The organism is Paenibacillus sp. J31R109 (genome assembly GCF_059692055.1).
Map to the genome: position 1 here is coordinate 1 of NZ_JCAUAR010000015.1, position 57,671 is coordinate 57,671.

Genomic DNA, 57,671 nt, shown 5'->3' on the forward strand with positions numbered 1-57,671 from the left:
ATGATGGCGGAAGGGATCCACGCGTTCCCATCTCGAACACGACCGTTAAGCCTTCCAGCGTCGATGGTACTTGAACCGCAGGGTTCTGGGAGAGTAGAACGTTGCCAAGCAATAAGTAAGAGTCTTTCTGGATTAATTTCCAGAAAGACTCTTTTTTTTATATCTGTAAATGTTGCTTTTTTAACCATACTAATCCTACGAGGAGGGATGACGATGAGGACGACAAGCAGCATGAGATGGATGAGCAGGGTGTGTCTTTGTTCGTTAGTAACGCTGATGATGAATGGATGCTCAGCTAAGATTGATGAAGTGAAGGAAGAAGCAAATCCACTTCACGCTTTGAGTTATATGGGGAGCATCGGCACAGCGTCAAACCAGGTGGCAACGCCTTCTTTTCAGAGTACAAGTAAACCGGTCGTGAAGGGTATTTACGTTTCTGCTTGGTCGGCCGTAGGCGATAAATTTGAGCAATTAATTCAGCTTGTAGAGCAAACCGATCTAAATGCCATGGTGATAGATGTTAAGAATGATTCAGGTCAGGTGACATACCCATCAACGGTTCCTTTGGTTAATGAGATTGGGGCGAACAGCCATGTCATCATACATGATTTGAAAGATAAGTTGCAGAGATTGAAGCAGAAACATATTTATACGATTGCCAGATTAGTCGTGTTCAAGGACCCCTACTTAAGTAAAAAGAAAAGTACATTAGCTATGAAAAAGAAAGATGGAACTGTCTGGAAGGACCCGAAGGGAATCGCCTGGGTAGATCCTTTTAAAACTGAGGTATGGGATTATAATATTCAGATTGCGAAGGAAGTAGCTTCACTCGGTTTTGATGAGATTCAGTTCGATTATGTGAGGTTCCCAGAGAATGGGCAGAAGGTGGACCGTGAGGTCATTTTTGATAACCCGCAGAAGCTAAGCAAAGCGCAGGATATCGCGACCTTTTTGCATACAGCGAAGGGACGGATTGGTGATCAGGCATACATCTCTGCGGATGTGTTTGGATTAACCACTTCGATGGCGAATGATATGGGTATTGGACAGGACTGGGGGATGATCAGTAAGGAGGTACATTTCATTTCTCCGATGCTGTATCCGTCTCACTACACGAGTGGTATTTATGGTATCAAAAGTCCGGATTTGCAGCCCTACGCGGTCATTCACCAAGCCGTTAACGACGCCAATTGGAAAAATAAGCAGTTAGCACGGTCCAATCAGCAGACTGCTCAGATTAGACCTTGGTATCAGGATTTTACAGCCACATGGGTCAAACCGCATAAGAAATATGGTGACATAGATGTCAAGGAGCAGATCAAAGCGGCGAGGGAGCAGGGGGTTGAGCAGTTTTTGTTATGGAATCCTAGTAGTACGTACTCCTATCGTTAACGGAATAGACTTATTCAAGGTGAGGGGGAGCTAGATGCTCTTCCTTTTCCTTGACACCAAAAAAGGGCTTTTGTTAAGATTGCAATCATACACGGAAGAATGAAATAGAAGCTTATGAATCAAGCTTTCAGTTAGAGGGCTTTAAGGAGGATATGGTACGCTGTGAGAGAAGATAAGTTTGGCAAAGAAGGTTTAACGTTCGATGATGTATTGTTAGTTCCGAGAAAGTCAGAAGTGTTCGGTAAGGAGATCGACATTTCGACGGAACTGGCACCTGGTGTAAAATTAAATATTCCTTTTATCAGCTCGGCTATGGATACAGTGACGGAGTCTGCGCTAGCGATTGCTATGGCTCGTGAAGGCGGTATCGGAATTATTCATAAGAATATGTCCATCGAGCTACAAGCTGAGCACGTTGATCGTGTCAAAAGGTCAGAAAGCGGCGTAATCACGAACCCGTTCTCATTGACGCCTGAGCATCATGTCTATGATGCAGAAGAGTTAATGGCGAAATACCGCATATCGGGTGTACCGATTGTAAATGAAAGCAATCGTTTAGTTGGTATTTTGACGAATCGCGACTTGCGCTTTGTACATGATTACTCCATTAAAATTAAAGAAGTGATGACGCAAGAAGGGCTTGTGACAGCACCCGTTGGAACAACGCTTCAGCAAGCAGAAGGCATCCTTCAGAAACATAAAATTGAGAAACTGCCTTTGGTAGACGAGAATTTTGGTCTTAAAGGGTTAATTACGATCAAAGATATCGAGAAGGCCATTCAATTCCCTAACTCGGCCAAAGATAAACAAGGACGTTTACTAGTAGGTGCAGCTGTTGGAGTATCTAAAGACGTGATTGAGAGAGCCGCAGCGCTTGTTACAGCGGGTATTGACGTCATCGTAGTGGATTCCGCACATGGACATCACATTAATATTGCAGAGACGGTTAAAAAGCTAAGAGCACAGTATCCAGAGCTTCCGATTATCGCTGGTAACGTGGCAACAGGTGATGGTACACGCGATTTAATTAAGGCTGGAGCGTCCATGGTAAAAGTCGGAATCGGTCCTGGTTCGATCTGTACGACCCGTATTATCGCAGGGATCGGTGTTCCTCAAATTACGGCGATATATGATTGTGCACAAGCAGCGGCTGAATTCGGTGTTCCGATTATCGCTGATGGCGGTATTAAGTACTCCGGTGATGTGGTTAAAGCGATCGCAGCGGGAGCTAGCGCGGTTATGATCGGCAGCCTTTTTGCGGGAACGGATGAGAGCCCGGGTGAGTCTGAGATTTTCCAAGGGCGTAAGTTCAAGGTATATCGCGGAATGGGTTCCCTAGGCGCAATGAAAGAAGGCAGCAAGGATCGTTATTTCCAAGAGAACGAGAGCAAGCTTGTGCCAGAGGGCATCGAAGGTCGTGTGGCTTATAAAGGGCCAATGGCCGATACGGTGTATCAACTGGTAGGTGGACTTCGTTCAGGTATGGGGTATTGCGGAGCACGCAACATTCAAGAATTAATTCATGATACGCAATTTGTTCGTATTACGGGGGCAGGTTTGAAAGAAAGCCATCCGCATGATATTCAAATTACAAAAGAAGCACCGAATTACTCGATGTAGATGATAGACTTTTAGCTCGGGCGAAAAGCTCACTATAAAGTGTCACAATATGGATATAATTGGAGGCGTGGGATTTGAACCCACGTTTTCTTTTTTTTGTCTAATGGGGTGTGTTACAATATAACGTGTCTTATATTATGTCCAACATCATTTAGGGAGAGTGAAATTGTGAGATTTTTACGTTTTACAAAGAAAAAGGTTGCTTTGGTGTTAGGTGTTAGCTTAATTGCTCAATCCTTACTTTTACATATACAACCAACCTATGCGGCATCGCCTTCTCCTTCGGCAACCCCAAAGCCTGCAGCGGTGACAACGCCTGCTCCTAATGCAGCAACGACGCCTGCACCGGCACTGAATGAACCTCAAGTAGCAGCTAAATCTGCAATCATCATGGAAGCTAGCACAGGAGCTGTCCTGTTTCAAATGAACGCGGATGAAGCTTTCCCACCAGCAAGTATGGCGAAGATGATGACCGAGTATTTGGCCATGGAGAGCATTAAAGAAGGCAAATTCAAATGGGACTCACCTGTGACAGCTACGAAGAATGCGGCGGATGTCATTGGTTCTGGTCAGTTGATTGCCGAGAATGAAACGTTGACGTTCAAAGATATGTTCAATGCGATGTCTATTTATTCCGCGAACGATGCTTCTGTGGCTTTTGCAGAATTACTTGGCGGTACAGAAGAGAATTTTGCGAAAATGATGAACGATAAAGCGAAACAGCTTGGCATGTCAGATAAAGCTCATTTTATTAGTGCGACTGGACTTTCACGTGCTGATCTCAAGAACCCACCCGCTTCCATTGAGGGTGAGACGAAGATGACAGCTCGCGATGCGGCGATTCTTGCTTATAATATTTTGAAAGACCACAAAGAAATTCTAGAATTTACGAAAATCCCTTCCTTGAAGCTTAGAGCAACAGATAAAACAGCGATGATCAACTGGAACTGGATGCTTGAAGGGAATTCAACGAACACCAACTTTAAGAAGTATGCGTATCCAGGATTAGATGGCTTGAAAACCGGTTCTACGGATGATGCGGGCTACTGCTTCACTGGAACGGCAGAACGCAATGGGATGCGTATGATTACGGTTGTTATGGGGACGAAAACGGAACCAGAGCGTTTCAATGAAACACGCAAGCTGATGGACTATGCATTTAACAATTTTGAGATGAAACCATTCTTAAATGCAAAACAGACGATAGATTCTTTGAAAAGTGTGAACATTAAGAAGGGTGTACAAATGGAAGTACCTCTTGTTACGAAAACAGGTCTAACGTTCGTAGCTAGAAAAGGCGCGAAAGATACTGATTTCCAAGTGACGGCTGAGTCTGTTGAAGAAGCTAAGCTCGTAGCTCCAATTGCGAAAGGCGACACGCTTGGCAAGGTAAGAGTAACCTACAACGGTCAAGAAAAAACCGTAGAATTGATTGCGGACGGAGATGTAGAAAAAGGAAGCTGGATCCGACTGCTGTTCCGATCCATTAAAAACTTCTTCAGTGATATGTTTAATGGGATCAAAGGCGGCTCTTAGGCCAGAAAATGGGTTGTATATTGCCCATCCTTCATGTAAAATTATTGTTTAGAAGTTTATTATCGAATCGTGTAGGGAACTGCAACGAAATTGGCATACAAGCTATAGGAGGAAATAAAGAATGGAAACAGGAACTTCCCGCGTTAAAACTGGTATGGCTGAAATGCAAAAAGGCGGCGTCATCATGGACGTTATGAACGCCGAGCAAGCTAAAATCGCTGAAGCAGCTGGTGCGTCCGCTGTTATGGCACTTGAGCGCGTACCCGCTGATATTCGTGCAGCTGGTGGCGTATCCCGCATGGCGGATCCAACAATTGTTGAAGATGTTATGAAAGTTGTATCCATTCCAGTCATGGCGAAAGCAAGAATCGGGCACTTCGTTGAAGCGAAGGTTCTTGAATCCCTAGGCGTTGACTATATCGATGAGAGTGAAGTACTGACTCCTGCGGATGAAGTATTCCACATCAACAAACGTGATTTTACTGTACCTTTCGTTTGTGGTTGCCGCGATCTTGGCGAAGCTTTGCGTCGTATCGGTGAAGGAGCTTCCATGCTTCGTACGAAGGGTGAGCCAGGAACAGGCAACATCGTAGAAGCAGTTCGTCACATGCGTCAAATTCAAGGTCAAATCCGTAAAGTTCAAAGCATGTCTTTGGACGAATTGATGTTCGAAGCGAAAACAATTGGCGCTCCTTACGAGTTGATGCTTCAAGTTCACCAAACAGGTAAATTGCCTGTTGTTAACTTCGCAGCTGGCGGTGTGGCTACACCTGCTGACGCAGCGTTGATGATGCACCTTGGTTCTGATGGTGTATTCGTTGGATCCGGTATTTTCAAATCCGATAACCCAGAGAAGTTCGCAAAAGCGATCGTTGAAGCGGTAACGCACTACACGGATTTCAAATTGATCGCTGAAATTTCCAAAAACCTAGGTACCCCTATGAAGGGAATCGAAATTTCCAAGCTTCAAGCTTCCGAGCGTATGCAGGAGCGCGGCTGGTAATGACGAAGATTGGGGTTCTCGCGCTGCAAGGCGCGGTAGCGGAGCATATCCGAGGCATTGAAAAAGCAGGCGCTGAAGGTGTCGTTGTGAAACGCACCGAGCAGCTAGCTGAGCTAGATGGCATTATTCTTCCTGGCGGAGAGAGCACGACGATTGGTAAGCTTATGCGTACGTATGGCTTCATCGATGCGTTACGTGAGTTCTCTGCGGCAGGCAAGCCGGTATTCGGCACCTGCGCGGGGTTGATTGTCATCGCGAAAGAGATCACCGGACAACCAGAAGCTCATCTAGAGCTGATGGACATTACGGTGGCTCGCAACGCGTTCGGTCGTCAACGCGAAAGCTTTGAGACGGACTTGCCGATCAAAGGCATTGACGAGAACGTTCGCGCGGTATTCATTCGCGCCCCACTTATTGAGAAAGTGGGACCAGATGTGGATGTATTGGCCACGTATGACGGCCAAATCGTCGCCGCGCAGCAAGGGCATCTTCTTGCGGCGTCCTTTCACCCAGAGCTGACGGACGATTTCCGTCTGCACAGTTATTTCTTAGACATGGTAAAGCAAAGCCAAGCATAATTAACGGTTCAAGCACCCCGAGTTAACCGGATTGCCGGTATGGGTGCTTGCTTCCATATATAAACCATTTTGCGCTAACGGAGGAATCTCCTTGTTTGATGTAAAGTTACTTCGAAGTGATTTAGCAGCTGTACAAGCTGCCATGCAAAACCGCGGTAAGCAGATCGAGGAGCTTAATGGTTTCACAGAGCTAGACGTGAAGCGCAGAGAGCTGCTGCAAGAAACGGAACAGCTGAAGAATCGCCGCAACACCGTTTCCCAAGAGGTGGCGGGGCGTAAGAGATCCGGTGAAAATGCGGATGAGCTGATTCAAGAAATGAAAGTGGTCGGAGACCGCATTAAAGAGCTTGATGACGAAATTCGTGTCTTGGACGAGTCATTGCAACAGGTTCTTCTCTCCATTCCGAATATGCCGCATGCCAGCGTACCTGTAGGCCGTACGGAAGAAGAGAACGTGGAAGTACGCCGCATTGGCGATATTCCATCTTTCGATTTCGAAGTGAAGCCGCATTGGGAAGTAGCGCAGGACTTGGGCATCTTGGATTTCGAAGCAGCGGCGAAGGTAACGGGTTCGCGTTTCGTTTTTTACAAAGGGTTGGGGGCTCGTCTAGAGCGGGCATTAATCAACTTCATGATGGACCTGCACAGCGATGAGCATGGCTATGAAGAAATGCTGCCTCCCTATATCGTTAACCGTGACAGCCTCACGGGAACAGGACAACTTCCGAAGTTTGAGGAAGATGTGTTCAAGGTTGAGAATTCGGAATATTTCTTGATTCCGACAGCAGAAGTACCCGTCACGAATTATCATCGTGAAGATATTCTAACGAATGAACAGCTGCCGGTTAATTTCGTAGCGTTCAGTGCTTGTTTCCGTTCGGAAGCAGGATCCGCTGGCCGCGATACACGTGGTTTAATCAGACAGCACCAATTCAACAAAATTGAGCTCGTAAAGCTTGTTAAGCCCGAAGACTCATATGAAGAGTTGGAGAAGCTTACAGGGCATGCTGAGCGCGTCCTACAGCTTCTGAAGCTCCCTTACCGCGTGTTGTCACTCTGCACAGGCGATATTGGCTTCACATCTGCGAAGACGTACGATCTAGAAGTATGGCTGCCAAACAGCGGAGCATATCGCGAGATCTCCAGCTGCAGTAACTTCGAAGACTTCCAAGCGCGCAGAGCGAATATTCGCTTCCGCCGCGATGCGAAGGCGAAGCCGGAATTCGTACATACGCTGAATGGATCAGGCTTAGCTTTAGGCCGTACAGTGGCTGCGATTCTTGAAAATTATCAGCAAGCGGATGGATCAATCGTTGTGCCAGACGTGTTAGTACCGTACATGAACAACGTGAAAGTAATCACGAAAAAATAAGTACTTGCATCGAGTAATGATTATGTGCTACAATGCTTTTTGTCACTGCACAAGGTCGTCTCCCTAATCGGGGACGCCTATCGTGGAGAGGTGGTCGAGTGGTTTAAGGCAGCGGTCTTGAAAACCGCCGAGGTCGCAAGGTCTCCGTGGGTTCGAATCCCACCCTCTCCGTAGCCAAGGTAATACCCAACCAAAGAGTCATGCGATTCTCGAAATCGTGTGGCTTTTTTTGTTTTTATTTTTCGAAGGGCAAAGGATAAAAGTAATATATGCTTTACAAAATCTACATGATAATTTAACGGAAAATGGGTATTTTGTAGGTGGTGCTTTTCTTATAATGGACGAGATTATCCATGATAAGAGGAGTGAAAAAAGTGAAACTGAAGCTTAAAAAGTCAATCATAGCAGCACTTATTGCAGCCATCGTTTGTAACATCGGATACTTGCCAGGGACTTTGCAAAAGGCAGAAGCTGCAGCTGCGAATCATATTGTTATTAGTGAAATATTTGGTGGTGGGGCCCATAATAAAGATTCTCCTTACAAGAATGATTTCATTGAGCTTTATAATCCAACCAATAGTGTACAAAGTTTGGATACGTGGAGCGTTCAATTCCTAAAGGCCAATACAGCTGGCCAGGACACTACGACGAGTGTAACGGACAGTGTGTATCGAGCAAAGGTATCTCTTGCTGGAGATATTCAGCCTCACGGCTATTACTTAATTAAACTTGGCGTAGGACCTTGGACATCAGCGTATAGCACGGGATCCGGCAAAGAGATTGAGGGTGCCGATGCGACGGATACTAACTTAAACATGAATAAGGATGGCGGAGTTGTTGCACTTCTGAGCAGCACAGCAGATTTTGATTTCAGTGCAAGCTCAGGAGGAAACATTGTAGATTTGATTGGGTACGGAGGAGCGAGTATTTTTAAAGTTGCAGCTGCACCAGGTGGCAGTGCTCAAAAAAGTATTATTCGCAAAGCGGTAAATCCAACAGACGGAACTTTCTTAAGCACGCTTAGTGCTTACAGCTCAACTCCAGCAGGAAGTGGTCTTAATGCTGGGAATGGTTACGAGGTTGGGAATAATTCTTTAGATTTTGAAGTAACGGCCAACAATTCGCAAGTAAATCCGCAAAATAGTGCTTCTAGAATAGAGCCATTTGCAACAGCGGTTGCTAATCCTTCGGATAACACAGTTTCCATGGGTTCACTTGTGGCTATCGATTCTTCGAATGCTACTTTTCAGCTTACAGCTACATATGGGGTACCCAAAGCTACGTTGATACCTAGCACAGATTTTACAATTAGCAATTTGCCAGCTGGTTTATCCGTTTCGGCTACTGCGGTTGGAAGTGTCATGACGTTCACGATCACGGGACAAGCAAGCACAGATGTCGTAGTAGATACGCCTTTGTCCGTTACCCTGCTTCCTTCAGCCTTTCAAGGAGGGATCTACGGGCCGTCTGATGCCATTACGGGAATGACCCTACTGAAGTTTGGAGGAGTTACCAAGGTAACAGGGACAGTCACAGATGCCACGGTTCAAATGGCTACATCCACGTCTGTATCGACAACAGACAGTACCTTTGTTATTACACTAGGAAATGGCATTGTGAAAAATGGTCATTTAAATCAATCTGATTACGTAGTAACAGGTAGCACTTCGCTAAATGGATTAACGATTACAGCAGTTGGTGATGGAAACAAAACAGTGACCTTTACAATCGGCGGAACAGCTGCACGGCCGATTCTAAATGATGTTATTCTTGCGATTACGATGAAAAAAGAAGCTGTAACTACGGGGGCTAGCGAAGATTCAGATGCGATTTCCGGGATTACTGTCAAGCGACCGGCAGCACCGCTACTTAACGATACTGCCCGCAAAAATACGATTGTTACAGCACTAAAACAAGCTAATGCCTTTCATTCAGACGTCTATGATAAAAACTATAAGTACTCGGAAATGGCTGCGAAACCGCATAAGTTCTTCCGTGGTAACAGCCCGCTATTTTATCAGGATTTAGGATCGATCATCCCTGTCCCACAAGCTTGGTCAACGTGGAACGGCGTCAACACGTGGATTGAAGGCGATGCTCATACGCGTAATGTCGGCTTCTTCGATCATAATGACGGGCAACCTTATTTTGATCTCAATGATCCGGATGAATCGCTCGTAGCCCCATTCTATTTCGATTTGATCCGTTTTGTTGCAAGTATTTATAATACGAAAGATGATGTTAGCGGCACTAAGAGTACAAGCGCTGCGGATACTCGTCAAGCGGCTAAGGACTTTTTGGAGCAGTATAAATCAACGCTGGCAAGTGTTCAAGAAAACGATAGCGAGAACTCAGCTAAAATCGATGAAAATTTCTTGCTCTCAAACGGATTTTCCAACACCGATTATATGTTGAAAATCTTCTACGGGAATTCGACGAGTGAAGGTCTACTAGATAATCTTACGAATAAAGATGTGCTTGACGTTAACACGGCTAAGAAGATTAAAGGACTTACCAAAGTGGTGAATGGCGAGCGCAGCTTTATAGAAATAGCAGCTCCGACAAGTTCGACAACGGCTGATGAGAAGCTGCTTGCCGTCACTCCCGCCGAAGAGAATGAGATCAGAGCCAACTGGTCCGGATATGTAAACCAAACACGATTATCCGCAGCATCCAAGGATCAATACTTTGCCATTAAAGATATTGCGCGGGTTATTGAAAAAGGACTTGGCAGCATCGGGGTTAGGCGCTATTTCGTATTAATCGAGGGTGCTACTACGGGAACGAATGATGACCTCATTCTGGATGTAAAGCAGCAGAAAGCTCCTGCCTTGTTGGGGAACACTTTTGTGAATCTAGATTATTCAGCCTATGTAGGTAAAGACGCTTCCCGTGCGAAAAAAGCATATGACGAGTTGTCTTCCGTTGATGATCCGTTTGTCGGCGAGTTGAATGGCGCTGCCAAAACGTTTTTGATTCGAAAGATCTCAGCTTTTGATCGAGATTACGATGATAGTAAGTTCGCTGATTTTAATGCATACAAAGATTTCTTAAAGGCGTCCGCTATGGCCTATGCTTATGCGCATGCACGTGCTGATCGCAATTTAGGTTACAATTTTGAAGTGAATGCCCTTACTGTGTTGAACACCGACTGGAGTACCATCAGAGATACAATTGTCAACTTAGGTGAAGATTACGCCAAGCAAGTGGAGGCTGACTACAATCAATTTAAAAATGTGAGTGCTGCTAATTTGATTGATATTGCAGATTTGAGTGCATTATCGGTCGTGGGGGGAACAATCTCACCCTCCTTTAACAGTAAACAAACAGATTATGCTATGAGTGTTGGAAACAGTGTATACGCGATGACAGTGGCTCCAGCAGCAATTGACCCAGCGGCCACGATGACTGTGAACGGAACTGCCTATGCAGGGCCAACACCTCGTACGATAGATTTGGCTGTAGGCAGCAATGCGGTCACGATCGTGGTTACGGCACAGGATCAATCGACAAAGACATATAAGATTAGCGTTAATCGAGAGGGCTCCAACTCTAGCGGAAGCGGGACAGGGGCGGCTCCAGTCGCACCAGAAGCGACAAGCACAGTAGAGAAGAGCGATACGACTATTAAGACGACAACGGATGTAAAAAGCTCGTTAGACAGCACTGGGAAGGCCACAGCCGCAGTAACAAGCAAGCAAGTAACGGATGCGCTTGCGAAAGTGGCAGATAGTCAGGTGACTGGCAAGGATTCAGTGTTAGAAATTAAAACGGTTGTAGACCCTGCGGCAAAGGAAGCCGTGGTCAGTCTGCCAACCGAGGCTTTTGGACTCATTGCAAGCAGCTCAGCAGATACGCTGACGTTGTCAGCAGGACTTGCTCAGATTTCTTTAGACAAACAGGCCATGGGTGCTGTGCAGGGAGCCGTGACAAGCGGTACAGTAGATATTTCGATCCGCAAAGCGGACGTTCAGGCAGCAACGCAAGGTTGGACCCCAGCTGCTAAGGAAGAGCTGGAAGCCGCGGTAAGTGGTCGCCCAGTTTTCGACTTTACGATTACAGCAGGCGGCAAAACGGTTTCGAGCTTTAATGGCGGTACGGTAGAGGTCCAAGTTCCCTATAAACCGGCAGCTAATGAGGACACGAATGCCATTGTAGCCTACTACATCGCTGATAACGGTGAGCTTGTAAAAGTGACGAACAGCTATTTCGATGCCGCTACAGGCACGCTAATTTTTAAAGTAAGCCACTTTTCACAATACGCGGTGGGGTATGCACCTGTTACGTTCGGAGATACGTCAGGAAGCTTCGCGAAGAGCTATATAACTTATCTAGCCGCTCGCAATATGATCAACGGAACAGCAGAAGGTGAATTCTCGCCGGCTGCACAAATTACCCGTGCGGATTTCACCCTGATGCTCGCTCGCATGGCGGGCGCAAATCTAGGCGCGTATAAAGCGGGTACCTTCAACGATGTGAAGGCGGACAGCTATTATGCCCAGGCTGTACAATGGGCATCCGAGAATGGCATTACAAGCGGCGTACGCGCAGGTGAATTTGCACCAGCAGCTAACATATCGCGTGAGCAAATAGTAACGATGATTGCTAGGTTCGCCGCGCTGCAAAAGTTTAGTTTGCCGCAAGTTGCGGTCACGTCAACATTTGCAGATGGCGCTGAGATCCCTGCCTTCGCTGTAGATGCAGCGAAAGCGATGCAGCAAGCTGGCATTATTTCTGGGAAATCCGGCAATCGATTCGCACCGAAGGATTTCGCTTCACGTGAAGAGGCGGCTAAGATGTTGGGTATGCTTTGGCAGCAAATGATTCAATAGTTAGCTAATCTTAACACCTATTCCAAAGCACGATTTCTCATTCGTGCCGGGGAGTAGGTGTTTTTTTACATGGATAAAAGACAGGCGGCTTCCGCATTTTAATCATGTGGAGGTGTTACCTATGAGCAAATCAGATAAGCCTAGCGTGGATCAAGCTGAAATCGTGAAAGAGTGGATGCGCGTCATGCCCACCGTTCTCCAGCCTGCCGATACAACAAGGGTATGGGCAGATGAAGGCGATGCCGACGCTGTCCGAGTGCACATTATGACGGCGGGGCATACCGGCTATTCGTTTGATTTTAAAGTGACGTATGTGGACGCCAGAGAAGTGAAGGTTGAACTAACCGATGTACAGCAAGGAACGACGCATATTGACGAACGAAGTGGTGTGATACAGTCGCTAATCGATGATTATGTGCGGCATATTCATGAGTGTGCGCAGGCATTGCAGAAGGTTACGAACGCTTAATAGAAGGAGGACACCTTGATGACGAAGCAAAAGAGTGCAGATAAGAACCTGCAAAATGTGGCTAAGGATCTAGATGCGAATCCGGCGAACGCGCATAATGCGCAGCAAATCCAGCAGAAGGTCAACGACCATAGGCATCAAGATGCTCTAAATCACGAAGGAACAAACTCGTAACAGAGAGGATGAAGAGCCATGTCTAAACCTAAAAACTATTCCGCAGGTGACAATCTTGTTAATAATGGCAATGTAAAGAATCGAAACAATGCGGGTGGCAATCAGGAGCCACTGTCTGGTTCTAAGAAAGTGAAGAATCAGAATCATCATGGCGGACACGCTGCAGAAGGTCATGGACACGGCGGATAACGGGCAACGAAATTTTTAAAAATAATATGATTAGAAAAACAAAAATCGGTCATACTATTATTGTCGGCAAGCAGAGAGGTGTGGTTCCGTTGGAGCAATTAGCGAAAGCGAAACAACCGTTGCAAAGAGGACTTTTCTACCTGTTATAATCAGGCTGGAGGGCGATGTGCTAAAGACACTTACCGTGTTTTATACGCAGATTTAACTTAGGTTTTATGTGTAACAAGGTTCAAAGAAATATCATCAATGCCGACAGAAAAAAGAACCCTTATGGGTTCTTTTTTTCTATGTCTTTGGACGATACCTTATAACCAATTCGCGGAATGCCCTTACTATCATTGCGCAATCGTAGAGTTGTTAGCCGTTAGTGGCCGTTTCTTAGCTGCGTTTTGAACGAACAGATAAGCGAGAAGTGCACTGAAAGCACCGAGGATACCGAGTACAATAAAGCCCTGATTGAGTGAAAAATAGTCACCAATGATGCCCATAAGGACTGGCCCTACGAACATCCCGAGCCCATATATGGCTTGGAAGAAGCCCATGGCTGTTGCGCGCTTATCCGCAGGCATATGCTTAATGCTCATGCCCATGAGTAATGTAAATGAAAGTCCGCGACCAAAGCCTGCCAATGCTTGCGTGACCATAAGCAGCCAGAGATGATGAGTGAACGGAACCGTAAAGGTGAATATCCCCATGAGCAGAAAGCCAACTACAACCATGCGCTTCTCTCCATAACGGATCGCCCATCGTCGTCCCCCGAACAAGGAGGCTAGCGCAACAGGAACGTTAGCAAATAAGGACAACAAGGAGAGCGAGAATTTGTCTGCTCCGAGCTGCATGGCATAGACCGGTGTAAAGCCGAAAACCGTAGCAAAAATCAATACCTGCGATAGAATGGCAAGCAACGACACGAAGAGGAGCGTACGATCTGTCGCCACGTCGCCAATGCCGCGTAACGTAATTTTCGGAGCGTCTTTCTCGACTTTTTCAATGAGGAAGAATGAGCCGATCATGCCAAGGAGGCCCAGTACTGCACCTAAGATAAATACCGATTCCCACCCCAGCTTGTCTGCTGCCCAGCCGGCACTTAGGATACCAAGCACCTGACCGAGTGAGTTGAAAAAGGAGATGGTGCCAATCGCCTTCGTTGATTCTTCATGCTTGTAATAGCTCGTGAATAGCACTGTAAAATCAACCCATGTCGCTGCGGCTGCCCCTGCGAGTGCGCGGAGGATTAGAATCCAAGTAAAATCGTGCGTGAACCACAGCCCAATTCCGGTAATGGCAGTGAAGAGAAGGCCGAAGGTAATGAACAGTCTTCTTTTATGAAAACGATCCGACATAATGCCTACGGGTATGCGGAGCAGCATCTGCGAGATGCCGTACATACCTACAATCCAACCTGCTAACTGGTGGCTTCCCCCAAGGAACTCTACATAAGGCGCCATGATCGGAACGCTGGTGTACATGGACATCCAGAAAAGCATCGTGACCGCGCAGAAGAGCGGGATCCGGTAAGATGAGATAGCGCGAGTTGTCATCGGAGTGAGGACTCCTTTCGATTATGAATCCAAAACAAAGAAAGGGATTGCCAACCTAAGTTGAAATCCCTTTTTAAAGTATGTTTGCTTTGTGAGAAAAACGATACGCGCCCGATACGATTCGAACGTACGACCTACAGTTTAGGAAACTGTTGCTCTATCCTGCTGAGCTACGGGCGCATAGTATCGTCATTCTAACACGAGATGTTTTTGAAGTGCAACCCATTTTAACCCATGTGCAAGCAGGAGGTTTCGTATGAGTAAGGAATGTACATAGTGGGTAAAGAAATAAATAGCACTACCGTAATCTGTTGTTAACCTAATAGAAAGTAGGTGTTGTATGGAGCAACGTCCCGTGATCCAACTCGGCAGATCCAAAGTTGAAACTATACTTGATGTCATTTCTTTGCTCGTAATCATAAGTATGATCGCATATGTTGCCTACGAGTGGCGCGATATGCCCGAGCGAATTCCGATGCATTTTAACGGGAAAGGGGAGATCGATGGCTGGGGGAACAAAATGAGCCTAATGGCCGTACCGCTTATTGGAGTTATCATCTATGTTGGCTTGACGCTCTTAAGCAAGGTCCCTCACGTGTACAATTATCTAACTGCTATTACCGCTCAGAATGCCCGAGGGCAATACCAGAATGCGCGTTTGCTCATCCATAGTATGAAGACGATAATCCTCATTCTGTTTATGTTTATTGAGTGGTCTATTATACAGAGTGCAAAAGAAGGCAATGCGGAGCTAAATTTATGGGGGTTAGGCTTCATCCTGTTGATACTGTTTGGCACGATCATCTTCTTCCTCATACGTTCCATACAATTGAAGTAAGGGAGGCATGTCACAATGACGGTTTACGTAGGTTTTCTGCGCGGGATTAATGTAGGAGGCAAAAATAAGATCAAAATGGCCGACTTGAAAAAGACACTAGAGGCCATAGGATTAGCACACATACAGACGTATTTGCAAAGTGGCAATGTGTTGTTTCAATCGGAGGAGCCAAGTGAGTCACTAAGACCACGTATTGAAAAAGCAATTAGCGATGCGGCTGGCGTAGCGCCTACCCGTTATTTTGCGCACCGCAGCGGAGCTAGCTGAACTTGTAGGGAATTGTCCTTATGACGCAGATGACTTGTCCGAAGGGGAGAGCATTCAAATTTCCGTACTAACGGAAGAAGCCCCGCCGACATTCACCGACATCTTATCCAAGGGACAGAGTGAAGTCGATGAGTTTCAGATACAGGGCTGCACAATATATTTTCTGTTTCGGCAAAGTGTGTTGGATTCGAAGCTGGCGAGCAACATTCAGAAACTTGGCGATCGCACGACGACGCGAAATTGGAATACGATGAGCAAGCTGGTAGAGTTAGCCGAGGCCTTACAGCCAGGACACACTTCAAACGGCTGAACGCCTACGCTTTTCCCCGTAATTTTCGAAAGAACTGCGTTAACATCGTTGAACATTCCTCTTGCAAAACGCCACTAACCACATCGACACGATGATTGAATCGGTCCTCCTGCAGTAAGTTCATCAACGTCCCAGCGCAGCCAGCCTTCGGATCCACTGTTCCGTAAATCACCTGCGGTATTCGTGCTTGCACGATGGCACCTGCGCACATCGGACAAGGTTCCAGCGTCACATAGAGCTGGCAGTCGAGAAGGCGCCAGGCTTGCAGATGCTCGCTCGCTTGTTTAATAGCAATCATCTCTGCATGTGCGAGAGGATCTAGGGTGGTTTCGCGTAAATTATAACCGCGGCCTATGATTTGACCTTGATAGACGACGACTGCGCCTATCGGTACTTCACGGATGGCTTCAGCTTTAAGCGCCTCGCCAATCGCTTCTTGCATCCAGGGGATATGTTGATCCACAGGGGGACACCTCGCAATAATAGTTTATCCACATGTGCATAAAAATCCGAACAGATATTCGTTGTTAACAAGCTGTGGATAACAATGTGGATAACTTATAAACCTGTGGATATTCATTCCACTACACATTCATACAATAAAAACATCGCCCATGCAAGGATTTTAGTTGAAAGAAATATCCAGGCTACGTATAATGGTGGTAATAGTGGGTCTTTTAGACCATAAACAAAGACTAAATTGAATAGCATAGCAGGGTTCGACAATAGCAAACTTGTTGAAAAGCAAGGACGCAAAGCTGAGGGTCTACGGTTCTAAGGAACTATGACAGCCTGGTTACCGAAAATCGATGCTTTTTTTTGATTAAGGTATAGGCTGTTCCCTTTCATATTGAAGAGGAGCAGTCTATTTTGTGCGGAATTGTGCTGTGGAATCCATTCGTCCGATAGAGGGAGAGGTGAAGGTGAGCATGGCGATGAATCAGGATACTTTGAAACGGTATGGGAGCAAAGAAGGATTTGACGCGGAAGTATTAATCGATTCTAGGGCTGTTTTAGCGAAGGATGATTTTGTGTCTACAGGTATCCTTACCTATGCACAAGGCGATATCATGGAGATCGAGTTGCCGGAATATGAAGTGTTTCAACTTGGGGATAAGGCCAAAATGACGCTATACACCAAATCGGGTCTTTTTGTTCTTGATACGACAGTCGTGGCTAGAGAGCCTGGTTCGCTCATTGTGATTAATCCCCCGGAGAATCGAAAGAAGTTTTCGGAGAAACGGGAGTTCCCGCGGGTGAATGTGAAAAACATAGGACAAATTTTTGGGTTTCAGAATATCCAACAGAAAGAACAGTATCAGCTTGAACAAGCCATTGAGATTTCAATAAAAAATATTTCGATGAATGGACTTGGTTTCACGATTAACGATAGTTCCATGATTGATGCCATTCTACATAAAAAATGTCAGTTACAAGTACAGCTCGATTTAGGCTTCGAAATGCCTTGTATGTTGGAAATTATAAGGAAAGAAAAGCAAGAGGGCAGCTACTACTACGGAGCTAGCTTCGAGAGCGTTCCTGCGGAACAAAGCAATGCGCTGCGCGGTTTTATTCTGCGAAATCAGATCCAAACCTACTTCGAACAGAAGCGGGATGAAGAGTACAAAAAAGCATTGGAAAAAAAGTCTGGAGCTAATCAATAGCTTGCAGGCTTTTTTTTGCCCTCCAAGTACTATATAATAAGAAGGATGATCTTCGAAAATTAAGGAGTTGTAACGACAATGGCTTTGAAAGCAGGTATCGTCGGTCTACCGAACGTAGGAAAATCGACATTGTTTAATGCAATTACACAGGCGGGGGCAGAATCTGCGAATTATCCGTTCTGTACGATCGATCCGAATGTTGGGGTAGTAGAAGTACCAGACGAGAGATTGCAGAAGCTGGTAGAAATCGTTGTGCCTAAGAGCATCGTGCCGACAGCATTCGAATTCGTTGACATTGCGGGTTTAGTTAAGGGTGCGAGCAAAGGCGAGGGCCTTGGAAATAAATTTCTAGCACACATCCGCGAAGTTGATGCGATTGTGCATGTTGTCCGTTGTTTTGAGGATGATAATATTACTCACGTTTCTGGGAAAGTCGATCCGATTGGCGACATCGAGACGATTAATCTTGAATTGATTTTGGCAGACATTGAGTCGGTTGATAAAAAAATCGAGCGTTCACGCAAAAACCTCAAAGGCGGCGACAAGAAAGTGGTAGCCGAAGTTGAGTGTTTGGAACGTATCAAAGAAGCCTTATATAATGATATGCCAGCACGCAGCTTGGATTTGACAGACGATGAGCGCCTTCTAGTTCGCGATCTTCACTTATTGACGATGAAGCCAGTGCTTTACGCGGCAAACGTTAGTGAAGATGAAGTTTCAACTGCGGATGACAATGCATACGTTAAAATTGTGAAGGAATTCGCAGAAAAAGAAAACAACGAAGTTGTTTCTATTAGTGCGAAGGTTGAATCCGAAATTGCTGAGTTGGAAGACGAAGAAAAAGCGATGTTCCTGGAAGAGTTGGGACTTCAAGAGTCCGGCTTGAATAGATTGATTAAGGCAGCTTACCGCAAACTCGGTTTGTACACGTATTTCACAGCTGGGGTTCAAGAAGTTAGAGCATGGACGATTCGTAAAGGAACGAAAGCTCCGCAAGCAGCTGGCGTGATTCATACGGATTTTGAACGTGGATTTATTCGTGCAGAGGTTGTTTCTTATCACGATTTAGCTGCTGCTGGATCCATGGCAGGTGCGAAAGAAAAAGGGCAAGTACGCCTTGAAGGTAAAGAGTACGTGGTAAATGACGGCGACGTTATGCATTTCCGTTTCAACGTTTAATTATTAACAAAAATAAGAAAGGAGTGATCCCCTATGTTGGATCGACTTCAGTCCATTGTGGACCGCTATGACAAACTAAGCGAGTTATTGTGTGACCCGGATGTAACGAGTGATACGAAGAAACTAAGAGAGTATTCCAAAGAGCAATCTGATCTTCAGGAGTCTTACGATGCTTATAATGAATATAAGAGCGTGAGCGAGCAACTTGCTGATGCGAAAGTGATGCAGAATGAGAAGCTAGATGATGAGATGCGCGAAATGGTTAAAATGGAGATCGACGAGCTTAGCGAGCAGTCTGCTAAACTCGAAGAACATCTTCGCATCTTGATGATGCCGAAGGACCCGAACGATGATAAGAACGTCATCGTGGAAATTCGCGGAGCGGCAGGCGGCGACGAAGCTGCACTGTTTGCAGGCGATCTCTACCGCATGTATACGCGTTATGCGGATGCGCAAGGTTGGAGAACGGAGATTTTGGATGCTTCCGTGAATGATTTGGGCGGATTTAAAGAAATTATTTTCATGATTACGGGTAAAGGTGCTTATAGCAAGCTCAAGTTTGAGAGCGGTGCGCACCGTGTTCAACGTATTCCAGTAACGGAATCCGGTGGACGAATTCATACATCTACTTCTACAGTTGTTGTTATGCCGGAAGCAGAAGATGTAGAAATCGTGATTCATGATGCAGATATTCGCGTAGATACGTTCTGTTCCAGTGGAGCGGGCGGTCAGTCCGTTAATACAACGAAATCCGCTGTACGTGTAACCCATGTACCAACGGGTATCGTGGCAACATGTCAGGATGGTAAATCGCAAAACTCCAATAAAGAGTCAGCGCTTCGCGTACTTCGTACGCGAATTTCAGATAAATTGCGTGAAGAAGAAGAAGCGAAATATGCCGGCGAGCGTAAAAGCAAAGTCGGAACGGGTGACCGTTCAGAGCGTATTCGTACGTACAACTTCCCGCAAAGCCGGATTACCGATCACCGTATCGGCTTGACGCTACACCGTTTAGAGACAGTTCTGAACGGCGATATGGCGGAAATTGTGTCAGCGTTAACGATTGCTGCCCAATCCGATGCCTTAGAGGCGATGTAATGACGAGTGCAAACATGAGTGTGAGAGAAGCCTTTGTGAAGGCTTCTTCTTTTTTAGCAGAGCAAGGCGTCGCAGAGGCTTCGGCTTGCACGGAGTTATTGCTGCAGCACCTCTTAGGCGGCTGCAGTCGGACTGAGCTGCTGTTCCGCTGGTGGCAGGAACAGATGCCGGAAGAGCTGGTCGCTACGTGGGACCAGCTCGTTGCAAGGAAGGCCGCGGGTGAACCGGTGCAGTACATCACCGGTGAGCAGGATTTCTTCGGCCTTCCGTTTATGGTGAGCCCGGCCGTACTGATCCCGCGGCCGGAGACGGAGCTGCTCGTGGAGGCGCTCATCCACGAGGGCTCGCGTCTGTTCCCGCAAGGCGCTCCGCTCCTTGCGGATGTGGGCACCGGGAGTGGCATCATCCCGGTGACGATCGCGCACACGCGCCCTGCGTGGCGCGTGGCGGCCAGCGACATCTCCGCGGCAGCGCTGGAGATGGCCCGCAAGAACGCGCAGCGCCACGACGTGGCTGCGCGAATCCAGTGGCTCGAGGGCGACCTCCTCGAGCCTTACATCGAGCGCGGGCTCGCGCCGGATATACTGGTGTCCAACCCACCGTATATCCCAGATGGCGACCTGCCAGCGCTGATGCCCGAGGTGCGGCTGTTCGAGCCGCACACAGCCCTGTTCGGCGGTGTCGAGGGACTCGACCTCTACCGCCGGATGATCTCGCAGCTGCCCTTATTGCCACGAATCCCGACTGTGGTCGGGTTCGAGGTGGGCATCGGGCAGGCGGAGGCAGTTGCGGCGCTGTTAGGTGCCGCTGCAGACTGGACGGAGATCCGCTTCGTGCAGGATCTCCAGGGGATCAATCGTCATGTGCTGGCGATTCGTGAGCCACGCTAGTTGTAGGCGTGCCTGAAAGCCTGCGAATTTACATCAATTTATCGATGAAAGTAATAGAAATAGGAAATTACTGCGAATATGCAGGCATTTATGCAAAATTAGCACCTGTATGACTAAAAACAGTTAAAAAACTGTATATTCGCAGGCTTTTGTTCGGATTAGGGGAATTTGAGAAAAAAAGCTGTAGTTTTGCAGGTATTTAGGTCTTGAGTGAACCCTCTATTTAAATTTGTATGCTTGAATTTAGGAGCCCTCTACTAAATCTATCATTTTGCCAAAAATAATAGATTCATAGGTTTAGCCCCACCCACTCTTGTCCATACTGGCAAGTAGATAGCGGAAACGGGAAAGGGGCTACCTCCATGGTTAAGAGAACAGAGCGCCACTCAGTTAAGAGCCTATTATTCATTGCTTTTGCACTTATCCTTATGATTATGTGTTGGGAATCCAATCGTACGAACGCGGCGGTCGTTTCGCCTACCATACCAGAAGAATCCATTCGTTTGCGTATTCTAGCAAATTCGGATTCTGCGCAGGACCAGGCTTTAAAACGCGAGATTCGCGATGCGATTATTGCCCGTATGGAAGATTGGGTTGTGGGACCCCACTCCTTGGAAGAGGCCAGAGCAGTCGTGAATGCGCACTTGCCTGAATTCGATCAACTTGTGGGCGAGATGATCGCATCCCGCGGCTACAACTATCCACATACTGTGGAGTTAGGTGTTGTCCCTTTTCCAACTAAAATGTACGGAAATGACGTCTACCCGGCTGGGGATTATGAAGCGTTGCGTGTTGTGATTGGTTCGGGTGAAGGGCAAAATTGGTGGTGCGTGTTATTTCCACCGTTATGCTTTGTAGATTCCGTATCGGGTGAAGCGGTTGCTTCAGCAGCCGTTGTGGTGGCCAAAACGACCGATGAGAATGGCAAGGAAAAGCAGCCAGTTAAAGAAGATAAGGCGAAAACTGTCGCTAGCAAAGACAAAGCTGCTTCGACAGAGAAGGTAGCAAAGAAAGAAACAAAAGGTGAGGTCGTAGCAGCTTCAGCTTCGACTACCACGACCGAAGAGCCAGCTCAACCGAAGGTTAAATTCTTTATTTGGGAAATGTTTAAGGCGATCTTTTCGTGGTTCAGCTAATTCTATACAAGTAAGGATGAGAGTTTGTGACAATCTACTGGGACGTGAATCAAGGAGCGATAGGCGCAACAGCGCAGAATATAGCAGAAGCAGCTAAACTTCTGCAGCAAGGTGATACGGTAGCCTTTCCGACCGAAACGGTGTACGGACTTGGAGCGGATGCGACGAATACTACCGCCGTTCTCCAGATTTTCGCTGCAAAAGGGAGGCCTTCTGACAATCCTTTAATCGTACATATTGCTGATGTGAACCAGCTCCCAAGTCTTGTTCAGTCGGATAGTCTTACTACGGATCATCTAGCTCTTATGCAAGCTTTTTGGCCAGGCCCCTTAACCATTGTGCTACCTGTTCTTGCAGGTAGCCTTTCGCCGTTAGTGACGGCGGGTCTGCAAACGGTAGGCATTCGTATACCTGATCATCCGGTTGCCTTACAGTTGCTGCGAGAAACAGGGCTGCCGATAGCGGCGCCAAGTGCGAATAGTTCAGGCAGACCGAGTCCGACCTTAGCCTCGCATGTGCGCGATGATTTGGACGGAAAAATTGGCGGCATTGTGGATGGTGGTGCAACCGGGGTTGGCGTAGAGTCTACGGTTATTCAGCTGGTTGATGGAGAGTTATATATTCTGAGACCAGGTGGTGTGACAGCCGAGCAGCTGCATGTCGTGTTGCCAAAGCTGCCTATTCATGTGTCTGAACCGACAGAAGTAGAAGCTTCGGATACCCCGCGTGCGCCAGGTATGAAGTACACGCATTATGCGCCGAAGGGCTTTATGCACATCGTGCAAGGGGATGATGTTCAGGAAGTCTCGGCATGGATTCAGCAGGATATTGATGCTGCGAAGGCACGAGGAGAGTCGACGGGTATTCTAACCTTTGAGGAGAGAGCCGGCGAATACCGTGCAGATCTCATTCTCGCATGCGGTTCTCTATCCGAACCAGATTCGATTGCTCGGGAGCTATATGGCGCTCTGCGGACTTTTGATCACCAAGGTATTAGTTATATTGTCGCAGAAGGTGTCCCTGATTCAGGTATTGGCAGCGCGATTATGAATCGACTGCTCAAAGCAGCGGGGCATGAACGGATCCGTCTCAAATAAGCATGATTCCCAGTTTGTCCGCATATCTTGAGAAAGAATCGTGGACAAGGGGGATCGTGCTATGCTCGCATCTGGGGTACAAGTTGGGCAACTCATGACAATTGGAATAATGGCGATTGCTTTGGGCCTAGATGCTTTTTCGTTAGGAATTGGCATTGGAATGAAGGGCATTCGTCTGTGGGATATTTTGAAAATAAGTATTATCATCGGTCTTTTCCATGTCATCATGCCGCTAACGGGGATGTTTATGGGGCAATATGTTTCCCTCCTATTGGGTAACGTCGCGACGGCCGCGGGGGGATGTTTACTTATTTTGCTTGGAGCCCATATGGTATACAGCTCGGTACGCGGGGAAGAAGCGACGGCCTTTGATCATCGGACACTATGGGGGCTTATCATATTTGCGCTCAGTGTAAGTATAGATTCATTCTCGGTGGGTGTATCGCTTGGCATGTTTGCTACTGATATCGTGCTCACTGTGCTCGTATTTGGATTATTTGGCGGGTTGCTTTCGATAGCGGGCTTGCTATTAGGTAGACGAGTTAGCGGTTGGGTAGGCGAATACGGCGAGGCATTCGGCGGACTTATCTTATTAGGGTTTGGGATCAAGTTTTTACTATGATACAATACGAGTAATCATGGACGGTGCAGCCGTTCATCAATTTCTATATAAACGCACCTCTCCTAAGAGGGTGTAGTCGTTTATTTCGGGAGGATTTCATGTTGCGAATTCTATTTGTCTGTACAGGAAATACGTGCCGCAGTCCGTTAGCTGAAGGTTTGCTGCGTATGAGGGTGCGTCAAGAGGGGCTTGCGGCGGAGGTTCGTTCGGCAGGTGTATCCGCGACGACGGGTGGTCCGATCTCTAGGAATAGCCAATCGCTTCTACATGAAGCGGGTTTCAAGGAATCGATTAGTTCGCTAGCCATTAGTGATGCAGATGTCGATTGGGCTGATCTGGTCTTGACGATGACGACGGGCCATAAACGTACCGTGATTGGGCGCTTCCCTCATGCGATCGAGAAGACTTATACGCTCAATGAGTATGTAGAGGACGATGATCGAATTCTGAAGGCAATTGAAGAGAGAGAGCAGCTTGCAGCGGAGCTTCAACTTAAACAGGCGCTGTCCCAAACGGTATCTGTCGAAGAAAGAAGTCGTATGTATACGTTGGAAAATACGATTCCCGATTACGATATTTCCGATCCTTATGGCGGATCATTGGCTGATTACCGAAATACCGCTGAAGAAATTAGCCGGAGCTTAGATAAATTGGTAAAAAAGCTGCGTTAACCACAATCGTTTTTCCAGATTGCACCTTATGTCTTCATGTAGGCTAATAGAACTTTACACATCGCGAGGAATGCGATAAAATACAGGTAACAAGCAAGACTCAATGTAACTGGCGACGAGTGGGAGTAACCACAATGGAGCATTGAGCTATACGGCCGGTCGCCTGGGCAAAAGAGCAACGCGCGTTTTTTAGCGTGTGCGCTCTTTTTTTCGTTTTTGGTGAGCTTTGGGATATAATAGGATGGTCGAATTCGAACAGTCAAAAAGGAGCGTTTTATTCATGAAAATTGCTTTAGGTGCAGATCATGCAGGCTATCGTTTGAAAGATGTTATCATTCCTTTTATTGAATCATTAGGTCATCAAGTGATTGATTTCGGATGCAGCTGCGGCGACTCCGTTGATTATCCAGATTATGCACTTCAGGTTTGCGAAAAAGTCGTTTCGGGAGAAGCAGACAAAGGGATTCTGCTTTGTGGAACAGGCATTGGGATGTCCATTGCTGCCAATAAGGTTCCGGGAATCCGCTGTGCACTTGTGCACGATCTTTTCTCTGCGAAAGCGACACGTGAACATAACGATACGAACGTGCTTGCAATGGGTGAGCGAGTAGTTGGGCCTGGCGTAGCGGAAGAAATCGTCAAAATTTGGTTGGAAACCGAGTTTTCAGAGGGTGTCCGCCATAAGAACCGCATCAATAAAGTGCAGAGCATTGAGGATCGTTTCACAGTACATCCCTAGAAATGAGGATGAATAATGAGTGATTCTGTATTTGACCCTATAGCAGCAGCGGAAGCTTTGGAAGCGAACCTGCGGGAGCTGGTTACGGTCGGCGGCTTGCGACCCGGCAACATGCTTGTGATCGGTACGAGCACGAGTGAAATTCTCGGGCATCGCATTGGTACATCGGGTACGCTGGATGCGGCTAAGCCGATTTTTGAGACGGTGAAGCGCATCTGCAGCGAGTTCGGGCTGTTTGCGGCCTATCAGTGCTGCGAGCATTTGAATCGTGCGCTGGTTGTGGAAGATGAGCTTCTGACGCTAGCGCCGCAGCTGGAACCGGTCTCTGTCATTCCCGTACCGAAGGCAGGAGGATCGATGGCCTCTTACGCGTATCGGCACTTCACAAAGGCCGTCGTGGTGGAGTCGATTGCGGCTCACGCGGCTATCGATATCGGCAGTACGCTGATCGGGATGCACCTGCGCAAAGTGGCTGTGCCTGTCAGGCCACCTGTTCGCCATATCGGCCAAGCGTACGTTACGATGGCCTTCGCAAGGCCTAAGCTGATCGGAGGCACGAGAGCTATCTACTCCGCCGATCTAGCGGAGCAACTCTATCAACAAGCTGCACCTGATGCAGATTGCTAATTGTATTTTAACGACTATCCTTAGGAGGAATTTCAGATGACAAACTTTTTGAGCAAGCAAGATCCAAAAATCGTAGAAGCGATGAACCTTGAGCTAGGCCGTCAACGCGACAAAATTGAGTTAATTGCTTCCGAGAACATCGTGAGCGAAGCCGTTCTTGAAGCTATGGGTACAGTACTTACGAACAAATATGCAGAAGGCTACCCAGGCAAAAGATACTATGGTGGCTGTGAGTACGTAGACATCGTGGAAGACATCGCTCGTGATCGCGCGAAAGAGCTTTTCGGTGCTGAGCACGCCAACGTTCAACCGCATTCCGGTGCACAAGCGAACATGGCTGTTTACCTAGCTGCTCTAAACCCTGGCGACACGGTTCTTGGTATGAACCTTGCACACGGTGGTCACTTAACGCACGGTAGCCCAGTTAATGCTTCCGGTATTCTTTACAACTTCGTAGCTTACGGCGTAAGCGAAAAAGATTTCCGCATCGATTATGATGATGTTCGTAAAGCAGCTTTCAAACACAAGCCTCGTATGCTAGTTGCTGGTGCAAGTGCGTACCCGCGTACGATTGATTTCGAAGCATTGGCTTCCATTGCTAACGATGTAGGCGCATTGTTCTTCGTTGATATGGCGCATATCGCTGGTCTAGTTGCAGCTGGTTTGCACCCGAACCCAGTGCCGCACGCACATTTTGTAACAACAACAACACACAAAACGCTTCGCGGTCCTCGCGGCGGTATGATTCTTACGAAAAAAGCATGGGCTGCAGCGATCGATAAAGCCGTATTCCCTGGTTCCCAAGGTGGACCTTTGATGCATACCATTGCAGCTAAAGCTGTTTCCTTCGGTGAAGCTCTTCAACCGGATTTTAAAGTATACGGTCAAAACGTCATCAACAACGCACAAGCTTTGGCAACAGCTCTTACAGCTGAAGGCATCAACCTTGTATCCGGCGGTACAGACAACCACTTGATGTTGGTTGACTTGCGTAACCTGAACATCTCTGGTAAAGACGCTGAGCACGTGCTTGATGAGATCGGTATTACAGCGAACAAAAACGCAATTCCTTTCGACCCAACTAGCCCGTTCGTAACAAGTGGTATCCGTTTGGGTACACCGGCTGTTACTTCCCGTGGTATGGACGAAGAAGCAATGAAAACTATCGCAAAAGTTATCGGTCTTACATTGAAAAACCCGAAAGACGAAGCTACACTTGAGAAAGCTCGTGGCATGGTTGCGGATCTAACAGCGCAATTCCCGCTTTACCCAGGTTTGACTTACTAATAGCAATTTGAAGGGGCCAGCTCATTGGAGCTGGTCTTTTTTTTCTTTCTGCTGAAACCCACTTTTACTTACCTCCACTTCCCACCCCTAGTTATCTCCGCTAACTCTCAAAGCGATTTTCCTGCCAGCTACCTGCCAATCCACCAAACACACATCCCAAAACTTCAAACCATCTTACGAAAATATGAAACCTTTCCGCGCGGCAGAGCCCTTACACTATTTCTGTACGAATGTATACCCTTACAGAGCTAGGAGAGGTGAACATGAATTTTCAGGAGATGCTTCGGCCTGTGCCGGCTGGGGCGAAGTTTGAGCTAGCAGGATGGCATGTTTGGTGTGGTTCGATGACACGAGATCCGGAGGGGAGGTATTACTTGTTTTATTCACGTTGGCCTGAGCAGGTGGGGTTTGAGTCTTGGGCCACGCATTCCGAAATTGCCTATGCGGTTGCGGATAATCCGTTAGGTCCGTTCCACCATGTTGATACGATTTGGACCAATAGAGATGGCGCAGCGAGCTGGGATAGGGATGTAGCACACAATCCAGCCATTTTGCATCACGGTAATCGTTATTACCTGTATTACATGGGGACGCATGGCCCTGACTTTGATCTCGACTATCCTGCCGATGAGGCAACATGGTGGGCGTATCGTAACCATCAACGTATTGGAGTTGCTGTCGCTGACCATCCTGCAGGACCCTGGACGCGAGGGACTGCTCCTGTACTCGATGTTTCCCCAGGAAAGTGGGATGGTCTCATGACGAGCAATCCTACCGTGTGCGAGACCACGGACGGCCGTGTTCTAATGATGTACAAAGGTGTGGCCGAGGGTCCTCCGCCGAAGGGTGGAGCGGTTAACGCAGGCGTTGCCTTTGCCGATCATCCGCTGGGACCGTTTCGCAAGCAGCCAGAACCCACGGTAACGAACCCCACGAACGATTGGGCGGTAGAGGACCCTTATGTATGGTGTCAGGGAGATGGCTACTACGCGCTGATGAAGGATTTTCAAGGTTATTTTACGAAGTCGGAACGCGGCTCTGTAGCTTTATTTGAATCATCAGACGGCATCGTGTGGCAGCCATCGCGGCATGTGCTCGCTTTCGATCTTCAAATTTCCTGGGCGCATCAGGATGCACAATCCGTTCTCAGATTGGAACGCCCCCAGCTATGGTTCGACGAGAGTGGGAAGCCTGCCGTCTTACTCTGCGCCGTACTTGAACGGGAGGGAAGCCGCTCGTATAACATCCGAATTCCATTAGGAGGAGATGAATGGTGAATTTGAAATGGCTTAGTCCACTTCGCACTTTAATAGTCAATCCGCTCCGGACGGTATTACCCGTATGTTTGTTGGCCACAGCGACACTCTCTACAATTGTACCTGATCCAGCTTCAGCAGCGGCACCAGCAGGTTACACGTTATATTACGCTGATGAATTTAACGATACAGTGATCAATGAGGATGACTGGATGTACCGTGATGCGGGTCCCTATTCACTAGGGTACAACCGGAAAGAGAACGTGCGTGAATCTGGCGGCTCTTTGCACATTGATTTTAAGCGTGAGCAAATTAATGGTACGTGGTACAACACCTGCGGCGGTATAGTTTCGAAGAAACTGTTCGGCTATGGCTATTACGAGACGAGAGCTAAGCTGTTTAATAGCACCACAGGGCTGCATTCTTCCTTCTGGAGTATGGGGCTCAGCAATCATATCGCCGCGAATAACATAACCGGCTTGACGGCCGAAATTGCCGCGGGGAATTTACCTTTTTATAATCAGGCTACGGAGATTGACGGCTTCGAGCATGACTCTGCCAACGGCTACTTTGATACGGGGACGATCACTTATATCCCAGGATACAGTTCGCCGCGTCATGCGGTCTCCGTTACACCAGATGCGTGGCACGTCTATGGGTATGAATGGACGCCGACGGCGATTAAATTCTATCTGGACGGTACACTCGTCAATACGATTAATACCGTTACGACTCCGATGCCTTTTGCGCCAGCCAATTTTTGGCTAACGGCACTAGGCTATAGAACGGTTTCGGATTACACGAAGCTGCCAGGTGAAAGTGAGTTTGATTACTTCCGTTTTTACGCGAAGAGCTACCCGGCTGCGAACCTGCTTGGTAATCCTCAGATGGAGTTTACGGTAAAAGACACATCCAAAGGATATACCGATCAAGATACGCCCAATTGGATCGAGACGTACGATAAAGACGCCAGCTTTATGACCACGACAGATGCACATACCGGAACACGTTCCTTGAAGCATGCGAAGGGGAGCAATTATCTAGTTACGACGAAGCAGAATCTGAACGGGATCGCAAACGGTACCTACCAGCTCAGCGCGTGGGTGAAGAGTTCTGGCGGTCAGGCACAGGCTCAGATGCGTGTGCTGAATTACGGTGGAACGGAGATGAACATCACGGTCCCCACAACCAGCACGTGGACTCAAATCACGTTGAATAATATCCCCGTGACCAATGGTCAGGCAACGATTGCCTTTACGTCTAATGCAACCTCGACGCAGTGGATGCTCGTTGATGATGTGATTTTTAGCGAAGTATCGGCTACAACGGTGTATGAAGCAGAGTCCTTACCCGTAACTACGTCTACGGGGGATTCGCAAACGAATTACAATGATGCTGTTACTGGTAAATCGTTCAACAACCTAAACGGCAATGGCGTTGGCGATTACGTGCAATACACGGTAAATGTACCACAGACAGGAACGTATACGGTGTACGTGGGAAATCGCAGTGCATTCAACAAAGGCATCTACCAGCTGGCCGTTAACGGTACGAATCTAGGCTCGACGGTAGACCAGTATACCGTAACTTCCGGGTATACGGAGTCTAACCTAGGCACGGTCACGATAGGTACAGCAGGCAACCAGACGTTCCGATTCACCGTAACGGGCAAGAATACATCTGCTAGCACATATCAACTTGCTTACGATTACATCACACTCGTCAAAAATTGATCCAGCAAAGCCGTCTCTCTACGGAGAGGCGGTTTCGTATTTTTGAAAAATTTCCGAAGATTTTAGACCATCTGCCAAAGATATGAAAAGGATCAACCCTTTCACGACGCTACAATAAAGGTATAACCAACAGAGAGAGAGAGGAGAGGCAGATCATGCATCGAACGATGAATGGGCTGCGAAGATACGGTGTGATGTATGCCCTATTAATTCCGGGCTTACTGTACTTTGCGGTATTTAAATATGTGCCGATGGTGTACATCGCCGCTGCATTTAAGAACTACAATGTCCTGCAAGGACTCTGGGAAAGCCCGTGGGTCGGCTGGCAGAACTTTCAGCTATTTTTCGATGGTGTGTATTTTAAACAGATTATTGGAAATACCATTCTGATTTCGTTTTACAAGCTCGTCTTTTCATTTCCAGCACCAATTATTCTAGCCTTAATGCTCAATGCCGTTACGTCAACAGGGTTCAAAAGGACCATTCAGACCCTGACTTACCTGCCTCATTTTCTATCATGGGTCATTATTTACGGGTTGCTGGTGGCTTTCCTCGCACCTGGAACAGGACTTGTTAACCAGTTGTTAACCGCCTTTCATTTAGACCGCATATCCTTCTTAACCGAGTCCGGTCTGATCCGGTCGCTTATCGTCACAACGGATATTTGGCAGTCAGTCGGCTGGGGAGCCATCATTTATCTGGCAGCGCTCACAGGCATCGATCCAAGCCTTTATGAAGCAGCAACAATGGATGGTGCATCTCAATCCCGTCAGCTGTGGCATATTACCCTTCCGGGTATTCGCAACGTTATTATCCTCATGCTCGTGCTGCGGCTCAGCGCCATTCTTGATGTCGGCTTTGACCAAATCTTCATCATGCTCAATCCGCTTAATCAAGAGAAGGCCGATGTTATCGAGACATGGGTGTATCGGGTCGGTTTACAAGAGGGACGTATTGGACTTGCTACCGCTGTCGGGTTGTTTAAATCAGTAATCGGCTTCGTGCTAGTACTTGGTGCGAATCGGATTGCCAAGAAATTCGACGGACAAATCTGGTAGAAGGAGGAATCATCCATGCGTCACATGACTACCGGCGAACGAGTCGCCCAAGGTGTTAACTATTTGCTGCTTACTCTACTCGCTGCTTCTTGCGTACTGCCGTTCCTGTATGTCATCAGCGTCTCATTGACACCTATATCTGAGTTCATTAAGAAAGATGGCTTGGTCATCATCCCGACACATACCACATTGACTGCGTACCGAGAGATCATGCAAGGGGGCCGATTACTCGATGCCTACCAAGTTACCCTTTTTCGTGTCATTGTCGGTACGCTGCTGAACTTAGTGTTCACCGTCATTACAGCACTTCCGCTCTCGCGCAAAGCGTTGCCTGGCCGAAGTCCATTCCTGCTTTTTATCGTATTCACCATGCTGTTCAACGGCGGTATTATTCCAGGCTACTTGCTTGTAAAAAATATAGGACTACTCGACTCCGAATGGTCACTTATCATTCCAGGCTTGATTAATGCGTTCTATCTCATGATCGTAAAAAGCTTTTTTGAACAGCTGCCAGAAGCCATTGACGAAGCTGCTCGAATCGATGGAGCGGGAGAGATCTCCATTCTGGTACGCATCGTAATCCCATTGTCTGTACCGATTATCGCGACGATTGGCCTTTTCTACGCCGTGTGGCACTGGAACAGCTATTTCGACGCTCTCCTCTACATCAACACGCCAGAGAATCAGCCTGTCCAGCTATTTCTAAGGCAAATTCTACTCGCGTCTGTGGCGATTAGTGGTGACGCAGCGGAAGCAGCGAACTCGGTGAACCCCATTTCGGTCCAGATGGCGTCTGTTGCCATTACAACGTTACCGATTTTGGTTGTGTATCCATTCATCCAGAAGCATTTTACCCGAGGTGTACTGCTTGGCTCTGTGAAAGGATAATAGGGGGCCAAATTCACGATGATATCTAGAGGAAACTCTCGGATATAGCATGTATAATAGACTAAAGGGAGAGGTTCAAGATGAAAAAGAATCACGCAAGTGCGTTGCTTAGTATGACTGTAATCCTAGGGGTTGTTGCTTCAGGTTGCAGCAAGGCTGAGAGTACAGCTTCACCAAGTGCGAGCGTTGCCCCCTCAACTGGAGCTGTGCAATCGGCTAAGCCGGTGGAAGCTGATAAGAAGTATAAAGTTAGCTTTTATAATACAATCGGTTATCGGTTAACAACGCCAATGCCAGCGAAAGAGCAGGATCCCATTCGTCAAATGATCGAGAAGGACAACAATATGGATCTCGATATGATCATGGGCGGCGAGAACTGGAAAGATAAGCTTAACCTGCTGATCTCCTCCAATCAGATTCCCGATATCGTCTCTTTCCCAGATCGTGCTTCTGCGATTAAATATTACGATCAAGGCTTGCTCGCCGATCTGGATGACTTGTTGAAGGAGTTCCCTGAGCTTCCGAAAGCATTTGACCCTTCGCGCCTGGAGCCTATGAAATATAAAGGCCATACCATTGGTTTACCAGCTTCCGAAGCTGTTGGCGGTGTAAACGGTTGGTGGATCAACAATACGTGGCTCAAAAAGTTGAACTTGTCGGTTCCAACGAATCCACAAGAATTGCTCAATGTTATGAAAGCGTTCACTTTCAACGATCCAGACGGTAATGGCAAGAACGATACGTATGGTTACGTCGCGATGCTGCCAAAGGATGGCTCATTGGGTTATAGCACGAGCGGTGCACAAGGTTTCCAACAGATTTTCTGGATGTACGGTGTGCAACCTAACTTTGTAGATGTCAAAGATGGTAAGGTTGTTGTCTACAACACCGACGCGAAAACGAAGGAAGCGCTGACGTTCATTAAAGAAATGATCGATGCGAAAGTTGTTGACCCTGACTGGGTAACGATCGACGATGGACTCAAACGTGATAATAAAATGTACCAAGGCAAAGTTGGTATTATGATTGAAGACTGGCGCCGTTCGGAGCCTGCGGAAACGAAGAAAATGCAGGATGCCGGAGGCAGCATACCAGATTGGAAGCAAATCGCACCGCCAAAAGGACCGTATGGCGATCAAATTCTTGACGTGAAGCCGTTCCAACAGTCACTCATTGGACTTTCGAAGGAAGCAATGAAAGATGCTGGCAAAGCGAAGCGTGCCATGCAGTTCATTCAATATCTCTACACCAGCAAAGACGCGTATCCGTTCCTTGCTTATGGTATTAAAGATAAGTCATTTACCGTGACAAATAATACACCGAAGCTCATTGATAGAGCGACTTACAACGAGAAAGAAATTGAATGGCGCTATAACTACGCTTTCGTTCGCAAAGCGACAGACGGCGTGTACTTCGACTTCCAGAAGCCTGATATCACGAACGCTAACCAGAAGATTAATACGAGTTACTTGAAGGATAACAACGTAAATCCACGTGTTTTCGATGATCCGGCTGACCCGATGTCGCAAGATCGTCTGAAATATGCGAATGAAATGATGCTCAAATTCGTAACCGGCAAAGAACCTTTAGCAAACTGGGATACGTTCGTGAAGACGCTGCAGGATAAGTTTAAGCTGAACGATGCGATTGCGAATTATACGAAGCAGCTGCAAGGTGACGGTGTTATAAAATAATTGTAGTCCGGAAAAGGGGAGAAGACTCCTCTTTTTCCACATTCAACAACTTAGCAACGAGAGGTGCGCACATGCGAGATTGGATCAAGAGATGGTTCCACAATATATCATTCCGACTGTTTCTTGTCTGTTTCGTCTTCGTACTCAGCTCGGAGGCTATTCTAAGCGGCTTATCCTACCGTTATATTAAAAATGAAATTACGTCGAGTCAGCTTAACCAAGCTACACAGTTGCTGCATAAGGAAGAGGAATATATCGACTTGTATTTTCTTCTTGTGCAAAATACGATCGGTCAACTCTCCACTTCAGCAGCTTCGTGGCGTAATGATCTGACGGCTGCGCAGGCTGCCCTGGAGAATGCCTACCGGGAGAACTCGGTCATGCTGACAGACGTGTACGTGATTCGCAAGGATTTATCCATTCTGGGTGGAAACCCTGTAACGAAGGTCATTAATGACCCAAGAGATGATCGTGATCCTCTATACAAAATGGCCTATAGTAACGCCTACGGTGCCGTCACGGTTAGCCAGCCTTATCAGAATTTCTTCTCTGGCTGGACGGTCACGTTCACTAAAGCGATTACCATTGCAGGTGAGCCGATGGCAGTGGCAGTGGATTTAAATCTAACTGCGATGCAGGAGCGATTGCAAAAAATTGGCGGTGGCAGCAACGATCTGCAACTCGGCATTATGGACAAAGAGGGACGTGTTATTCTGGAGCCAGCTGGCAGCCGTTTGTTCAGTATTGTCGATCACCGTCTACGTTTTGACGATCGCGATGGTAGGGAACTTGTGGATTCCAAGGATGATGTCTTTAACGAACATATGAATGGAAACGCCGTGACCATTATGAAGAGCATTAATCCGCGTACCAAATGGATTGTCTTTGCCTTCTATGACGGAACGACGCTGCAAACTTCGCTCAAGCGGATGGAGACCTTTTTCATTGGCCTGCTACTGCTTGGTTTCTTGCTTAGTGTGCTGACGGCTGGTTTCGTAGCTCGCATGATTCGAACACCGGTGTATTATCTGATTCGAAAAATTAATCAAGTCGGTCACGGAGACTTGAACGTTAGCATATCGAGCGCACGCCGTGATGAATTCGGCAAGCTGGCTGAAACATTCGATGATATGCTGCGCCAAATTAGGACCTTAATTGAGCATGTGAATCATGGTGAGCGCAAGAAGAAAGAGTTAGAGATTCAAGTACTGCAATCTCAAATCAATCCTCATTTTCTGTACAACACGCTAGGTTCTATTTCTAATGTGGTCGCGTTTGAGCGCTATTCTGAGGTAGACAACATCATTGAAGCCCTGATTTCAATTCTCGAATACGGCATCACGGAGTTCTCTGACCGGGTTAGTTTGGAGCAGGAATTGCGGAATGTGAAGGATTATTTATACATTCAGAAGATCCGATACGATAGTGAATTTGAGCTTAAGGAAGACATCGATCCGGTAGCCCTGCAGCTTCCTGTCCTTCGGATGGCGCTTCAGCCGATTGTGGAGAATAGTATTTTTCACGGATATGCTGGAGGTCGTAAACCAGGAGCAATTCAGTTATCAGCCATTCGTCGGGACGGTAATCTCATTATTGAGGTAAAGGACGAAGGAATAGGCATGACGCCTGATAAGACAACGGAGTTACTGCTAGAGGATCCAGCGGGGAAAAATTATAATCATCGGAAGCGAATTGGTTTGTACAACATCCATCAACGAATCCGTTTGAATTACGGTGAGCCTTATGGGCTTAGCGTGTGGAGTGAGCCAGGGCGTGGAACATGTGTAACACTGACATTCCCAGATGACACCGTGCAAGAGAACAAGAAGCATGAGGAACGGGACAGGGGGGAAGCGCAATGAGAGAGGTAACCTGCCTCATTGTGGATGATGAGCCGCCAATGGTAAAGCGGTTAGAGACCTATTTCGAACGATGGGCGGAGCGGCGAATGCCATTCCGACTTGTTGGTCATGCCTATTCGGGCGCCGAAGCCTTGGAGAGGGCAGATGAACTTCGTCCTGATCTCATCATCACAGATATCGTGATGCCTGGCATGGACGGGATTGAACTCGTTCGTCAGCTTCGGGAACGTCTGCCAGGTGTGGAGGTAATCATCCTAAGCGCCTACTCTGACTTTGCCTATGCGAAACAAGCCATTGCCATGGGAGTGTTTGAATATTTAGTCAAGGTGCCATTACGCGAAGAAGACGTACACACTGCCTTGTCCAAAGCGCGTGATAATGTCATCGCTCGCGAGGAGAAAGAAAGGCGCTTGCAAAGTCTTAGCGGATCAGTGAAAGAGAATTCGTATCGTCTGCGTAAGCATCTGTTTGAGGAGCTGCTGCGTGGTGAGGTGTCGGATTCCGTCATGGATCGCCGAAGCACAGAACTAGTGCCGAGTTTCGAGCCGCGGCAGTATGGTTGCTTTGCTCTACGGTTTGATAATTATGACGTATTCTGCTCGGAATATTCACCAGCTGACCGTAACATGCTCAAGTATGGCATGTTAAATATAATTGAAGAAGTACTGCGGGAAAAAGGGAGCTGCTTTGCTTGTGAGCTGCAGCAAGGTGTCATCGTGGCTTTAGCTGCGATTCAAGCAGGCAGCGAACAATCGTTCGACCGGAACTGCTACGAGCTTGGGGAAAGCATTCGTGACGCAATCAAAACCTATTTACGGATATCTGTTTCGATAGGTGTGAGCCGGATGTATAACGGCTGGGGGCAGGCTTCAAAAGCCTATGAGGAGGCAAAAGGTGCGCTCGCGGACACCTTCTATGCTAGCTTTGGCTCCGTGGTTACGCCAAATCGCAGGCTAGCTTACTCGGAGAGCGACTGGCGCGAGCTTTCAGATCGCTTCGAGCATACGCTTGAGCGATCAAGCTCAAAGTCAGGAGGCGAAGCGATTGCGCCTCTGCTTCATGTGCTGCACAGCCACCGCGTTACCCCCGGCAAGCTGCTGGGCTATGTGGATGGCTGGTACGCACGGCTTCGCCAGCGGCTGCTGACGACAGCGAATGCGGATGCCGCCGAGGTGGTTACCTTTGCGGACTGTACGCATTTGCATCAGCTGGTTGATCGGCTGCGCCTAGAGTGGGAACGGCTGCATGCCCGAGTAGAAGGAAGCGGGCTGCGCGCCGAGATGGTAAAGGCGATGCGTTTCGTTGAGGATCATCTAAAGGAATCGATTTCCCTCAGCGTTGTAGCCGAGCATATTCATTTGAATCCTTCGTATGTGAGCGAGCTTTTCAAGAAAGAATTAGGGATTAATTTCACGGATTACGTCTCTAAGCGTAGGATTGAGCGGGCCATCGAGCTGCTGCGTAAGCGTGATTATTCTAATTTAGAACTTGCTGAGGCTGTTGGCGTTCATAATGAGAAGTATTTTTGTACCTTGTTCAAAAAAATAACCGGAACCTCTCCGCAGAAGTTTGTCGCGGCAAGCGGGAGAGATTGACGAGGAGAGAGTTGCTTTGCTATCCAAGAAAACTCGAAATCAGTTGGATGAGTCCATTTTTCATGATCCGCCAACTACATATCGAAGCGCACCTTTCTGGTCATGGAACGATAAGCTGGAGCCTGAGGAACTTCGTAGGCAAATTGGCGAGATGAAACGCGCAGGGTTAGGCGGTTTCTTCATGCATACAAGACAGGGGCTGCTAACTCCCTATATGGGTGAGGAGTTCCTAGATGCGATTGAGGTATCTGCGGACGAGGCGAAAGCTCAAGGGCTAGAGGCTTGGTGCTACGATGAGAATGGTTGGCCTAGTGGAACAGCGAATGGCGTTGTGCCGGCATTAGGGGCCTCTTATCAGCAAAAGTCGCTGGAGGGTATCCAAGTTAAGAAAGAGAACGCCTTGCACCAGATGGAAGGACTTCGACAGGATCCCGACTTTATGTACCTGCTGGTTCGATTAGCAAACGAGCAGCAATGGCGAGTGCAAGAGACGGATGGCGATATTGAAAATTGGGATGTAGGCCTGGCCGTCATGTGCCGAGTGAATCCTTACTATATTGATATCCTTTCTATTCAAGCGATGGATGCTTTTCTGCAGGCGTGCCATGAGGTTTATTTCCAGCGTCTTGGTGACAGGTTCGGTGAGGGCACTATGCCCGGCATATTTACAGATGAGTTTAAGTTCTCTGGCATTCCATGGTCGGTTAATCTTGATCAGGAGTATTCGTTGCGTTATGGGCAGTCCATTACGAATGCCATCGGTTGGCTGCTTACAGAAGTACAAGAGTCTGAAAAAGAAGCAGCATACCTAGTGCGCTATCAGTTCTGGAATCTGGTAAGCGAGCGTTTTCGAACGTGCGTTCGTTTGGTTGCAGACTGGTGTGAAGCACATGGCTGGCAGCTGACAGGTCATTTCATGGGTGAAGATACCCTCATGGACCAAATGCAGTACACGGCAGGAGTCATGCCGTTGTATGAGCGAATGCATATGCCAGGTATTGATATGCTGGGTCGTACGCCGCGCAGCGTGATCTTGCCTAAGCAGGCGGCTTCGGTAGCGCGGCAGTTAGATAAACCATTCGTGATCACGGAAACCTTCGGTTGCTGTGGCTGGAACTTGAGTTTCCGTGAGATGAAAAGGATCGCTGAATGGCAGTTTGTCCTAGGTGTGAATCGACTATGCCCACATCTGCAATCGTATTCGATTCGTGGGGTTCGCAAGCGGGACTACCCACCATCTCTGTATGTTCAGCAACCATGGTGGGACGTGTACAGCCAGTTTAATAATTACTTTGCTAGGCTTACGTATTTGTTGACTCTTGGGAAGGCCGTTCCAGGTATTCTTGTGCTGCATCCGATGCGGTCGGCATGGCTGCTGCAAAGTATGAAAGATAAAAGTAACGTGGAACAATTGCAGAACCGCATGGATGCATTAGCGGAAGAATTATTAGCGCTTCAGCGTGATTTCGATTACGGCGATGAAGCGTTGATGCGAGACTATGGGCGTATTTTAGACGGGATGTTACAGGTCGGTTCCCAACAATACGCAACGGTCATTGTGAGTGATGTGCTAACGTTAGAGGCTTCAACCTTTGAACTGCTGAAATCGTTCGTAGAAGCGGGAGGAAAGGTTATCTTGGTGGGAGAAACCCCTCATTATCTGGAGGGCAAACGGAGCGAGACACTAGCATCTTGGTTTATGAGCGATCGTGTGGTTCATATTGCAGAGTTGAAGGGTTTGGCCGAGCAATTGCAAGTTCGCAGGGATTGGCTACCGGGAGAGGATACGTCGCAAGAAGCTTTACGAAAGCTTTATATACAAGAGCGGCGTTTGCCTGGTGTGACATTGCTGTATGTTGTGCATACGGGGAATACCGGGACGGTCGAGTTGAACATTCCAGCGTCAGATCGGCGAGTATGGATGGAGATGGATTTGGAAAATGGGGAAAAAGGCGAAGCTGACGCACGCACACTGTCGTCAAGCTTGAAGCTAGCGCCTGGTGATTCGAAGATTTTCGCGGTTTGGGACAGTGAGTCTGTAACGGAAGCAGTTCCAGCTTCAGCTACACCATCTTCCATTGAGAAGACATTATCAGTCATTGAAGTAAACATGGAATCTCCATGGGACTATCAGCTGTCAGCTCCTAATGCATTAACCTTAGACTATGCTGCCTATCGTTTAGATGGAGGCGAGTGGTCAGCACTAACGTATGTGCTGAATATCCAAGAGCATTGTATCGCGCTGAAACGGCCTGTGCATATCGAGTTGGCGTTTACTTTCGATACAGATGCGGCGCTGATGCAGGTCACTGATCGTTCACTATGGAAGCTGGCGATTGAACGTCCTGAGCATTGGAAGCTGGAGGTTAACGGACAGCTTATCCAAGCCGACAGTGCGGACGGTTGGTTAGGTGGAGATCGCAGCTTCCCTACGCTGAAGATCGGTGACTATGTGCGAGAGGGACGTAATGATATCCACATGTCCGGAACCTTTTACTGCAACGAAGAGGTGTACCGATTCTTCGGTGTGGCCGGTGCCAACTTGGCCCCGATTCGCAATAAGCTCACATTCGACGTTGAGATCGAAAGTGTGTACGTGCTAGGTCCTTTCGCTGTGCAACCTCACAGGGGCTGGGAGCAGGCGGAACGCGAGGCATTATGGACGGAAGGTCCGTTCACTTTGACTACCCCGCCGAAGCAACTTTCTCTGACGGATGTCACGACGCAGGGATTGGTCTTCTATGCAGGGGGCATCCGTGCAGCCAAAAGCATTACTTTACCTGAGTATGTGCTCAAACGTATACGCGAAGGGAGCAGGCTCGTCCTACAGTGGGACGCTATGCGCTGTCCAGCTGTGAATATTACCGTGAATGAAGGAACCGTGCATACTTTTCTTTGGGGAGCCCAGCAACTGGATCTTACAGCGGAAGTATCGGAAGCCACAGTGCAGCTTCACATAGAGTTGCTGACCAGTGGACGTAACACATTTGGCCCTCATCATCATCTAAAGGGTGAAGTAACCTTCGTCGGACCGACTAGCTTTACCGATAAAATCGGGTGGGTTGACGCAGGGGCCGACCAAATCTGGACGGATCGCTACTGTTTTGTCAGCTTCGGGCTGACCGGTGTTCAGTTATTGCTGATAGACGCCAGCTAAACCTTACTTCTACACCCTCCTCAGTGTGCATTCTCCGATTGGAGAGTGCGGCTTATGAGGTTTTTTTGCCATGATTTTATAACCAAAGCAAAACCGTTCATATTGTTGGTTCTATAGCAGATAAGTTGGATAACATATGATATAATGGACGAGGTTTGCCTGACCTACAAGCTTAATTTAGGAGGAATATATGGGTAAAGTACATATTTGCGATCATCCGCTTATCCAGCATAAGCTTACTTATATTCGGGATGAGAACACGACAACGAAGGATTTTAGAGCGCTTGTCGATGAAGTTGCTACATTAATGGTTTATGAAATTACAAGAGATCTTCCGCTGCAGCAAGTGCAAGTGAAAACGCCAGTCACAACAGCAGATTGTCACGTTATCTCGGGTAGAATGTTGGGGTTAATCCCTATTTTGCGAGCGGGTTTAGGTATGGTTGACGGTGTGTTAAAGCTGATGCCAGCTGCCAAAGTTGGACATGTTGGCCTCTATCGCGATCCGGATACACTTCAGCCCGTGGAATACTATGTGAAGCTGCCTACGGATGTATTGGAGCGGGATTTATTAGTTATCGATCCTATGCTGGCTACCGGTGGATCTGCCAACGCAGCGATTGAAGTGCTGAAACGCAGAGGCTGTACACGTATCAAGCTCATGTGTCTCATCGCTGCACCTGAGGGCGTAGCTTCCGTTCAAAAAGAACACCCAGACGTTGATATTTACGTCGCAGCTGTCGATGATCATTTGAATGATCATGGCTATATTGTGCCAGGTCTTGGGGATGCAGGGGATCGTCTGTACGGCACGGATTAATTTTTTGAACAAAAGTAAAGCTTACGAAGTCAGTTTTCCTGTAAGAAAACTTAAGCTCATATTTACGAGCTTCGTTTTCTTTAACAGAAACGTTAAGTTAACGCTTACGAAGATAGCTTTCCTACGGAAAGCTCTAAGGGGAGAAGAAACCGATGAAACGTCTAAAAGTGATTACGATCTTCGGAACAAGACCTGAAGCTATCAAAATGGCTCCGCTCATTCTCGAGTTGGAGAAGCATCCTGAGCAGATTGAGTCTCTGGTATGCGTTACTGCACAGCATCGTCAGATGTTAGACCAAGTGCTTGATATTTTTAAAATCACACCTGACTTTGACCTTAATGTTATGAAGGATCGCCAAACATTAAATGAGATTACCATGCGTGTGTTGCAAGGACTAGAGCCTGTGTTCAAAGAGGCGAAGCCGGATCTCATTCTTGTTCACGGTGATACACTAACAACGTTCCTGGCAAGCTATGCGGCATTTATGCAACAGATACAAGTAGGACACGTGGAAGCGGGTCTACGGACGTGGAACAAATTGTCGCCATATCCAGAGGAAATGAACCGTCAATTAACGGGCGTTCTTGCAGACCTTCATTTTGCGCCTACACAGCAATCCGCAGATAACCTGCGTAAAGAAAATAAATCAGAGTCCCAGATCTATGTGACCGGGAATACGGCTATTGATGTATTTAAGTACACGGTGCAGGAGAAATTCGAGCATCCTGTTCTTGAATGGGCCGCAGGCCGCAAGCTGATCTTGATGACAGCGCATCGCCGTGAGGCTCAAGGTGAGCCGCATCGTCAAATATTCCGTGCCGTGAAACGTATCGCTGATGAGTTTGAGGACATTGCAATCGTTTACCCGGTTCATCCGAATCCGGTGGTTCTCGAACCTGCCCATGAAATTCTAGGCAATCATCCACGTATTAAATTGATTGATCCGCTAGACGTTTTCGAACTGCATAACTTCTATCCGTATACGTATATGATTCTGACGGACTCTGGCGGCCTTCAAGAAGAGGCGCCAACCTTTGGTGTCCCAGCTCTCGTTCTTCGTGATACGACAGAGCGTCCAGAAGGTATCCAAGCGGGCACATTAGAGCTGGTTGGCACGGATGAAGAAGTGGTCTATACGCGCGCCAAGGCGTTGCTAACAGATGCCGATCAGTACAATAAAATGAGCCAAGCTGCGAACCCTTACGGAGACGGAAAAGCGTCTGAACGCATCGTTCAAGCGATTCTTCATCACTTCGGTAGGACGACTGAACGCCCGGAATCTTTCTAACCGTGACAAAATCATGACAAACGCTACAGCGTACAGTTGAACTGTTCGGTTTAAAAAAGCGCAAACCTTAGAGCCGCAAGGCTCTAAGGACTTTTGTGAGATGTGACAAATGAAGTTCCGTCAATTGACAAAGTTAGCATGGCTTCGATACAATGAATGAGGATTCGTAGGAGATGAGCTACGAGACGCGTTTTCCCATGTGGAAAACACCCAGGAGGGTGCAATGAAACGGCCAAATTCCAATGATAATCCTTGGCGGGCAGTAGCGTTAACTAGTGCAATTGGCATAGACCTTGTCGTATGTTTGGCAGCCGGATATTTCTTCGGTGATTGGTTGAGTGGTGTACTAGGTGGACAGATCTGGTTGTTAGTCGGATTTTTACTTGGGCTTGTAACCGGCATCATGAGCATTTACTTGATGATTAAGCGGTACGGAGGGCTATGATGGACGACTTTTCAGCCACTCTGAAAACGGTTCAAAACGTATTTCTTTTCTTTTTATCCTTTTGTTTGGCTGCATGGGCGCTTCTTGTCGATTACCGGGTTTACGTTGCAGGGATAATGCTTGGAGCATGTGCGAGCATGATTAATGCGAGGTTCTTAGCTTGGAAGATTAACAAGCTGGCAGCAGCTGCGATAGAGCAGTCAGGGCGCAAGGTAACCCTTGGCTTCTTGACAAGGGCAGCAGTCGCTGGGTTTGTTGGGTTGATTGCCGTCAGGTATCCCGAACATGTTGCATTAACCACGACGATTGTTGGATACTTTTTTGCTCAATTGGCAACACTCGTATTGGGTATTCTTTCTATTAAGAAGTCTAAGAAGTAATTCCACGATGTAACTTCAACGGATGAAAGGGGTGAAAATGGAAAATATGGAACATCACGCGCCAATATATAATTGGTTTGGTATTGATTTCGATGCATCAGCGTTAATGATGATCGGGATTACCACAGTTATCGTGCTAATTCTTGCAATTGCAGGAGCGAGCCGAGCATCCGTAACAAATCCTTCGAAACTTCAAAACTTCATGGAATGGACGATTGAGTTCGTAGAAGGCATTATTGGAAGCACGATCGGTTCCAAGCATGGCAAAGGATTTATCGCACTTGGTCTTACGCTCATTATGTATATCTTTATCGGCAACATGCTCGGCCTTCCTTTCTCAATCGTGACGGAAGATCATGTATCTTGGTGGAAATCACCAACAGCTGATATCGCAGTTACAGGAGCACTAACAGTCGTTGTTATCGTGCTAAGTCACTACTTAGGGATTACTCGTAACACGAAGCATTACTTCGCGCATTATTTTGAGTTCAAAGGGGCAATGTTGATCCTTCATTTAATTGAAGTTGTATCGAAGCCACTTACGCTTGCGTTCCGTCTTTACGGTAACATTTATGCAGGTGAAATCATGATATCTGTCATTATTGGAGCAGGTTGGTTTGGAATTGCGCCTCTCTTCGTATGGCAGGGCTTCAGTGTGTTCGTAGGTGCGATTCAAGCCTTCGTATTCACGATGCTAACCATGGTTTATATCTCACAAACATTGATTCATGAAGAAAAGCACTAAGCATTAGACTTACCTCGGGAAGTCTCGAGTCACTTATAAAACAACAAAAACCTAAGAGTTTAAGGGAGGATTTTATCAATGGGAGCAATAGCATTAGTAGCAGCAGGTATCGTATTCGGTTTGGGAGCACTAGGTGCAGGTATTGGTAACGGTTTGATCGTAGGTCGTGCTTTGGAAGGTATTTCTCGTCAACCAGAACTTCGTGGTACGCTTCAAACAACAATGTTTATCGGGGTAGGTCTAGTTGAGGCAATGCCGGTCGTTGCATTGGTTCTTGCGTTCATCTTTATGGGAAAAGCTTAAGAAACCGTTTGGCGTTGATGGCCGAAGTTGCCACCACGCCTTCGTTTTGCCCATGTTATCAGAAGGGAGTGACGTTACTTGCATATTGAATGGTCCACATTTTGGATACAACTTGTCGCGTTTTTAATTTTATATTTGTTGCTTTCTAAATTTGCGTTCGGTCCTCTGTTCGGCATGATGGAGAAACGCAGACAATTGGTGAAAGATCAAATTCAAACAGCTGAAACTAGCCGTAAACAGGCAGAGCAACTGTTGGAGGAACAAAAGCAAGCGCTGCAACAAACTCGTAAGGAAGCTTACGACATCATTGAGCAAGCGAAGCACACAGGCTCCAAGCAAGCGGATGATATTATTCATGCAGCTAGTGCAGAAGCAAACCGTCTGAAAGACGAAGCGCTTAAAGATATCGAAAATGAGAAGAACAAAGCGGTTGCCGCTCTTCGCAGCCAAGTTGGCGCGATGTCTGTTCTAATCGCATCCAAAATTATTGAGAAACAAATCGACGAAAAGTCACAAGAAGAACTTGTTGAGCATTACCTCAAAGAGGTAGGAGGCAACGTATGAGTGACATCGTCGTAGCGAAGCGTTATGCCAGAGCTTTATTCGAAGTAGCGAAGGAAAAGAATATCATTTCCCAAGTTGAAGATGAGCTTAAATCTGTAGCTAGTGCGATTAGGGATAATGCAGACTTGCAGAAGTTCCTGAACCATCCGAACATCGGGAATACCGTCAAAACGGACCTGCTGAAGCAGATTTTCGAGGGCAATGTTTCCGAACCGGTGTGGAACACACTCCTGGTCTTGATTGATAAAGGTAGACAATCCATTCTAGATACCTTAGTGCTTGATTATGCCAAGGTTGCGAATGAAGCACTCGGACAAGCGAGCGCAATCGTTACTTCCGCGTTCGAATTGTCGGATGCTCAGCAAGCGGAGATTGCCTCACATTTTAGTAAAGTAACAGGTAAAACGATTCGTGTTTCGTCCGTAGTTGAGCCTAAGTTGCTCGGCGGTGTACAAGTACGTATCGGTGATCGTTTATATGATGGAAGCTTGGCAGGCAAGTTAGGCCGTTTAGCCAAAGCGTTAGTTTAACACAAGCACTGTAAGAATAGGGGTGAAGTTCGTTGAGTATCAAACCTGAAGAAATCAGCTCATTGATTAAGCAACAGATTGCAAACTATAATTCCGATATCCAAGTGGTTGATGTAGGTACAGTCATTCAAGTTGGTGATGGTATCGCTCGTGCTCACGGCTTGGAAAGCGTTATGGCAGGCGAGCTGCTTGAGTTTCCAAGTGGCGTTCTAGGCTATGCCTTTAACCTTGAGGAAAGCAACGTAGGTATCGTTATTCTCGGACCTTACAAAGATATTCGTGAAGGCGACCAAGTTAAACGTACTGGCCGTATCATGGAAATTCCTGTAGGTGATGCACTACTAGGCCGTGTTGTTAACCCATTGGGTCAACCAGTCGATGGTAGAGGTCCAATTGAAACAACTGGATTCCGTCCAATCGAATCCCCAGCACCAGGCGTTATGGCCCGTAAATCGGTACATGAGCCAATGCAAACTGGGATCAAAGCGATTGACGCAATGGTACCAGTAGGCCGTGGACAACGTGAGTTGCTCATCGGTGACCGTCAAACAGGTAAAACAGCGATCGCTATCGATGCGATCATCAACCAAAAAGGTAACGGCGTAAAATGTATTTACGTTGCTATCGGTCAAAAGCAATCCACTGTCGTAGGTGTTGTTGAAACACTTCGTCACGCTGGCGCTTTGGACTACACGATCGTTGTAACAGCTTCTGCTTCTGAGCCTTCACCAATGCTTTGGTTGGCTCCATATGCAGGTTGCGCAATGGGTGAGTACTTCATGTACAAAGGCGAGCACGTGTTGATCGTCTATGATGACTTGTCCAAACAAGCAGCTGCTTACCGTGAGTTGTCCCTCTTGCTTCGTCGTCCACCGGGTCGTGAAGCTTATCCAGGGGATGTTTTCTACTTGCACTCCCGTCTTCTAGAGCGTGCTGCGAAATTGAATGATGAGCTAGGTGGCGGTTCTATGACGGCACTTCCTTTCATTGAAACACAAGCAGGCGATATCTCGGCATACATTCCTACGAACGTAATTTCGATTACGGACGGACAAATCTTCTTAGAATCCGACTTGTTCTACTCAGGTCAGCGTCCAGCGGTTAACGTTGGTAACTCTGTATCCCGTGTAGGGGGCTCTGCTCAAACGAAAGCGATGAAAAAAGTTGCGGGTACACTTCGTGTTGACTTGGCACAATATCGCGAACTTGCTGCATTTGCTGCATTCGGATCTGACTTGGATAAAGCAACTCAAGCGCGTTTGGACCGTGGTGTTCGTACGCTTGAAATTTTGAAACAAGGTGTTCACCAACCGATGTCACTGGAGAAGCAAGTTGCTTCCCTTTACACAGTTGTTAAAGGACACGTGGATGATCTTCCAGTTCAAGACGTAACACGTTTTGAAGGTCAATTCTTGGCTTTCTTGGAATCGAACCGTCCAGAAATTCTACACAGCATTCGCGATACGAAGGATATCACTCCGGATAACGATAAAGCGCTAGTAGAAGCAATTGGTCAATTCAAAAAGAGCTTCGCAGCTTCTGTATAAATCATGATGGTAGAGCTTCCTGCCCACAGTGAAGCTCTACCTACCGTGTTAATCCTGGGCAGGCTGATCGCCTGAATTCAGGTCTTCGAATGAAGGCTTTTCTAAGCCTCAAAAGAGAGGTGAGCAGGTATGGCAAAAGGAATGCGCGAGATTAAGCGCCAAATCAAGTCCACACAAAACACGAAACAAATTACGAGAGCGATGGAAATGGTCTCTGCAGCGAATTTGAGACGAGCACAACGTTCTGCGGAAGCAGCACGTCCTTACTCCGATAAGTTGAAAGAAGTCGTTCAAAGCATTGCAGCTGGAAGCAAAGGGATCAAACACCCGATGTTACAGTCACGCGAAGTGAAGAAGACAGGCTATTTAGTAATCACCTCGGATCGTGGATTGGCTGGAGGCTACAACGCTAACGTGTTGCGGAAGGTCATGACCGAGATTCGTGAAAACCATAAATCAACAGCTGAATATTCGATTTTTGTAATCGGACGTAAGGGTAGTAATTTCTTCCGCAAACGGAATATGCCAATTGTAGAGGAAGTTACAGGTGTTCCGGATTCACCGAAATTCGCGGACATTAAATCTGTCGCATCAGCAGCAGTAAAGAACTTCGAAAATGGAACGTATGACCAGTTGTTCTTGGTGTATAACCAATTCAAAAATGCTATTACCCAAATTCCAACTATGATCCGCCTGCTTCCTATGGAAGAAGTTACTGGCGTGGCTGCTGCTAGCTATGAGTATGAGCCATCACCAGAAGGTGTTCTAGAAGTATTACTGCCTAAATATGCAGAAACGCTTATTTACAGTGCTGTACTGGAAGGTAAAGCGAGTGAGTTTGGTGCGAGAATGACAGCGATGAACTCCGCTACGAAGAATGCAACCAAAATGATCAGCAGCTACACATTAGCTTACAACCGTGCGCGTCAAGCCTCGATTACCCAAGAAATATCGGAGATCGTTGCTGGAGCGAACGCGAACGCATAACAATAAAGCTTCTACGGAAGCAAAGCTTTTCTTAGGAGGGAAACCATGAGTAAAGGGCGCGTTGTAACAATTACAGGGCCAGTCGTCGACATTGAGTTCGAACGCGGACAACTCCCTGAAATCTTGAATGCCATCAAGATTGAAAGAAATGATAATGGCGTACTATCCACAATGACAGTTGAAGCAGCTGTTCACCTTGGTGACAACTTGGTTCGTTGTATTGCAATGTCCTCAACTGACGGACTTGTTCGTGGAGCAGTAGCTGAAGATACAAAAGCTGCAATTACCGTTCCGGTTGGAGCAGCAACACTAGGTCGCGTGTTTAACGTATTGGGAGATCCTATCGATGGTATCGAAGGCGTTGACCGTACATTTACAAGCGGTATCCACAAAGAAGCTCCAGCTTTCGACAACTTGTCGACAAAAGCAGAGATTCTTGAAACAGGAATTAAAGTTATCGACCTTATGGCTCCTTATGTTAAGGGTGGAAAAATCGGTCTCTTCGGCGGCGCGGGTGTAGGTAAAACCGTAACGATGCAAGAGTTGATCCACAACATTGCACAAGAGCACGGCGGTATCTCCGTTTTCGCAGGCGTTGGAGAGCGTACTCGTGAAGGTAATGACCTTTACCACGAGATGAAAGACTCCGGCGTTATCGCAAAAACAGCGATGGTATTCGGTCAAATGAACGAGCCTCCAGGCGCGCGTCTTCGCGTTGCTTTGTCCGGTTTGACAATGGCTGAGTATTTCCGTGACGAAGAAGGTAAAGACGTTCTTCTTTTCATCGATAACATCTTCCGCTTTACACAAGCAGGTTCTGAGGTTTCCGCATTGCTAGGGCGTATGCCTTCAGCGGTAGGTTACCAACCAACTTTGGCAACAGAGATGGGTCAACTGCAAGAGCGTATTACTTCCACGAAAAAAGGTTCCGTTACTTCCATTCAAGCGATTTACGTTCCTGCCGATGACTATACGGATCCGGCTCCAGCAACGGCTTTCGCCCACTTGGATGCAACAACGAACTTGGAGCGTAGTATTGCTGCAGCAGGTATTTTCCCTGCGGTAGATCCACTTGCTTCTTCATCCCGTATCTTGACGCCAGAAATTCTTGGCGAAGATCACTATAAAACAGCACAAGGTGTTAAACGAGTTCTTCAACGTTACAAAGAGCTTCTGGATATCATCGCGATCTTGGGTATGGATGAGTTGTCTGATGAAGACAAATTGACTGTACAACGTGCGCGTCGTCTCCGCTTGTTCTTGTCTCAGCCGCTTCACGTTGCTGAGCCGTTCAACGGTTTCCCAGGTCTTTATGTACCATTGAAAGAAACTGTGCGTAGCTTCAAAGAAATCCTTGAAGGTAAGCACGACAACCTTCCTGAAGTAGCTTTCCACAACGTTGGAACGATCGAGGACGCTATCGAGAAAGCAAAAACACTGTAAGCTTGGCATCTTGCTAAGACCAGCTTTTGCTAAACTCTAAGGAAGGAGAATCCAAGTGAGTACATTCCTATTGGAAATTGTAACACCGGAACGCAAAGTGTACGCTGAACAAGTGAACATGGTTAGCGTGAAGGGTACCCAAGGTGAGCTTGGAATTCTGCCGAATCACATTCCATTGGTCACTCCACTTAGAATTGCACCGATTACTGTGAAGAAAACGGGCTCCAAAGACGAAGTCATCGCAGTGAACGGCGGATTCATGGAAGTGCGCAAGGATAAGGTGGTTATTTTGGCGGAAAGCGCCGAGCTGCCTGAACAAATCGATATTGATCGTGCGAGAGCAGCGAAAGAGCGTGCGGAGAAACGTCTTGCTGAAACGAAGCAAGATAACGTAGATTTCAAACGTGCTGAAGCTTCTTTACAAAGAGCAGTGAATCGTATCGGTGTGTCCGGGAAATAAATAGATGAAATAAAAGCGGGGGAACTTTGGTTCTTCCGCTTTTTTGCGTTATACATGATAAATGAAAAAGCTGCCCCTCTCAAAGGAGAGGAACAGCTCGCGTTAGATTTACATGTTAAGCGTGATGCCAGACGGTGGATTCGCCTGTTTTCGGGCAAGGAGGGAATGTTTGACCTGCTACTAGCTCGACGCTTTGCCCGTCGGCATCACGGTAGCGACCAGTCTCCGTGACTTTGTCATGGGTTCTGTGTTGGTGATTAGCATTTGAAGCATTTGCCATAGGAATCAGTCCTTTCGAGAATAGTAATTGAGCTTTCGGCCAAAGCCTTTTTGCCCAATGAATAGTATTACCCACTTATGTGGGATGCTAATCTTATTAGAAAAAGAATTAGTGTCGACGCCCATACCCCTTTTTGTTATACTAATAAAGGTGATTATTACCAAAACTAATGAGATCGTAAGAAATGCAAACAAGAAATGGAGGCGGTTACATTCACATGATGTATACAAATAACTATGTAATCGTAGCGATTTTTCTAGGGTTAGGTATTTTCCTCCCCATAGCTGCGCTGACGATTGGCAAATGGTTAAGACCGAGTAAACCCATCGATGAGAAGTACACGACGTATGAGAGTGGTAATGAGCCTGTAGGTGAGGGACAAATCCGGTTTAACATTCGATATTATTTGTACGCTTTGATGTTTGTCATCTTTGATGTGGAGACCGTATTCCTCTATCCGTGGGCAGTTGCCTTTAATCAACTTGGATTATTCGCATTAATAGAAATGTGCATTTTTGTAGCCTTGCTTGCCATAGGATTAATATACGCTTGGAAGAAGAAGGTGCTGCGATGGACTTCAGTCTAGAATCAATCTCTCCCGAGGAACGGGAAGAAATAAACCGTAATGTATTTATGACAACACTGGAGCAGGTAAAAGCTTGGGCTCGCAGTAATTCGCTTTGGCCATTAACCTTTGGCTTAGCTTGTTGTGCGATCGAAATGATGGGAACGGGTGGTTCTCACTATGATTTAGACCGATTCGGAGTCATCTTCCGTACGTCTCCTAGACAATCAGATGTCATGATTGTAGCAGGGACAGTTACGAAGAAAATGGCTCCTTTGTTGCGCCGACTTTACGAGCAAATGCCTGAACCGAAGTGGGTTATCGCGATGGGTTCGTGCGCAACCGCAGGCGGTCCTTATGTGAAATCGTATTCCGTTGTCAAAGGTGTGGATCAGATCGTACCTGTGGATGTTTATATCCCAGGTTGTCCTCCGAATCCGGCAGCACTCATTTATGGGATCAACAAGCTTCAGGAAAAGATTCGCTATGAGGCGAAAACTGGGAAGCAGGTGATCAATCGATGAGCGAGGAGAAAAAGCCGGAAGAATCGGCAGTTCCGACTCCTCCTGTTGGTGAGGATGGGAAAGAGGAAGGCAAGGTAGAGAGCCCTGCTGAAGGCAGTGCAGCTGAAGCGAAAACGGAAGTTGGAGCAGATCGCAATGCCGAGGGCAAAGCGGAAGCTAGCGTGCCGCCTGCTGGCGCAAGCACGCCAGCAGCAGACGCGGCAGCGGAGCGCGCCGCGGCAAGAGCCGCGCGCCTCGCTGCGCGCGCGGCTACAGAGGCGGGCGAGCCTGCGCCCGCCGGAGCAACAACGCCAGCGTCCGCAGACGCTGGCTCAGAGGAAGAGAAGGCGGCCAAAGCCCAGGCCGCCGCTGAAGCCCGCGCCGCGCGAGCAGCTGCACGCGCCGGAGCGAAGCCCGAATCGGCGGATCCCGCTGCGCCGAAAGAGCCTTCACCGAACCAGCCGCTGCTGGACCGGCTGGTCAACATCCTTAAGGCCGAGGCAGGCGAAGACGCCGTCGTCGACGCATTCATCAACGAAAGGGACGCGCATCGTCCTTACGTGATCATTCACAGCTCGCGCTGGCCGCAGGCCGCGCTGACTTTACGTGATCACGCGGAGCTGCGCTGTGACTACCTGCGCAATCTCTCCGGTGTGGACCAAGAGACGCACCTTGAGGTGGCGTATCATCTGCTTTCTCTCACACATAAGCATGAATATTGTGTGAAAGTGAAGACAGACCGCGAGCAAGCCAGCATACCTTCGGTAGCTGATGTTTGGCCGACGGCCAACTGGAACGAGCGCGAAGCGTTTGATCTTTTCGGCATCGACTTCCCTGGCCACCCGAACTTAGTACGGATCATGATGCCTGATGATTGGGTGGGTCATCCACTGCGCAAAGACTACGAACCGCTTGACCCGGAGGTGTAGCACGTGTTACGGACAGAAGAGCTCCTGTTAAACGTTGGCCCTCAGCATCCTAGTACACACGGGGTTTTCCGCGTGATCGTAAAGCTGGATGGTGAAATTATTCGTGAAGCAATACCCGTTATGGGCTACTTACATAGAGGAACTGAGAAATTAGCTGAGAATCTCAGCTATACCCAAATTATCCCATACACCGATCGAATGGACTATGTATCGGCGATGACAACTAACTACGCGTTAGTAAACGCTGTAGAGAAAATGATGCAAATCGAAATACCCGAAAGAGCTGAATTTCTTCGTTTAATCGTGATGGAGCTGCAGCGTATTGCATCACACATGGTGTGGTGGGGAACGTACCTGCTAGATATTGGAGCGATGAGTCCGTTCTTGTTCGCTTTCCGCGATCGCGAAATCATTATCGACCTCTTCAACGAATTGTGTGGAGCTCGTTTAACGTACAACTACATGCGTGTAGGCGGCGTGAAGTGGGACGCACCAGATGGCTGGATTGAGAAAGTACGCAAATTTGTTCCGTATATGTATGGCAAATTGGAAGAGTACCACACCCTTGTCACGGGGAATGAGATTTTCCTCTCACGGATTAAGGGAGTAGGGAAGTATGATGCCGAGACAGCCATTGCTTATGGCCTTAGCGGGGCGAACCTGCGTTGTACAGGGGTAGATTGGGATATTCGCAAAACGCAGCCTTACAGCCTGTACAGCCGCTTCCAGTTCGATGTGCCGGTAAGGAATGGCGGGGACTGTTATGACCGATATTTAATCCGTATGGAAGAAATAAAACAATCTCTTCGTATCCTGGAACAAGCGCTAGACGTGTTCCCTGAGGGTGGCGAAACGATGGGGAAAGTGCCGAGAGTGATTCGCCCGCCAGAAGGCGAAATCTATGCGGCAATTGAGTCTCCGCGTGGGGAAATTGGTTGTCATATTATTTCCCGAGGTAAGCAAGAGCCTTACCGCCTGAAATTCCGTAGACCATCCTTTGTGAATCTGCAAATATTGCCCAAGCTGCTGGTTGGCGAGTCGATGACTAATCTCATTACGATTTTGGGCGGCATCGATATTGTCGTTGGGGAGGTGGATGCCTAATGGTCAATTTATTGGAAGAGAGTCTAACATGGACGAACTTCTTCGTTTTCCTATTTTGGGGCGTTGTCATGCTGTTGCTCGTGCTCGGATTCGTTACCTATGCAATTTACTTCGAGCGTAAAGTTATCGGTTGGATGCAATTGCGGATCGGGCCGAACCGAACTGGGCCATTCGGGTTGTTGCAGAGCGTCGCTGACGTATTTAAGCTTCTCATTAAAGAAGATACGATTCCTAAGAAAGCGGAGCGTGAGCTTTTCATTCTTGCACCGATTATTACCTTTATCCCATCCTTTACGATTATTGCGACGATTCCCTTCTCTGATCGGATGTTTGGCGCGAATTTAAATGTGGGATTGCTGTATTACGTAGCCCTAACAGGGATCTCAACCATCGGAATTATTCTTGGAGGTTGGGCATCCAACAATAAATATGCGTTATTAGGCGGCATGCGTTCCGCAGCTCAGATGATTAGTTACGAAGTTCCATTAGTTATCTCAGTCGTTGGTGTGGTCATGATGACGGGAAGCCTGAATCTGCACACCATTGTTGATACGCAAACAGGCGGCTTCTGGCACTGGAATTTCATTCCCCAAATCCTAGGTTTCATTATTTTTGTGATTGCCGGTGTTTCGGAGCTGAATCGTACGCCGTTTGACTTACCAGAAGCAGAATCAGAGCTCGTTGCGGGCTACCATGTTGAATACAGTGGTTTCCGTTTCGCCTTTTTCATGCTATCCGAGTATGTGTACGTCTTCGTCATTGCTTCACTTGTCAGTCTGCTTTTCCTAGGTGGATGGCATGCGCCATTCGGGTTCCTTGATTTCATTCCAGGCGTCCTCTGGTTCTTGTTAAAATTCTCAGCGGTTGTGTTCTTCCTCTTCTGGCTGCGGGCGACATTGCCACGTGTACGGATTGATCAGTTAATGGGTTTTGGCTGGAAAGTACTGCTGCCACTGGCGCTGGTCAACATGTTGCTGACAGCGATCATCATGACCATCTTTTAAGAATAGTTGCTTTCGAAGTTAGTTTTGCTAACGCAAGACTTGAAGGAGTTGAAACGCATGAAGGGCATTATGAAAGGTTTAGGCTTCACATTCAAGCACTTGACTGAGAAGAAAGTAACGTACGCATACCCTGAGGTTCCGATTAAAATGCCGGATCGCTTTCGTGGTATTCAATATTTTGATCCTGAGAAATGCATTGTGTGCAATCAATGTGCGCGCGTGTGTCCGACGGAGTGTATTACGTTAACTGGAAAAGCGAACCCAGACCCTGAGAAAAAGGGGAAGGTCATTGATACGTATGACATCAACTTTGAGATTTGTATTCTGTGCGATCTGTGCACAGAGGTGTGTCCGACGGAAGCGATCGTGATGACGAATAATTTTGAGCTTAGCAGCTTTAGTCGGGATGATTTGTTTAAAGATATGCAGTGGCTGAGCAGCAACACCCAAAATATTCGTCAAGAGAACAATTCTGCGATGCCTAAAGGGGGCGCGAAGAAAGATGTTTAATGGACTCGGCGATTTCCTATCCAGCGGTACAAGCTGGGCCTTCTTCATCTTTGCGCTGCTCGCTATCGGCGGGGCGATCTTTATGATCTCTTTTACAAAAGTCGTGCACATGGTTGTGGCCGTAGCCCTAACGTTCATTAGTTTAGCAGGTCTGTACGTTATCCTTGAAGCAGAGTTTGTTGCTTTTGTCCAAGTGTTGATTTATGCAGGTGCCATCTCGATTCTGATGATTTTCGGCATTATGATGACGAAGCACAGACAGGGTGAAGATGAAGGTCCTAAGCGTCCATGGCATGAAGGCTTGGCCATTCTCGGCGCGGTTGGATTGTTCGGCGTTTTGTTCTATGCGATTCAGAAGTCGACTTTTGTCTCTTCGGGGACTTTGGATGCTGGCAAAGATAATACACTCGAAATCGGGAAGTTGTTGTATAACGTGCATGTCATTCCCTTCGAAATCATGTCCGTGCTGCTGACAGTAGCGTTCATTGGCGCTATCGTAGTCGCGAAGAGAGAGGAGGATTAGCCTTGGGTAACTTAATTACTCCTTATCTGACATTAGCGGCGATCCTATTCTGCATTGGACTTTACGGTGCGCTCACGAAGAAAAACGGGGTCATCGTCTTGCTCTCCATCGAGCTCATGCTCAATGCGGTGAACTTGAATTTGATTGCCTTCTCCAAACTAGGGGATCATCCAGCCTTAACGGGGCAAATTTTCTCCCTCTTTAACATTACGATTGCAGCTGCTGAGGCGGCTGTGGGCATTGCGATATTAATCGCAATTTACCGAAATAGAGGTACAGTTGAAGTTACGGATTTGGATTCTATGAAGCGCTAGGAGGCTAACAAGGCTATGGTATCGGACTATTCACAGTACGCCTGGCTCATTCCATTGTTTCCGTTGCTAGCTTTTCTAGCGCTTACGGCAATGGGACGTCAACTGAAGGATTTAGGGATTTACATTAGCATTTTTGCGATGTTGCTTTCGTTTATCGTGGCTTTGCTCATTTTTGTAGAGCGGATTGGCGGCAATGTTGAGGATTTCACGTGGGATAAAATGAACTGGCTGCAGGTGGGCGATTTCACGCTGAAAATGGGGTTTGAAGTCACCAATCTAAACTCCCTGATGCTCGTTATCGTTACGCTCGTTTCCCTGCTGGTGAACATTTATTCCAAGGGCTACATGAAAGGTGACGAGCGTATTCACGTGTTTTTCGGTTATATTGCGCTGTTCTCCTTCTCCATGCTAGGTCTTGTCATTTCTGAAAATATGCTGGAGCTGTACATCTTCTGGGAGCTAGTAGGGGTATGTTCCTTCTTGCTCGTCGGATTCTGGTACTTCAAGCCAGAGGCGAAGGCTGCCGCCAAAAAGGCATTCATCGTCACCCGTATCGGGGATGTGGGCTTATTTATCGCGATCCTGTTGTTGTATTTATACATGCCAGGACATGCACTTGATTTCACTTCCATACATAATGCTTTCACAACGGGCAAAATCGACCCTACGATCGTCACATGGATCGCCGTCCTGATTTTCATCGGGGCGATGGGGAAATCCGGTCAATTCCCGTTGCACACATGGTTACCTGATGCGATGGAAGGCCCAACGCCGATCTCAGCGCTGATTCACGCCGCAACAATGGTTGCAGCTGGGGTATACCTCGTGGCACGGACGTTTGATATTTTCCACGCATCGCCGGACGCACTAATGGTTGTTGCTTATGTCGGTGGGTTTACCGCTATTTTCGCAGCGACAATCGGTATTGCGCAGAACGATATTAAACGGATTCTCGCTTATTCGACCGTGAGTCAACTCGGTTACATGATGATGGCGCTGGGGATTGGTGTTTCCATTACGTCGGGGATGTTCCACTTGTTTACACACGCTTTCTTCAAAGCGCTGCTCTTTTTGGGCGCCGGTAGTGTGATTCATGCGGTTCATACGCAAAACATTAATGAAATGGGCGGATTATCCCGCAAAATGAAAATTACGACCTGGACTTTTGCGATCGGAACGTTGGCTTTGGCTGGTATCTTCCCATTCGCAGGCTTCTGGTCGAAGGATATGATTCTCACGGAAGCGTACGAGCATAATCAGCTTCTGTTCTGGGTCGGTGTGATTGCAGCGTTCTTCACGGCTTTCTACATGTCCCGCTTGTTCTTCCTCGTGTTTATGGGGTCATCAAGAGCGAAAGATTATGCTTCGGCGGATCACAATGATCACGGGCATGACCATGCACATGAGCCGCATGAATCTCCTGCATCAATGACAACTCCGCTTATTGTGTTAGCTGTGCTAGCTGTCATTGCGGGCTTCGTGAACACGCCATTCAACGAATGGCTGGGTCATTGGCTGACAGGACAAGAGCATGAGGAAACGGTCAACTGGGCAGTGATTATTTTGTCTACATTGGCTGGATTGTTAGGAATTGGGCTGGGATATCTCATGTATCTCAAACGCACCATCCCTCGGGACATTGTTTCGAGCAAAATGCCATGGTTGTACACGCTGCTAAATCGCAAATATTTCATTGATGAAATCTATGAGGCTATTGTTGTCAAACCGCTTCGCGGTCTAGGCTTCATCTTGGAATTGATCGATATTTACGTCATTGACGGGATTGTACGCTTAGTTGCTTTCACCGTAGTTAGTCTTGGACGCCTAGGTTCCCGACTTCAAAATGGTCAACTGCAGTCCTACGGGGTCATCATGCTACTAGGGATGCTGATTCTGGCACTTGCCATTGCAGGAAGGAGGTTCATACATGCCGGCTAACTTACCTATTCTTAGTATGATTGCCTTCTCCCCTCTGCTCGGTGTTCTCGTCCTGCTCTTCCTTCGGGGAGATCGGGGGCGTTTGATCAAAACAGTGGGTATCGTCACGACATT

General features: G+C 47.4%; 57 protein-coding genes, 2 tRNA genes, 1 rRNA gene and 2 riboswitches (1 of these 62 running past the window's edge). Of the genes, 56 read left to right on the plus strand and 4 right to left on the minus strand.

The features are described 5' to 3' along the window. The 12 genes from rrf to AC58QT_RS27325 form a co-directional block, all read left to right on the plus strand. Positions 1 to 110 (plus strand): 5S ribosomal RNA (gene rrf / locus AC58QT_RS27270); the annotation flags it as partial. Positions 111 to 213: 103 nt separating this feature from the next. Continuing rightward, a complete protein-coding gene (locus AC58QT_RS27275; protein WP_497411771.1) occupies positions 214 to 1,392 on the plus strand; it encodes a putative glycoside hydrolase in 1,179 nt (392 codons plus the stop codon). 162 nt (positions 1,393 to 1,554) lie between these two features. Next, positions 1,555 to 3,012, plus strand: coding sequence for an IMP dehydrogenase (guaB, locus tag AC58QT_RS27280; protein ID WP_497411772.1), 1,458 nt, complete (start codon positions 1,555 to 1,557; stop codon positions 3,010 to 3,012). Positions 3,013 to 3,180: 168 nt separating this feature from the next. After that, positions 3,181 to 4,548 (plus strand): D-alanyl-D-alanine carboxypeptidase family protein, encoded by a 1,368-nt coding sequence (locus AC58QT_RS27285; RefSeq protein ID WP_497411773.1) that lies wholly within the window; start codon positions 3,181 to 3,183, stop codon positions 4,546 to 4,548. 121 nt (positions 4,549 to 4,669) lie between these two features. Then, positions 4,670 to 5,551 carry a pyridoxal 5'-phosphate synthase lyase subunit PdxS gene (gene pdxS / locus AC58QT_RS27290; protein WP_310501153.1) on the plus strand — a complete coding sequence of 294 codons (882 nt, stop codon included), beginning with the start codon at positions 4,670 to 4,672 and terminating at the stop codon, positions 5,549 to 5,551. Continuing rightward, positions 5,551 to 6,129 (plus strand): pyridoxal 5'-phosphate synthase glutaminase subunit PdxT, encoded by a 579-nt coding sequence (gene pdxT, locus AC58QT_RS27295; RefSeq protein ID WP_310501152.1) that lies wholly within the window; start codon positions 5,551 to 5,553, stop codon positions 6,127 to 6,129. Before pdxS ends, pdxT begins: the two co-directional genes overlap by 1 nt. A 91-nt stretch (positions 6,130 to 6,220) precedes the next feature. Next, positions 6,221 to 7,501, plus strand: a complete 1,281-nt coding sequence (gene serS, locus AC58QT_RS27300) for a serine--tRNA ligase (RefSeq protein WP_310501151.1) — start codon at positions 6,221 to 6,223, stop codon at positions 7,499 to 7,501. Positions 7,502 to 7,585: 84 nt separating this feature from the next. After that, positions 7,586 to 7,672, plus strand: a tRNA-Ser gene (locus AC58QT_RS27305). Positions 7,673 to 7,875: 203 nt separating this feature from the next. Further along, entirely contained in the window at positions 7,876 to 12,333 is a 4,458-nt protein-coding gene (locus tag AC58QT_RS27310) for a DUF2252 family protein (RefSeq protein WP_497411774.1), read from the plus strand. Positions 12,334 to 12,454: 121 nt separating this feature from the next. Further along, positions 12,455 to 12,802 (plus strand): hypothetical protein, encoded by a 348-nt coding sequence (locus tag AC58QT_RS27315; RefSeq protein ID WP_497411775.1) that lies wholly within the window; start codon positions 12,455 to 12,457, stop codon positions 12,800 to 12,802. 18 nt (positions 12,803 to 12,820) lie between these two features. After that, positions 12,821 to 12,976 carry a hypothetical protein gene (locus AC58QT_RS27320; RefSeq protein ID WP_310501147.1) on the plus strand — a complete coding sequence of 52 codons (156 nt, stop codon included), beginning with the start codon at positions 12,821 to 12,823 and terminating at the stop codon, positions 12,974 to 12,976. An 18-nt stretch (positions 12,977 to 12,994) separates the two neighbouring features. Next, complete coding sequence (locus AC58QT_RS27325; RefSeq protein ID WP_157256842.1) at positions 12,995 to 13,165, plus strand: small acid-soluble spore protein P; 171 nt, start codon at positions 12,995 to 12,997, stop codon at positions 13,163 to 13,165. Between the two features lie 335 nt (positions 13,166 to 13,500). Here the strand turns inward: AC58QT_RS27325 and AC58QT_RS27330 are convergent, their stop codons facing one another. Together AC58QT_RS27330 and AC58QT_RS27335 are read right to left on the minus strand one after the other, a co-directional pair. After that, a complete protein-coding gene (locus tag AC58QT_RS27330; protein WP_497411776.1) occupies positions 13,501 to 14,706 on the minus strand; it encodes an MFS transporter in 1,206 nt (401 codons plus the stop codon). 106 nt (positions 14,707 to 14,812) lie between these two features. Continuing rightward, positions 14,813 to 14,886, minus strand: a tRNA-Arg gene (locus AC58QT_RS27335). A 160-nt stretch (positions 14,887 to 15,046) separates the two neighbouring features. Between AC58QT_RS27335 and AC58QT_RS27340 the strand changes: the two genes are divergently transcribed. The 3 genes from AC58QT_RS27340 to AC58QT_RS27350 are packed head-to-tail and all read left to right on the plus strand — an operon-like array spanning position 15,047 to position 16,121. Next, complete coding sequence (locus AC58QT_RS27340) at positions 15,047 to 15,544, plus strand: DUF1648 domain-containing protein (RefSeq protein WP_497411777.1); 498 nt, start codon at positions 15,047 to 15,049, stop codon at positions 15,542 to 15,544. Between the two features lie 15 nt (positions 15,545 to 15,559). Then, positions 15,560 to 15,811: a DUF1697 domain-containing protein gene (locus tag AC58QT_RS27345; RefSeq protein WP_497411778.1), complete on the plus strand. Its 252-nt coding sequence runs from the start codon at positions 15,560 to 15,562 to the stop codon at positions 15,809 to 15,811. Next, positions 15,786 to 16,121: a hypothetical protein gene (locus AC58QT_RS27350; RefSeq protein ID WP_497411779.1), complete on the plus strand. Its 336-nt coding sequence runs from the start codon at positions 15,786 to 15,788 to the stop codon at positions 16,119 to 16,121. Before AC58QT_RS27345 ends, AC58QT_RS27350 begins: the two co-directional genes overlap by 26 nt. A gap of 4 nt (positions 16,122 to 16,125) precedes the next feature. Here the strand turns inward: AC58QT_RS27350 and tadA are convergent, their stop codons facing one another. After that, complete coding sequence (gene tadA / locus AC58QT_RS27355; RefSeq protein WP_397341470.1) at positions 16,126 to 16,584, minus strand: tRNA adenosine(34) deaminase TadA; 459 nt, start codon at positions 16,582 to 16,584, stop codon at positions 16,126 to 16,128. 254 nt (positions 16,585 to 16,838) lie between these two features. Continuing rightward, positions 16,839 to 16,925: riboswitch (cyclic di-GMP riboswitch) on the plus strand. A 68-nt stretch (positions 16,926 to 16,993) separates the two neighbouring features. Between tadA and AC58QT_RS27360 the strand changes: the two genes are divergently transcribed. From AC58QT_RS27360 to AC58QT_RS27520, 33 genes are all read left to right on the plus strand, one after another. Then, positions 16,994 to 17,785 (plus strand): PilZ domain-containing protein, encoded by a 792-nt coding sequence (locus AC58QT_RS27360; protein ID WP_497411780.1) that lies wholly within the window; start codon positions 16,994 to 16,996, stop codon positions 17,783 to 17,785. 78 nt (positions 17,786 to 17,863) lie between these two features. Then, complete coding sequence (ychF, locus tag AC58QT_RS27365; protein WP_310501138.1) at positions 17,864 to 18,964, plus strand: redox-regulated ATPase YchF; 1,101 nt, start codon at positions 17,864 to 17,866, stop codon at positions 18,962 to 18,964. 33 nt (positions 18,965 to 18,997) lie between these two features. Then, the gene (gene prfA / locus AC58QT_RS27370; protein ID WP_497411781.1) at positions 18,998 to 20,062 is read left to right on the plus strand and encodes a peptide chain release factor 1; all 1,065 of its coding nucleotides are present in this window, start codon (positions 18,998 to 19,000) and stop codon (positions 20,060 to 20,062) included. Beyond that, positions 20,062 to 20,952: a peptide chain release factor N(5)-glutamine methyltransferase gene (gene prmC / locus AC58QT_RS27375; protein WP_497411782.1), complete on the plus strand. Its 891-nt coding sequence runs from the start codon at positions 20,062 to 20,064 to the stop codon at positions 20,950 to 20,952. Before prfA ends, prmC begins: the two co-directional genes overlap by 1 nt. Positions 20,953 to 21,314: 362 nt before the next feature. Then, positions 21,315 to 22,088, plus strand: coding sequence for a stage II sporulation protein R (spoIIR, locus tag AC58QT_RS27380; protein ID WP_497411783.1), 774 nt, complete (start codon positions 21,315 to 21,317; stop codon positions 22,086 to 22,088). Between the two features lie 26 nt (positions 22,089 to 22,114). Continuing rightward, positions 22,115 to 23,185: an L-threonylcarbamoyladenylate synthase gene (locus AC58QT_RS27385; RefSeq protein WP_497411784.1), complete on the plus strand. Its 1,071-nt coding sequence runs from the start codon at positions 22,115 to 22,117 to the stop codon at positions 23,183 to 23,185. Between the two features lie 61 nt (positions 23,186 to 23,246). Next, complete coding sequence (locus AC58QT_RS27390) at positions 23,247 to 23,807, plus strand: manganese efflux pump MntP (protein ID WP_497289101.1); 561 nt, start codon at positions 23,247 to 23,249, stop codon at positions 23,805 to 23,807. A gap of 98 nt (positions 23,808 to 23,905) precedes the next feature. Further along, a complete protein-coding gene (locus AC58QT_RS27395) occupies positions 23,906 to 24,478 on the plus strand; it encodes a low molecular weight protein arginine phosphatase (protein ID WP_497411785.1) in 573 nt (190 codons plus the stop codon). Between the two features lie 95 nt (positions 24,479 to 24,573). Continuing rightward, a riboswitch (ZMP/ZTP riboswitch) is annotated at positions 24,574 to 24,654 on the plus strand. Positions 24,655 to 24,758: 104 nt separating this feature from the next. Beyond that, complete coding sequence (gene rpiB, locus AC58QT_RS27400) at positions 24,759 to 25,217, plus strand: ribose 5-phosphate isomerase B (protein ID WP_056611733.1); 459 nt, start codon at positions 24,759 to 24,761, stop codon at positions 25,215 to 25,217. A 15-nt stretch (positions 25,218 to 25,232) separates the two neighbouring features. Next, positions 25,233 to 25,844: a TIGR01440 family protein gene (locus AC58QT_RS27405; protein ID WP_497411786.1), complete on the plus strand. Its 612-nt coding sequence runs from the start codon at positions 25,233 to 25,235 to the stop codon at positions 25,842 to 25,844. A gap of 36 nt (positions 25,845 to 25,880) precedes the next feature. Further along, positions 25,881 to 27,131 carry a serine hydroxymethyltransferase gene (glyA, locus tag AC58QT_RS27410; protein ID WP_497289098.1) on the plus strand — a complete coding sequence of 417 codons (1,251 nt, stop codon included), beginning with the start codon at positions 25,881 to 25,883 and terminating at the stop codon, positions 27,129 to 27,131. Between the two features lie 263 nt (positions 27,132 to 27,394). Next, positions 27,395 to 28,408, plus strand: coding sequence for a glycoside hydrolase family protein (locus AC58QT_RS27415; protein ID WP_497411787.1), 1,014 nt, complete (start codon positions 27,395 to 27,397; stop codon positions 28,406 to 28,408). After that, positions 28,402 to 30,120: a family 16 glycosylhydrolase gene (locus tag AC58QT_RS27420; protein WP_497411788.1), complete on the plus strand. Its 1,719-nt coding sequence runs from the start codon at positions 28,402 to 28,404 to the stop codon at positions 30,118 to 30,120. The genes AC58QT_RS27415 and AC58QT_RS27420 overlap by 7 nt, the downstream gene beginning before the upstream one ends. Positions 30,121 to 30,275: 155 nt before the next feature. Further along, positions 30,276 to 31,178, plus strand: coding sequence for an ABC transporter permease (locus tag AC58QT_RS27425; protein WP_497411789.1), 903 nt, complete (start codon positions 30,276 to 30,278; stop codon positions 31,176 to 31,178). 15 nt (positions 31,179 to 31,193) lie between these two features. Beyond that, complete coding sequence (locus tag AC58QT_RS27430) at positions 31,194 to 32,066, plus strand: carbohydrate ABC transporter permease (RefSeq protein ID WP_497411790.1); 873 nt, start codon at positions 31,194 to 31,196, stop codon at positions 32,064 to 32,066. 80 nt (positions 32,067 to 32,146) lie between these two features. Beyond that, positions 32,147 to 33,760, plus strand: coding sequence for a type 2 periplasmic-binding domain-containing protein (locus tag AC58QT_RS27435; protein ID WP_497411791.1), 1,614 nt, complete (start codon positions 32,147 to 32,149; stop codon positions 33,758 to 33,760). A gap of 71 nt (positions 33,761 to 33,831) precedes the next feature. Further along, positions 33,832 to 35,622: a cache domain-containing sensor histidine kinase gene (locus AC58QT_RS27440; protein ID WP_497411792.1), complete on the plus strand. Its 1,791-nt coding sequence runs from the start codon at positions 33,832 to 33,834 to the stop codon at positions 35,620 to 35,622. Next, a complete protein-coding gene (locus AC58QT_RS27445) occupies positions 35,619 to 37,217 on the plus strand; it encodes a response regulator (RefSeq protein WP_497411793.1) in 1,599 nt (532 codons plus the stop codon). Before AC58QT_RS27440 ends, AC58QT_RS27445 begins: the two co-directional genes overlap by 4 nt. Positions 37,218 to 37,233: 16 nt before the next feature. Continuing rightward, positions 37,234 to 40,374, plus strand: a complete 3,141-nt coding sequence (locus tag AC58QT_RS27450) for a glycosyl hydrolase (RefSeq protein WP_497411794.1) — start codon at positions 37,234 to 37,236, stop codon at positions 40,372 to 40,374. A gap of 190 nt (positions 40,375 to 40,564) precedes the next feature. Further along, the gene (gene upp / locus AC58QT_RS27455; protein WP_310501120.1) at positions 40,565 to 41,194 is read left to right on the plus strand and encodes a uracil phosphoribosyltransferase; all 630 of its coding nucleotides are present in this window, start codon (positions 40,565 to 40,567) and stop codon (positions 41,192 to 41,194) included. A gap of 152 nt (positions 41,195 to 41,346) precedes the next feature. Beyond that, the gene (wecB, locus tag AC58QT_RS27460) at positions 41,347 to 42,483 is read left to right on the plus strand and encodes a non-hydrolyzing UDP-N-acetylglucosamine 2-epimerase (protein WP_310501119.1); all 1,137 of its coding nucleotides are present in this window, start codon (positions 41,347 to 41,349) and stop codon (positions 42,481 to 42,483) included. A 223-nt stretch (positions 42,484 to 42,706) separates the two neighbouring features. Further along, a complete protein-coding gene (locus AC58QT_RS27465; RefSeq protein ID WP_310501118.1) occupies positions 42,707 to 42,928 on the plus strand; it encodes an AtpZ/AtpI family protein in 222 nt (73 codons plus the stop codon). Next, complete coding sequence (locus tag AC58QT_RS27470; RefSeq protein WP_497411795.1) at positions 42,928 to 43,308, plus strand: ATP synthase subunit I; 381 nt, start codon at positions 42,928 to 42,930, stop codon at positions 43,306 to 43,308. Before AC58QT_RS27465 ends, AC58QT_RS27470 begins: the two co-directional genes overlap by 1 nt. 37 nt (positions 43,309 to 43,345) lie before the next feature. Further along, complete coding sequence (gene atpB / locus AC58QT_RS27475) at positions 43,346 to 44,053, plus strand: F0F1 ATP synthase subunit A (RefSeq protein ID WP_497411796.1); 708 nt, start codon at positions 43,346 to 43,348, stop codon at positions 44,051 to 44,053. A gap of 78 nt (positions 44,054 to 44,131) precedes the next feature. Beyond that, positions 44,132 to 44,356: a F0F1 ATP synthase subunit C gene (atpE, locus tag AC58QT_RS27480; protein WP_028556930.1), complete on the plus strand. Its 225-nt coding sequence runs from the start codon at positions 44,132 to 44,134 to the stop codon at positions 44,354 to 44,356. 78 nt (positions 44,357 to 44,434) lie between these two features. Continuing rightward, positions 44,435 to 44,920 (plus strand): F0F1 ATP synthase subunit B, encoded by a 486-nt coding sequence (atpF, locus tag AC58QT_RS27485; RefSeq protein WP_056611682.1) that lies wholly within the window; start codon positions 44,435 to 44,437, stop codon positions 44,918 to 44,920. After that, positions 44,917 to 45,450 (plus strand): F0F1 ATP synthase subunit delta, encoded by a 534-nt coding sequence (locus tag AC58QT_RS27490; RefSeq protein ID WP_497411797.1) that lies wholly within the window; start codon positions 44,917 to 44,919, stop codon positions 45,448 to 45,450. The genes atpF and AC58QT_RS27490 overlap by 4 nt, the downstream gene beginning before the upstream one ends. A gap of 32 nt (positions 45,451 to 45,482) precedes the next feature. Then, positions 45,483 to 46,997 carry a F0F1 ATP synthase subunit alpha gene (gene atpA / locus AC58QT_RS27495; protein ID WP_497411798.1) on the plus strand — a complete coding sequence of 505 codons (1,515 nt, stop codon included), beginning with the start codon at positions 45,483 to 45,485 and terminating at the stop codon, positions 46,995 to 46,997. Between the two features lie 129 nt (positions 46,998 to 47,126). Continuing rightward, the gene (atpG, locus tag AC58QT_RS27500) at positions 47,127 to 47,984 is read left to right on the plus strand and encodes an ATP synthase F1 subunit gamma (RefSeq protein ID WP_310501113.1); all 858 of its coding nucleotides are present in this window, start codon (positions 47,127 to 47,129) and stop codon (positions 47,982 to 47,984) included. 45 nt (positions 47,985 to 48,029) lie between these two features. After that, complete coding sequence (atpD, locus tag AC58QT_RS27505; RefSeq protein WP_310501112.1) at positions 48,030 to 49,427, plus strand: F0F1 ATP synthase subunit beta; 1,398 nt, start codon at positions 48,030 to 48,032, stop codon at positions 49,425 to 49,427. A gap of 55 nt (positions 49,428 to 49,482) precedes the next feature. After that, positions 49,483 to 49,887, plus strand: coding sequence for a F0F1 ATP synthase subunit epsilon (locus AC58QT_RS27510; RefSeq protein ID WP_497411799.1), 405 nt, complete (start codon positions 49,483 to 49,485; stop codon positions 49,885 to 49,887). Positions 49,888 to 50,387: 500 nt separating this feature from the next. Beyond that, positions 50,388 to 50,753, plus strand: coding sequence for an NADH-quinone oxidoreductase subunit A (locus AC58QT_RS27515; RefSeq protein WP_310501162.1), 366 nt, complete (start codon positions 50,388 to 50,390; stop codon positions 50,751 to 50,753). Continuing rightward, positions 50,738 to 51,256 carry a NuoB/complex I 20 kDa subunit family protein gene (locus AC58QT_RS27520; protein ID WP_056611667.1) on the plus strand — a complete coding sequence of 173 codons (519 nt, stop codon included), beginning with the start codon at positions 50,738 to 50,740 and terminating at the stop codon, positions 51,254 to 51,256. Before AC58QT_RS27515 ends, AC58QT_RS27520 begins: the two co-directional genes overlap by 16 nt. Here the strand turns inward: AC58QT_RS27520 and AC58QT_RS27525 are convergent. After that, on the minus strand, positions 51,246 to 51,767 hold the full coding sequence (locus tag AC58QT_RS27525; RefSeq protein ID WP_497411800.1) for a hypothetical protein: 522 nt from the start codon (positions 51,765 to 51,767) through the stop codon (positions 51,246 to 51,248). The genes AC58QT_RS27520 and AC58QT_RS27525 overlap by 11 nt on opposite strands. A 28-nt stretch (positions 51,768 to 51,795) precedes the next feature. Here AC58QT_RS27525 and AC58QT_RS27530 point away from each other — a divergent pair, with 28 nt between their 5' ends. The 8 genes in view from AC58QT_RS27530 to AC58QT_RS27565 are tightly spaced (at most 57 nt apart) and all read left to right on the plus strand, a layout consistent with a single transcriptional unit that may run on beyond the window. Further along, entirely contained in the window at positions 51,796 to 52,164 is a 369-nt protein-coding gene (locus tag AC58QT_RS27530) for an NADH-quinone oxidoreductase subunit C (RefSeq protein ID WP_310501108.1), read from the plus strand. A gap of 3 nt (positions 52,165 to 52,167) precedes the next feature. Continuing rightward, positions 52,168 to 53,268: an NADH-quinone oxidoreductase subunit D gene (locus tag AC58QT_RS27535; RefSeq protein WP_497411801.1), complete on the plus strand. Its 1,101-nt coding sequence runs from the start codon at positions 52,168 to 52,170 to the stop codon at positions 53,266 to 53,268. Then, positions 53,268 to 54,272 (plus strand): NADH-quinone oxidoreductase subunit NuoH, encoded by a 1,005-nt coding sequence (gene nuoH, locus AC58QT_RS27540; protein WP_310501106.1) that lies wholly within the window; start codon positions 53,268 to 53,270, stop codon positions 54,270 to 54,272. The genes AC58QT_RS27535 and nuoH overlap by 1 nt, the downstream gene beginning before the upstream one ends. A 57-nt stretch (positions 54,273 to 54,329) precedes the next feature. After that, the gene (gene nuoI / locus AC58QT_RS27545; protein ID WP_028556942.1) at positions 54,330 to 54,782 is read left to right on the plus strand and encodes an NADH-quinone oxidoreductase subunit NuoI; all 453 of its coding nucleotides are present in this window, start codon (positions 54,330 to 54,332) and stop codon (positions 54,780 to 54,782) included. After that, positions 54,775 to 55,305, plus strand: coding sequence for an NADH-quinone oxidoreductase subunit J (locus AC58QT_RS27550; RefSeq protein WP_497411802.1), 531 nt, complete (start codon positions 54,775 to 54,777; stop codon positions 55,303 to 55,305). Before nuoI ends, AC58QT_RS27550 begins: the two co-directional genes overlap by 8 nt. A 2-nt stretch (positions 55,306 to 55,307) precedes the next feature. Next, the gene (nuoK, locus tag AC58QT_RS27555; protein ID WP_310501104.1) at positions 55,308 to 55,619 is read left to right on the plus strand and encodes an NADH-quinone oxidoreductase subunit NuoK; all 312 of its coding nucleotides are present in this window, start codon (positions 55,308 to 55,310) and stop codon (positions 55,617 to 55,619) included. A gap of 15 nt (positions 55,620 to 55,634) precedes the next feature. Further along, positions 55,635 to 57,557: an NADH-quinone oxidoreductase subunit L gene (nuoL, locus tag AC58QT_RS27560; protein WP_497411803.1), complete on the plus strand. Its 1,923-nt coding sequence runs from the start codon at positions 55,635 to 55,637 to the stop codon at positions 57,555 to 57,557. After that, positions 57,547 to 57,671, plus strand: the start of a protein-coding gene (locus AC58QT_RS27565) for a complex I subunit 4 family protein (RefSeq protein WP_497411804.1). It continues 1,498 nt past the right edge of the window; 125 of the gene's 1,623 nt are visible here — the first part of the coding sequence; it begins with the start codon at positions 57,547 to 57,549; its stop codon lies off the right edge, out of view. Before nuoL ends, AC58QT_RS27565 begins: the two co-directional genes overlap by 11 nt.

Excerpts from the sequence above, each read along its gene's own strand:
- nuoH (WP_310501106.1), top strand. The coding sequence starts at position 53,268 with ATGGTCAATTTATTGGAAGAGAGTCTAACATGGACGAACTTCTTCGTT.
- spoIIR (WP_497411783.1), top strand. The coding sequence starts at position 21,315 with ATGGTTAAGAGAACAGAGCGCCACTCAGTTAAGAGCCTATTATTCATT.
- AC58QT_RS27405 (WP_497411786.1), top strand. The coding sequence starts at position 25,233 with ATGAGTGATTCTGTATTTGACCCTATAGCAGCAGCGGAAGCTTTGGAA.
- prmC (WP_497411782.1), top strand. The coding sequence starts at position 20,062 with ATGACGAGTGCAAACATGAGTGTGAGAGAAGCCTTTGTGAAGGCTTCT.
- AC58QT_RS27275 (WP_497411771.1), top strand. The coding sequence starts at position 214 with ATGAGGACGACAAGCAGCATGAGATGGATGAGCAGGGTGTGTCTTTGT.
- AC58QT_RS27425 (WP_497411789.1), top strand. The coding sequence starts at position 30,276 with ATGCATCGAACGATGAATGGGCTGCGAAGATACGGTGTGATGTATGCC.
- AC58QT_RS27435 (WP_497411791.1), top strand. The coding sequence starts at position 32,147 with ATGAAAAAGAATCACGCAAGTGCGTTGCTTAGTATGACTGTAATCCTA.
- AC58QT_RS27550 (WP_497411802.1), top strand. The coding sequence starts at position 54,775 with ATGTTTAATGGACTCGGCGATTTCCTATCCAGCGGTACAAGCTGGGCC.
- AC58QT_RS27320 (WP_310501147.1), top strand. The coding sequence starts at position 12,821 with ATGACGAAGCAAAAGAGTGCAGATAAGAACCTGCAAAATGTGGCTAAG.
- AC58QT_RS27345 (WP_497411778.1), top strand. The coding sequence starts at position 15,560 with ATGACGGTTTACGTAGGTTTTCTGCGCGGGATTAATGTAGGAGGCAAA.
- AC58QT_RS27430 (WP_497411790.1), top strand. The coding sequence starts at position 31,194 with ATGCGTCACATGACTACCGGCGAACGAGTCGCCCAAGGTGTTAACTAT.
- AC58QT_RS27325 (WP_157256842.1), top strand. The coding sequence starts at position 12,995 with ATGTCTAAACCTAAAAACTATTCCGCAGGTGACAATCTTGTTAATAAT.
- AC58QT_RS27315 (WP_497411775.1), top strand. The coding sequence starts at position 12,455 with ATGAGCAAATCAGATAAGCCTAGCGTGGATCAAGCTGAAATCGTGAAA.
- upp (WP_310501120.1), top strand. The coding sequence starts at position 40,565 with ATGGGTAAAGTACATATTTGCGATCATCCGCTTATCCAGCATAAGCTT.
- AC58QT_RS27395 (WP_497411785.1), top strand. The coding sequence starts at position 23,906 with ATGTTGCGAATTCTATTTGTCTGTACAGGAAATACGTGCCGCAGTCCG.
- AC58QT_RS27440 (WP_497411792.1), top strand. The coding sequence starts at position 33,832 with ATGCGAGATTGGATCAAGAGATGGTTCCACAATATATCATTCCGACTG.
- AC58QT_RS27330 (WP_497411776.1), bottom strand. The coding sequence starts at position 14,706 with ATGACAACTCGCGCTATCTCATCTTACCGGATCCCGCTCTTCTGCGCG.
- AC58QT_RS27470 (WP_497411795.1), top strand. The coding sequence starts at position 42,928 with ATGGACGACTTTTCAGCCACTCTGAAAACGGTTCAAAACGTATTTCTT.
- ychF (WP_310501138.1), top strand. The coding sequence starts at position 17,864 with ATGGCTTTGAAAGCAGGTATCGTCGGTCTACCGAACGTAGGAAAATCG.
- AC58QT_RS27515 (WP_310501162.1), top strand. The coding sequence starts at position 50,388 with ATGTATACAAATAACTATGTAATCGTAGCGATTTTTCTAGGGTTAGGT.
- AC58QT_RS27525 (WP_497411800.1), bottom strand. The coding sequence starts at position 51,767 with ATGAATGCGTCGACGACGGCGTCTTCGCCTGCCTCGGCCTTAAGGATG.
- atpD (WP_310501112.1), top strand. The coding sequence starts at position 48,030 with ATGAGTAAAGGGCGCGTTGTAACAATTACAGGGCCAGTCGTCGACATT.
- nuoL (WP_497411803.1), top strand. The coding sequence starts at position 55,635 with ATGGTATCGGACTATTCACAGTACGCCTGGCTCATTCCATTGTTTCCG.
- AC58QT_RS27445 (WP_497411793.1), top strand. The coding sequence starts at position 35,619 with ATGAGAGAGGTAACCTGCCTCATTGTGGATGATGAGCCGCCAATGGTA.
- pdxS (WP_310501153.1), top strand. The coding sequence starts at position 4,670 with ATGGAAACAGGAACTTCCCGCGTTAAAACTGGTATGGCTGAAATGCAA.
- AC58QT_RS27520 (WP_056611667.1), top strand. The coding sequence starts at position 50,738 with ATGGACTTCAGTCTAGAATCAATCTCTCCCGAGGAACGGGAAGAAATA.
- AC58QT_RS27420 (WP_497411788.1), top strand. The coding sequence starts at position 28,402 with ATGGTGAATTTGAAATGGCTTAGTCCACTTCGCACTTTAATAGTCAAT.
- wecB (WP_310501119.1), top strand. The coding sequence starts at position 41,347 with ATGAAACGTCTAAAAGTGATTACGATCTTCGGAACAAGACCTGAAGCT.
- AC58QT_RS27415 (WP_497411787.1), top strand. The coding sequence starts at position 27,395 with ATGAATTTTCAGGAGATGCTTCGGCCTGTGCCGGCTGGGGCGAAGTTT.
- atpB (WP_497411796.1), top strand. The coding sequence starts at position 43,346 with ATGGAAAATATGGAACATCACGCGCCAATATATAATTGGTTTGGTATT.
- atpG (WP_310501113.1), top strand. The coding sequence starts at position 47,127 with ATGGCAAAAGGAATGCGCGAGATTAAGCGCCAAATCAAGTCCACACAA.
- prfA (WP_497411781.1), top strand. The coding sequence starts at position 18,998 with ATGTTGGATCGACTTCAGTCCATTGTGGACCGCTATGACAAACTAAGC.
- AC58QT_RS27465 (WP_310501118.1), top strand. The coding sequence starts at position 42,707 with ATGAAACGGCCAAATTCCAATGATAATCCTTGGCGGGCAGTAGCGTTA.
- atpE (WP_028556930.1), top strand. The coding sequence starts at position 44,132 with ATGGGAGCAATAGCATTAGTAGCAGCAGGTATCGTATTCGGTTTGGGA.
- nuoI (WP_028556942.1), top strand. The coding sequence starts at position 54,330 with ATGAAGGGCATTATGAAAGGTTTAGGCTTCACATTCAAGCACTTGACT.
- AC58QT_RS27340 (WP_497411777.1), top strand. The coding sequence starts at position 15,047 with ATGGAGCAACGTCCCGTGATCCAACTCGGCAGATCCAAAGTTGAAACT.
- AC58QT_RS27390 (WP_497289101.1), top strand. The coding sequence starts at position 23,247 with ATGCTCGCATCTGGGGTACAAGTTGGGCAACTCATGACAATTGGAATA.
- glyA (WP_497289098.1), top strand. The coding sequence starts at position 25,881 with ATGACAAACTTTTTGAGCAAGCAAGATCCAAAAATCGTAGAAGCGATG.
- rpiB (WP_056611733.1), top strand. The coding sequence starts at position 24,759 with ATGAAAATTGCTTTAGGTGCAGATCATGCAGGCTATCGTTTGAAAGAT.
- AC58QT_RS27490 (WP_497411797.1), top strand. The coding sequence starts at position 44,917 with ATGAGTGACATCGTCGTAGCGAAGCGTTATGCCAGAGCTTTATTCGAA.
- pdxT (WP_310501152.1), top strand. The coding sequence starts at position 5,551 with ATGACGAAGATTGGGGTTCTCGCGCTGCAAGGCGCGGTAGCGGAGCAT.